This is a genomic window from Maccoyibacter intestinihominis (assembly GCF_040096355.1).
In the GTDB taxonomy this organism is placed as follows: domain Bacteria; phylum Bacillota; class Clostridia; order Lachnospirales; family Lachnospiraceae; genus Maccoyibacter; species Maccoyibacter intestinihominis.
The window spans coordinates 230,687-288,357 of record NZ_JBBMEX010000002.1 but is presented as its reverse complement, the minus strand read 5'-3'; the positions used below and the strand labels follow the sequence as shown (position 1 = coordinate 288,357).

Annotated in this window: 55 protein-coding genes (2 of these 55 running past the window's edge); 2 read left to right on the top strand and 53 right to left on the bottom strand. The window is 36.1% G+C overall.

Translation table 11 applies throughout. The annotated features are described in order from the left end of the window. The 30 genes from WMO43_RS03340 to WMO43_RS03195 all read right to left on the bottom strand — a co-directional run. A protein-coding gene (locus WMO43_RS03340; RefSeq protein WP_195956085.1) for a recombinase family protein crosses the window boundary here: on the bottom strand, window positions 1-1,615 show its 5' portion. Its footprint begins 77 nt before the window's first position; the window shows 1,615 of its 1,692 coding nt (coding positions 1-1,615); it begins with the start codon at window positions 1,613-1,615; its stop codon lies beyond the left edge, outside the window. Next, entirely contained in the window at window positions 1,608-3,275 is a 1,668-nt protein-coding gene (locus tag WMO43_RS03335; protein ID WP_173724837.1) for a recombinase family protein, read from the bottom strand. Before WMO43_RS03335 ends, WMO43_RS03340 begins: the two co-directional genes overlap by 8 nt. A gap of 150 nt (window positions 3,276-3,425) precedes the next feature. After that, window positions 3,426-3,680 (bottom strand): DUF6870 family protein, encoded by a 255-nt coding sequence (locus WMO43_RS03330; protein WP_072448128.1) that lies wholly within the window; start codon window positions 3,678-3,680, stop codon window positions 3,426-3,428. After that, window positions 3,680-4,225: a recombinase family protein gene (locus tag WMO43_RS03325; RefSeq protein ID WP_158555572.1), complete on the bottom strand. Its 546-nt coding sequence runs from the start codon at window positions 4,223-4,225 to the stop codon at window positions 3,680-3,682. Before WMO43_RS03325 ends, WMO43_RS03330 begins: the two co-directional genes overlap by 1 nt. Window positions 4,226-4,860: 635 nt before the next feature. After that, window positions 4,861-5,316: a sporulation initiation factor Spo0A C-terminal domain-containing protein gene (locus WMO43_RS03320; RefSeq protein ID WP_117689893.1), complete on the bottom strand. Its 456-nt coding sequence runs from the start codon at window positions 5,314-5,316 to the stop codon at window positions 4,861-4,863. Window positions 5,317-5,342: 26 nt separating this feature from the next. Then, on the bottom strand, window positions 5,343-5,699 hold the full coding sequence (locus WMO43_RS03315; RefSeq protein WP_118340130.1) for a helix-turn-helix domain-containing protein: 357 nt from the start codon (window positions 5,697-5,699) through the stop codon (window positions 5,343-5,345). Between the two features lie 278 nt (window positions 5,700-5,977). Then, window positions 5,978-6,157, bottom strand: coding sequence for a hypothetical protein (locus WMO43_RS03310; protein WP_118340128.1), 180 nt, complete (start codon window positions 6,155-6,157; stop codon window positions 5,978-5,980). 95 nt (window positions 6,158-6,252) lie between these two features. Further along, window positions 6,253-6,885 (bottom strand): PBECR4 domain-containing protein, encoded by a 633-nt coding sequence (locus WMO43_RS03305; RefSeq protein ID WP_026648508.1) that lies wholly within the window; start codon window positions 6,883-6,885, stop codon window positions 6,253-6,255. 365 nt (window positions 6,886-7,250) lie between these two features. Beyond that, window positions 7,251-7,859 (bottom strand): hypothetical protein, encoded by a 609-nt coding sequence (locus WMO43_RS03300; protein ID WP_055056047.1) that lies wholly within the window; start codon window positions 7,857-7,859, stop codon window positions 7,251-7,253. A 187-nt stretch (window positions 7,860-8,046) separates the two neighbouring features. Further along, entirely contained in the window at window positions 8,047-8,376 is a 330-nt protein-coding gene (locus tag WMO43_RS03295; RefSeq protein ID WP_055056048.1) for a winged helix-turn-helix domain-containing protein, read from the bottom strand. Window positions 8,377-8,869: 493 nt separating this feature from the next. Then, the gene (locus WMO43_RS03290) at window positions 8,870-10,645 is read right to left on the bottom strand and encodes an ABC transporter ATP-binding protein (RefSeq protein ID WP_055056049.1); all 1,776 of its coding nucleotides are present in this window, start codon (window positions 10,643-10,645) and stop codon (window positions 8,870-8,872) included. A 64-nt stretch (window positions 10,646-10,709) separates the two neighbouring features. Beyond that, on the bottom strand, window positions 10,710-10,850 hold the full coding sequence (locus tag WMO43_RS03285; RefSeq protein WP_242856411.1) for an Apre_1838 family putative sactipeptide bacteriocin: 141 nt from the start codon (window positions 10,848-10,850) through the stop codon (window positions 10,710-10,712). 123 nt (window positions 10,851-10,973) lie between these two features. Next, window positions 10,974-12,527, bottom strand: coding sequence for a radical SAM protein (locus WMO43_RS03280; RefSeq protein ID WP_227159163.1), 1,554 nt, complete (start codon window positions 12,525-12,527; stop codon window positions 10,974-10,976). 143 nt (window positions 12,528-12,670) lie between these two features. After that, complete coding sequence (locus tag WMO43_RS03275) at window positions 12,671-13,909, bottom strand: ABC transporter permease subunit (RefSeq protein ID WP_055056051.1); 1,239 nt, start codon at window positions 13,907-13,909, stop codon at window positions 12,671-12,673. 1 nt (window position 13,910) lies between these two features. Then, entirely contained in the window at window positions 13,911-14,798 is an 888-nt protein-coding gene (locus WMO43_RS03270; protein ID WP_055056052.1) for an ABC transporter ATP-binding protein, read from the bottom strand. A 131-nt stretch (window positions 14,799-14,929) separates the two neighbouring features. Next, window positions 14,930-15,994 carry a sensor histidine kinase gene (locus WMO43_RS03265; protein WP_349084021.1) on the bottom strand — a complete coding sequence of 355 codons (1,065 nt, stop codon included), beginning with the start codon at window positions 15,992-15,994 and terminating at the stop codon, window positions 14,930-14,932. 14 nt (window positions 15,995-16,008) lie between these two features. Further along, complete coding sequence (locus tag WMO43_RS03260) at window positions 16,009-16,515, bottom strand: VanZ family protein (protein ID WP_055056054.1); 507 nt, start codon at window positions 16,513-16,515, stop codon at window positions 16,009-16,011. A gap of 11 nt (window positions 16,516-16,526) precedes the next feature. Then, window positions 16,527-17,222 carry a VanR-ABDEGLN family response regulator transcription factor gene (vanR, locus tag WMO43_RS03255; protein ID WP_055056055.1) on the bottom strand — a complete coding sequence of 232 codons (696 nt, stop codon included), beginning with the start codon at window positions 17,220-17,222 and terminating at the stop codon, window positions 16,527-16,529. Between the two features lie 502 nt (window positions 17,223-17,724). After that, window positions 17,725-17,967, bottom strand: coding sequence for a hypothetical protein (locus tag WMO43_RS03250; protein ID WP_055056056.1), 243 nt, complete (start codon window positions 17,965-17,967; stop codon window positions 17,725-17,727). Window positions 17,968-18,190: 223 nt separating this feature from the next. Further along, window positions 18,191-18,772 carry an accessory gene regulator ArgB-like protein gene (locus tag WMO43_RS03245; protein ID WP_117689887.1) on the bottom strand — a complete coding sequence of 194 codons (582 nt, stop codon included), beginning with the start codon at window positions 18,770-18,772 and terminating at the stop codon, window positions 18,191-18,193. Window positions 18,773-18,776: 4 nt separating this feature from the next. Beyond that, a complete protein-coding gene (locus tag WMO43_RS03240; RefSeq protein ID WP_118340036.1) occupies window positions 18,777-18,926 on the bottom strand; it encodes a cyclic lactone autoinducer peptide in 150 nt (49 codons plus the stop codon). A 141-nt stretch (window positions 18,927-19,067) separates the two neighbouring features. Further along, window positions 19,068-19,481 (bottom strand): hypothetical protein, encoded by a 414-nt coding sequence (locus tag WMO43_RS03235; RefSeq protein WP_026648511.1) that lies wholly within the window; start codon window positions 19,479-19,481, stop codon window positions 19,068-19,070. A gap of 98 nt (window positions 19,482-19,579) precedes the next feature. After that, window positions 19,580-20,890, bottom strand: a complete 1,311-nt coding sequence (locus tag WMO43_RS03230; protein ID WP_117689886.1) for a sensor histidine kinase — start codon at window positions 20,888-20,890, stop codon at window positions 19,580-19,582. Further along, on the bottom strand, window positions 20,877-21,605 hold the full coding sequence (locus tag WMO43_RS03225; protein ID WP_353529923.1) for a LytR/AlgR family response regulator transcription factor: 729 nt from the start codon (window positions 21,603-21,605) through the stop codon (window positions 20,877-20,879). The genes WMO43_RS03230 and WMO43_RS03225 overlap by 14 nt, the downstream gene beginning before the upstream one ends. Further along, the gene (locus WMO43_RS03220) at window positions 21,606-21,980 is read right to left on the bottom strand and encodes a helix-turn-helix domain-containing protein (protein WP_055056059.1); all 375 of its coding nucleotides are present in this window, start codon (window positions 21,978-21,980) and stop codon (window positions 21,606-21,608) included. A gap of 135 nt (window positions 21,981-22,115) precedes the next feature. Continuing rightward, the gene (locus WMO43_RS03215) at window positions 22,116-22,778 is read right to left on the bottom strand and encodes a DUF6973 domain-containing protein (RefSeq protein ID WP_117689885.1); all 663 of its coding nucleotides are present in this window, start codon (window positions 22,776-22,778) and stop codon (window positions 22,116-22,118) included. A 233-nt stretch (window positions 22,779-23,011) separates the two neighbouring features. Continuing rightward, entirely contained in the window at window positions 23,012-23,437 is a 426-nt protein-coding gene (locus WMO43_RS03210) for a hypothetical protein (RefSeq protein WP_117467776.1), read from the bottom strand. 27 nt (window positions 23,438-23,464) lie between these two features. Continuing rightward, window positions 23,465-24,247: an ABC transporter permease gene (locus WMO43_RS03205; protein ID WP_117689884.1), complete on the bottom strand. Its 783-nt coding sequence runs from the start codon at window positions 24,245-24,247 to the stop codon at window positions 23,465-23,467. 2 nt (window positions 24,248-24,249) lie between these two features. Further along, on the bottom strand, window positions 24,250-25,035 hold the full coding sequence (locus tag WMO43_RS03200) for an ABC transporter permease (protein WP_117689883.1): 786 nt from the start codon (window positions 25,033-25,035) through the stop codon (window positions 24,250-24,252). After that, window positions 25,028-25,951 (bottom strand): ABC transporter ATP-binding protein, encoded by a 924-nt coding sequence (locus WMO43_RS03195; protein WP_055056064.1) that lies wholly within the window; start codon window positions 25,949-25,951, stop codon window positions 25,028-25,030. The genes WMO43_RS03200 and WMO43_RS03195 overlap by 8 nt, the downstream gene beginning before the upstream one ends. A 163-nt stretch (window positions 25,952-26,114) precedes the next feature. Between WMO43_RS03195 and WMO43_RS03190 the strand changes: the two genes are divergently transcribed. Continuing rightward, window positions 26,115-26,807: a response regulator transcription factor gene (locus WMO43_RS03190; protein ID WP_055056065.1), complete on the top strand. Its 693-nt coding sequence runs from the start codon at window positions 26,115-26,117 to the stop codon at window positions 26,805-26,807. Further along, window positions 26,807-28,201 (top strand): sensor histidine kinase, encoded by a 1,395-nt coding sequence (locus WMO43_RS03185; RefSeq protein ID WP_117689881.1) that lies wholly within the window; start codon window positions 26,807-26,809, stop codon window positions 28,199-28,201. Before WMO43_RS03190 ends, WMO43_RS03185 begins: the two co-directional genes overlap by 1 nt. Window positions 28,202-28,240: 39 nt before the next feature. Here the strand turns inward: WMO43_RS03185 and WMO43_RS03180 are convergent, their stop codons facing one another. The 23 genes from WMO43_RS03180 to WMO43_RS03065 all read right to left on the bottom strand — a co-directional run. Then, window positions 28,241-30,343, bottom strand: coding sequence for a peptidase domain-containing ABC transporter (locus WMO43_RS03180; protein ID WP_055056067.1), 2,103 nt, complete (start codon window positions 30,341-30,343; stop codon window positions 28,241-28,243). 70 nt (window positions 30,344-30,413) lie between these two features. Then, entirely contained in the window at window positions 30,414-33,551 is a 3,138-nt protein-coding gene (locus tag WMO43_RS03175) for a type 2 lanthipeptide synthetase LanM family protein (RefSeq protein WP_147417366.1), read from the bottom strand. Between the two features lie 100 nt (window positions 33,552-33,651). Continuing rightward, window positions 33,652-33,855, bottom strand: a complete 204-nt coding sequence (locus tag WMO43_RS03170) for a plantaricin C family lantibiotic (RefSeq protein WP_055056069.1) — start codon at window positions 33,853-33,855, stop codon at window positions 33,652-33,654. Window positions 33,856-34,209: 354 nt separating this feature from the next. Then, window positions 34,210-34,374 carry a helix-turn-helix domain-containing protein gene (locus tag WMO43_RS03165; protein WP_081019425.1) on the bottom strand — a complete coding sequence of 55 codons (165 nt, stop codon included), beginning with the start codon at window positions 34,372-34,374 and terminating at the stop codon, window positions 34,210-34,212. A 93-nt stretch (window positions 34,375-34,467) separates the two neighbouring features. After that, a complete protein-coding gene (locus WMO43_RS03160) occupies window positions 34,468-34,965 on the bottom strand; it encodes a hypothetical protein (protein ID WP_118340032.1) in 498 nt (165 codons plus the stop codon). Window positions 34,966-35,024: 59 nt separating this feature from the next. Further along, window positions 35,025-35,354: a winged helix-turn-helix domain-containing protein gene (locus WMO43_RS03155; RefSeq protein WP_117689876.1), complete on the bottom strand. Its 330-nt coding sequence runs from the start codon at window positions 35,352-35,354 to the stop codon at window positions 35,025-35,027. A 442-nt stretch (window positions 35,355-35,796) separates the two neighbouring features. Next, window positions 35,797-36,453, bottom strand: coding sequence for a hypothetical protein (locus tag WMO43_RS03150; RefSeq protein ID WP_118340028.1), 657 nt, complete (start codon window positions 36,451-36,453; stop codon window positions 35,797-35,799). Between the two features lie 359 nt (window positions 36,454-36,812). Continuing rightward, complete coding sequence (locus WMO43_RS03145; protein WP_118340024.1) at window positions 36,813-38,561, bottom strand: ABC transporter ATP-binding protein; 1,749 nt, start codon at window positions 38,559-38,561, stop codon at window positions 36,813-36,815. Then, the gene (locus WMO43_RS03140) at window positions 38,539-38,988 is read right to left on the bottom strand and encodes a hypothetical protein (RefSeq protein WP_118340022.1); all 450 of its coding nucleotides are present in this window, start codon (window positions 38,986-38,988) and stop codon (window positions 38,539-38,541) included. The genes WMO43_RS03145 and WMO43_RS03140 overlap by 23 nt, the downstream gene beginning before the upstream one ends. 15 nt (window positions 38,989-39,003) lie before the next feature. Further along, entirely contained in the window at window positions 39,004-39,597 is a 594-nt protein-coding gene (locus tag WMO43_RS03135) for a CPBP family intramembrane glutamic endopeptidase (protein WP_118340020.1), read from the bottom strand. A 203-nt stretch (window positions 39,598-39,800) separates the two neighbouring features. Next, entirely contained in the window at window positions 39,801-41,021 is a 1,221-nt protein-coding gene (locus tag WMO43_RS03130; protein ID WP_195956093.1) for a radical SAM/SPASM domain-containing protein, read from the bottom strand. Between the two features lie 13 nt (window positions 41,022-41,034). Continuing rightward, on the bottom strand, window positions 41,035-41,808 hold the full coding sequence (locus WMO43_RS03125) for a hypothetical protein (RefSeq protein ID WP_118340016.1): 774 nt from the start codon (window positions 41,806-41,808) through the stop codon (window positions 41,035-41,037). Then, complete coding sequence (locus tag WMO43_RS03120; RefSeq protein ID WP_118340014.1) at window positions 41,805-42,686, bottom strand: ABC transporter ATP-binding protein; 882 nt, start codon at window positions 42,684-42,686, stop codon at window positions 41,805-41,807. Before WMO43_RS03120 ends, WMO43_RS03125 begins: the two co-directional genes overlap by 4 nt. A gap of 117 nt (window positions 42,687-42,803) precedes the next feature. After that, window positions 42,804-44,213 carry a HAMP domain-containing sensor histidine kinase gene (locus tag WMO43_RS03115; protein ID WP_349162084.1) on the bottom strand — a complete coding sequence of 470 codons (1,410 nt, stop codon included), beginning with the start codon at window positions 44,211-44,213 and terminating at the stop codon, window positions 42,804-42,806. Next, on the bottom strand, window positions 44,203-44,889 hold the full coding sequence (locus tag WMO43_RS03110; protein ID WP_118340010.1) for a response regulator transcription factor: 687 nt from the start codon (window positions 44,887-44,889) through the stop codon (window positions 44,203-44,205). Before WMO43_RS03110 ends, WMO43_RS03115 begins: the two co-directional genes overlap by 11 nt. A 329-nt stretch (window positions 44,890-45,218) precedes the next feature. Then, window positions 45,219-45,458 (bottom strand): flagellar export protein FliJ, encoded by a 240-nt coding sequence (locus WMO43_RS03105; RefSeq protein WP_118340008.1) that lies wholly within the window; start codon window positions 45,456-45,458, stop codon window positions 45,219-45,221. A 79-nt stretch (window positions 45,459-45,537) separates the two neighbouring features. Continuing rightward, window positions 45,538-46,149, bottom strand: coding sequence for a septation protein SpoVG family protein (locus tag WMO43_RS03100; RefSeq protein WP_195956095.1), 612 nt, complete (start codon window positions 46,147-46,149; stop codon window positions 45,538-45,540). A 31-nt stretch (window positions 46,150-46,180) separates the two neighbouring features. Next, a complete protein-coding gene (locus WMO43_RS03095) occupies window positions 46,181-53,068 on the bottom strand; it encodes a helicase-like domain-containing protein (protein ID WP_287643036.1) in 6,888 nt (2,295 codons plus the stop codon). Beyond that, on the bottom strand, window positions 53,065-53,271 hold the full coding sequence (locus tag WMO43_RS03085; protein ID WP_055056107.1) for a DpnD/PcfM family protein: 207 nt from the start codon (window positions 53,269-53,271) through the stop codon (window positions 53,065-53,067). The genes WMO43_RS03095 and WMO43_RS03085 overlap by 4 nt, the downstream gene beginning before the upstream one ends. A 12-nt stretch (window positions 53,272-53,283) precedes the next feature. Next, the gene (locus tag WMO43_RS03080; RefSeq protein ID WP_118340002.1) at window positions 53,284-55,380 is read right to left on the bottom strand and encodes a C40 family peptidase; all 2,097 of its coding nucleotides are present in this window, start codon (window positions 55,378-55,380) and stop codon (window positions 53,284-53,286) included. Continuing rightward, window positions 55,370-55,831: a hypothetical protein gene (locus WMO43_RS03075; protein ID WP_025577477.1), complete on the bottom strand. Its 462-nt coding sequence runs from the start codon at window positions 55,829-55,831 to the stop codon at window positions 55,370-55,372. Before WMO43_RS03075 ends, WMO43_RS03080 begins: the two co-directional genes overlap by 11 nt. 63 nt (window positions 55,832-55,894) lie before the next feature. Then, complete coding sequence (locus WMO43_RS03070) at window positions 55,895-56,752, bottom strand: phosphoadenosine phosphosulfate reductase family protein (protein WP_173725036.1); 858 nt, start codon at window positions 56,750-56,752, stop codon at window positions 55,895-55,897. 107 nt (window positions 56,753-56,859) lie between these two features. Further along, window positions 56,860-57,671, bottom strand: the 3' portion of a protein-coding gene (locus WMO43_RS03065) for an LPD25 domain-containing protein (RefSeq protein WP_117467690.1). The gene runs 529 nt beyond the window's last position; 812 of the gene's 1,341 nt are visible here — the last part of the coding sequence; its start codon lies off the right edge, out of view — the gene reads right to left on this strand; it ends in the stop codon at window positions 56,860-56,862.

Genomic DNA, 57,671 nt, shown 5'->3' with positions numbered 1-57,671 from the left:
AGAACACGATTTCCACATAGTCTTTGGAATATACCGTAATCTTTTCAATAAAGCGGTCAGCAATCCCTTTCTCTATCTTCTGGAATCTTTGGTACTTTAGAAGTTCCTCTGTCCAGTCCATTCTTGCCTTCACCTGATCTAACAGGTTCTGTCCACGAAGCTGTACCTGCTTCATATTCTGCTTGGCTGCTTGCTGTTCTTCCTGATAGATTGATTTAATCTCCTGATATTCCTTGCAGTCCAACAGTCCGGTAGCATAATGCTCAAACAAGATTTCCAGTTTTCTTCCATATTTCTCATACTTCTGTCTGGCATTTTTTATTTTTTCTGCTACCTCCTGCTCCAGCTTTTGATAAAACTCTGCACCATAGGTCTTCTTACTTTCCACAGCAAGCTGGATCTGGTAGCGGAGTGCTGCCTTGACTGCCTGATTGATGTAGATTTCATTCACCGTGCGGAAACATTCCGTATGATCTGTAAGGGAAAAAGAAGGGCATTTATAAACCATATATTTATGTTTCTCATTGCCTCCGCTCCTGCACCTTCCAAGGCGTTTTCCGCAATGTCCACAGAAAATTCTTCCCTTAAAAGAACCATCTGCCCCCTGTTTTTCTTTTGGGTTTGCAGCCCAGTTATCTAACGTATCTTTCCAGCGTTCCTTTGCAATTTCCTGTGCTTTTTCATAAATCGCCCGTTCCACAACTGCTTCCCAGGCATTTTCACACACTTCCCACTGCTCTTTTGGTATCATCTGAAGAGGAATATTCTGTGCAAGCATCTGTTTTGTTTTCCCATAAACAGCAGCACCAATGTAAACGGGGTTCTGTAAAATCTTCCTGATACCGTCTGATCTCCATAACCGCCTTTTTTCCGGCTCCTTTCCCTGTTTCCTTTTCTGATAGCTGTCCTCCGGTCCTAATACCTTTCTGCCATTCAGTTCCCTTGCTATATCATAGCTTGACATTTCTTCAAACACATACCAGTAAAAAATCTGCAGGATTATTTCTGCCTCCTCTGGTTCCGGCACCAGCTTCTTGCTGTTTTCCTCTGCCCTTTGGTATCCATAAGGAGGTCTGGAACCCCAGAACTCTCCCCGCTCCCTGGACAGCCGGTGTGCCTGTACCAGTTTCTCTGAAACTTCCCTGGCATAATAATCATTCATAAAGTGCTTCAAAATATTGGTGGTCCGGTCTTCTACACAAGCCGGGTTCGCACTGTCATATTCGTCCATAACGGAAACAAACCGGATATTTAAAGTTGGGAAAATTACATCAATCAAATCTACAGCATCTAAGGCGTCCCTTCCAAACCGGGCAAAATCCTTTACAATGATGCAGTCAACCTTTTTATTTGCCACATCTTCCATCAACTCTTCAAATGCGTTCCTTTGGAACGTTGTACCTGTCACACCATTATCCGCATAGACTTTTACCACCAGCATTTCCGGGTGTTTCTTTGCGTAGTCTTCACAGATCTGTTTTTGGATATAAATGGAATCCCTTCTGCCATGCCCTCCGTCCTTTTCGGAAAGCCTTACATAAATATAGGTTCTCAGATACTTCATTTCCGGCTTGCTGCTTTGTCTTTTCTGTCCTCTTTTGCTTACCTTAGGCACTTGCTTCCGCCCCCTTTCCTTTCAGGAAGGCTTCCACATGCTGATCCGGCTTTGCTCTATTTACCGTTTCCAGCAGTCCCAATACCTTTTCAAATTCATCTTCAAACCAAAAATGAATGATAATGCGCTTCTGCTCATATACCTCAATCCGTTTGACCAGGTTTACCAGCATTAAGCGGTCCACTTCCGTCCGGTCCCGGTATTCCAGAAAATATTCCAGCCACTCCTGCTGTTTTTCAAGGGTTTCCTGCAAGTTTCGGATTTCCCTTTGCTGGCACTCCATTGCCTGCCGGATTTCCTCTAAAGACTGGTCATACTTTGCTTTGAAGGTTTCAAATTCTGTCCGGTCCAGGATTTCTTCTGCAAAACTGTCATACAGTTTTACTTTAATGTTTAAAATCCTCTGGCTCTCCTTTTCCAGCATCTCCAGTTTTTTGTCTTCTTCCAAAAGCCGCTGTCTTGGGATTGAGGCAGTTTTTACATACGCCAGTATCTCTTTCAGCTCCACCAGAACAGAAATATAATGCAGGATTGCCTCTGTCACAGCTCCTACCAGTTTTTTCTCACTGATACTATGGGAACTGCACTGCTTTTCATAAAGGGAAGTCGAACATACATAATAGTGGTGGACTTTATCTGGGCTTTTCAGTACCATGCTTTCTTTACAGTCCCCACATTTTACCAGGCCTGAAAGAAGCGCTAGCCCCTTTGCACCTCTCATGGTATCCATTTTCATCAGGTTGCCCACCACTTCATATTGGTGTCTATTGATAACCGGCTCAAAAGCATTTTCATACCGTATCCACTCAGCTTCCTCTTTGTGGATCACAACCTTTACTTTATGGTTTGGCGTTGTGGTTTTTCCCTGTATCAGCACTCCGGTGTAGCGTTCATCAAGAAGGATACGACGCACCATAGTTGGCATCCAGACCGGTTTTTCCGTCAGACGGAACCCTGTCTTTAATTTCTGTTTTAAATATACCTGCTTATACCGAAGAGGCGTCAAGATCCCACGCCGGTTTAATTCTTCGGATATATCCGTCAGGCTGTAGCCCTGCATTTTCATGTGGTAAATATCCCGTACAACAGAAGCTGCCACTTCGTCCATGACCAGCTTATGTTTATCCTCTTCGGATTTCAGATAACCATAAAAAGCAAAAGGCGCTACACACTGCCCGGCTGTCATTTTGACATACAAATGGGAACGCACACTTTTGGAAGTATCCGCAGGGTAAAGGTCATTGATTAAACTTTTAAATCTCAGGGTAAGGAAATCACGATTTGGCGTGAGGCTGTCATAATTGTCATTGACAAGGATCAGGCGCACACCCATTTTCGGCAGGATACGTTCCACATACTGTAAAACACCGGAAAAGTCCCTTCCATAACGGGAAAGGTCTTTGACAATAATACAGTCTGCTTCCCCCTCTTCCAGCATACGCAGCATTTCCTGAAAACCGGGGCGGTTAAAGTTTGTGCCGGTATATCCATCATCTACACATTCTTTTACCACCTGAATTTCAGGGTGGCTCTTTAAAAAGCTATGGATTAGTATCCTCTGGTTTGATATGCTGTCGCTTTCCCTGTTATCACCATCTTCGTCAGAAAGGCGCAGGTAAACAACCGCACGATAGATTTTTTTAAGTATTTGATTTTTCATTGTATTCGCTCCTATCATTTAGATTCGTCAGCCGATTCCCTAAATGATAGAGGCTACTGGGTCCTTGCCATCATCCTACCATAGTCCAGAAGGTTTGTCCACCCTGTAATCTGCCAACAATCCGCTTTCTTCCCTATCCCTGTCGTGGCTTTACCATTTCATCTGCACAAGGCTTTGCATGGCTTCCTCTATGGTACGGTTGGTAGAAGCAAACCCAATCTTTATGGTGATCCCCTTATATTTCAGAAAATAAGGGTTCTTTCCGGACTCCAGGATTTCCCGGACCTTCTCCGGTTTGCTCTTTTTTACATCAATCTTCAGTTTCTCTACATCTTGTATCTCTTTCGGGTCAATGTCCTCAAACGTCATTTCCCGCATCTTCAGCAGTTCTTCCCGCGAGAGCATTATATCCCTTCCCTGGTACAGCAACTGCACAGATACGCATCTAAGTCCTGCTCAAATTGTTCCTGTTTCTCCCAGGTGTGCATTAAATACTGTTTCAGTCTGGCATAATCTAAAATCCCATAACCGATACAGTCTATCTGCACCTGAAAAGACTGGAGCAGTTCCATAGTCTGTAAAATTTCTTCCGGACAATAGGATAACCTGCTAAGCCCGGATACCACAATCACATCAATCATGCCTTTTCCTGCAAGCACTGCCAGCCTCTGCCAGTTTTCTTTTTCTATGGAATTACCACACCCTACACCTTCCAGTAAAGTAACCACATGGTATGTCTGCTGTTCACAGTAATGCAGGCTTTTTTCTTTTTCATAATACAAAAGCCCGGCACATGGAATGGGAATATCCAGATACACTGCCGCCCGCTGGGGACTGTTCCTATTTTCTATCTCTTTTTTTCCTTTGCAGATCCATGCAGGGAATAACATTCCTCCCTGAAAGATCTCTTTATCTTCTGAAAACAGTTTTTGTAACATCTCTCTATTCATTGCTCTGCCTCCTCTTTCTTTGGCTCCTGTTTTCATTCCAGGGCTATAAAGAAACCGGCGTTTCCCCATAGCCCTAAAATGAACCCATTTTACACACCATACTGGCAGGGCTTTCCCTGCCAGCATGTTTTTTATTTTCTCACCCCGGTGTGAACGGGAGCATGTAGGACCGGCCCGGCTGGCCGCCTGACACCCTGCAGCACCCTTTCCCGCTGCAGCATGTCCCAGACGCTACCCTGGTTGCAGTGTTTTATGCAAAGGTATCATTATCATTCGGCTTTCAGACTGCCTGCCACCCACAGCCTATGTCCGGGCGCTGCTCACACTTTCCCTTCATCTTCTACGATTCCTTGTTTGATCCGCTTCTTTTCTGCCTTACCTGCTGCCACTGCGGACAAGTGTATCTTCGCACAGCTCATGACCCTGCATCATACAAAATAGAATGTGCCGAAATGTTTTGTGTCCTTTAAGATATTTCTATAGATTAGCGTCAGAAATGACACGTTTGTTTTAAAAAAATATCACCATACTGATATTCAGTTTTCAAGGTTCTTCCCGGCTGAAAACATCAGCCTGCCAAAAGACACCATAACCCTGATGTGTTTTGGCAGACTGTTTTCGGTCTGCATTTCTCTTTATTTTTTTAACCGGATAATCATATCTGCCCAAAATTCCGTACATGCCTGCCGCATCAACTCCAAAAGCCGGTCTTCGGTAATTCCCGTAATCACGTTCTCTTCTTTCTTTTCCGGTTTTGGTTCCGGTACTTCCAGTGCTTCCTCCCGTATCTTCATTGTGAGCATGGATAAGGAAGGGGAATTGGCACAGTTGATAAAACCGATATAATGGTTCACCACATCATAATCACCTCTGCAGCTTCGGACAATATCAAACGCATGGCGGATTGCCCGTTCTACCCGCTGCCCTGTCGTGCCATGTTGCTGGGCCACCTTAAAATACAGATATGTCGTTTTAATCTTGCTGTCTTCTTCCAGAAGCAAAACACTGTCTACAATATAGCCAAATCCTTTTACATTGGCAGGCATTCCCATTTTAAATAATACTGCTTCCACCTTTTCTCTTGATAACATTTCCCTTTTCCTCCCTATCTGTATTCTCACTTCCTGCTGTCTTGCTGATATTTCTTTAGCCCTTTCTTAATTCCCTCTATGGAATAGATCAAAAGGTTAGTTTCTCTTTCATCACAATCCTGTACCAGATACCAGATTTTTTCCTTCAACATCATATCTTTTTTCGCTGTACCCATGTGTATAAAGTGTTCTTTTATGGGAATATCCATAGCTTCCAACAGCCGGATATAAGTTTTCATTCCCATAAGTCTGGCATGTGTTTCAATCTTCGCCAGATGTGATACGGAAATATCTGCTTTCTCTGCAAGCTGCTCCTGAGTCAGTCCCCTGGATTCCCGCAAGGCTTTTATGGCATCTGCTACAATATAAAGTTCATTCTGCATTCTTTTATCTCCTCGTTGATTACAGGCTCTATTATAATTACAAATCCTTTCCCTGGTAATGGACTATGGAGGCAAGATTTCCCAGTTTCATTACCATTTCTTTCCTTTTTTGGTTTTAGAGATTTATTATATCTGAACGAGTTGAAAACGATTTTTGCACCATTTACGAAAAAGCACTGCATTATCTCTTCAATTAGGCATAAAAAAGGAGAGAACGTCACATATCGACTCCTCTCCAATAGCTTCTATTCATCTAAGATATTTGCCAATACATAGGCTTACTTGTTTTTTCTTTCCAGGAACCTCCGTATCTCTTCCACACTATCTAATATGGGAATGAACGGGGCAGACGGGCTGCATACTGGATCTTGACTGGACAGTTCCAGTGCATTAATAAATGCTTCTGCCTTTTTGGGGTCTTCAATCACAAGCTCTGTAAGGATACTTGATGTAGCCATATAGAAAGCACCTCTTTTCTCTCATATCTTAAAAAATTCTTTCGTAAGAAGATCCTGCAGTATTTTCTATACGCCAAGACCTGTACTCTCCATTTTTATTTATGTAGTAAAGTTTGATCCAGCATGTTTTTAATTTCATCTGGAAGACCGTCTACCGTTGCATTTTCATCTAAAAACAGTAAATTTGTATATTTTTTCGCATCATTCGGCGCTGAAAAAATATGAGTTACTGTATATGCTGTTCTACTTTTAGAAAAGCAATCTTCATCTCGCAGCGATTCTACTACAAAGCAATCGCCCTTTTGCTGCCCCTTATCATCATACTCTTTATTTAAGCATAGAGTAAAATTAAGATCTGTTGTGCCAAACTTATAAGTTCTCGTGTCTGTGACAATCTCTTCCAGCATAAATCCTTCTGAGCCAGCCAGCATTGCAATCTGTCCGATATGCTTAATCTTACGCTTACACAATGAAAAAGGGTGCTGCGGTGTAAAAAATATCTGCGAAGCCTGAAGCATTTTTTTTGCTGCATAACTATAAAACTTTTTTGCTGAAAGGTTCGTGGCCACACCTGTCAAGTGCCTAAAATTGGCAGCTTTATAAAGCACCTCAATATATCTGCCTTCAAATACATATAGAAATCTTTTACCTACTAAATGCTTCCTATACAGATCAGCAGCTACTTTAATCTCCTGTACAATTTTCTCTCTATCCTGTTGTTTTCCCATCTATCTTTTCCCAATCATCACTATAGTATAAAAAAACAGCACTGGACAACTTTTTTGTTATCCAGTGCCCATAATCTTAAAAAGCGGTTTTATGCTGGCTGTCAGCCGCGACATCCTTCCGAATGTCTAAAATGTCGCCGGTATCATTGAGTCCCCGGCGCGGACTCACCGTATCTCCCTGGTGTGGGCGTAATACCCTTCCGAGTATCAAATAGTCCCAGTAATTACCCTGCCCGGGCACAGTACAGCTTTTACGTGCCGCTACACGAAACCTTTTGGCTTAATTATATTATATGCGATACCCTAAGAAATATCAATAGTTTCCACAAAAAATTGATTGGTTGTATCTTATTATAACCCGTTACTTACCGTTTCAATAAACGCTCCCTAGAAGCTGTATCCAATACTATTTTATGAAAATCCAGCATTGCGTGCTCTTGCATCAGTTTCTCACCAAGTTTCACAAGAGGATTGGTTTCCCATTCCGAATCAATTCCTGTTTGATGATAGTATCTTGCATAAGCAAATCCCTCAGCTACCGCATCTGAATTTTCAAATATTCCCACTATTGCATCTGTAAACTGTACAATGATTGAGCTCCCAAAAATCCCCTGCAATTCTTCCGCATTCGCATCATCATATTTCTCTACATCAAAAGACAAAGAGAAATCATACGTATTCTCTTTTCCGTCTTCTGTTTCATAAGAAATTGTTCCAAAAATATCTCCCTTGCCAGACGGAAGTTCGATTGACTCTGAAAGCTCTAATTCATATTCAATGTTATTGAACACTGTCGTTGCTTCAAACATTTGTGATATACAGGTACCTTCTTTTTCATAAATATCTTTCTGTAAAAAGGAAATAGGATTATACTCCATATTTTCCCATATCTGTTTTCCCTCCACTGTCCGTTTACACAAGGAATCTAAAAGCAACATCATTGTTTCCTGATCTATTTCTTCATATACGTTCATAGTCAGCCTCCTTTTTCTTTGGATAGTCCACAAAAGCTCTGTAAGAGTTTATCTCAATTTCTAGTTACAACGTGATATTTAGTCAAATGACGTATGTACGCGCTTTCTTATAGTTGCCAATATTATATGGCGTATCTCCCAAAAATTCAATCAGAATATAAAAACTTTTACTCACACTATCCTGCCTTTACATCTTTTTTAGTCTATACCCTACATTGATCAATGTTTCTATAATATCATGCCCCATCTTTTTTCGTATCTTCCATACTACGTGTTCCACTGTTTTGTACGGAATCTGATCATCATAATAATTACTCTCCCAGACCGAACAATAGATATTCTTCTTTGGAATAACCCAATTTGGCCTTTGGGCTAAAAGATACAGAACTTCAAATTCCCTGGGCGTTAAATCTATTTCCTTTCCTTCGTAAATAACCTGATAGGACATTGGATTTAACTGCAGTTTTCCATCGCCCAAAACTACATTCTCTTTATATTCTGGAAAAACATACTTCATCTGTATGCCTCCTCTTGATTTATAAATTTCTAACTGTTCCCATTCCAGAAAGAAATACCGAACGAAATATCCAACATCCGGCACTTTTTTAGTTATTTTTACTTTTTACATAATTTCTATCTCTGCCATCTTTTCTATAATTGTGAACTTCCTGAAAAATTAACTCTCATTTTCTAAAAATAGTTTATTTCAGCCGTTTACAGTGAATTTTATAAATTCCTCGTAGAGTTAATTAACTCTCAGAATTTTACTTTAAATCCGATGGAAACATTGAAAACACTCAGTTGTTTCAATCGAGCGTTAATTTTCACAGAAGTTCACAATAATATGAATATGCTTCTTACTTTTCAGATTAGATATGTTCCGTTTTATGCAAGCGCCTAATTTTAAAGTTGTGCATATCCACCGAATATTCATCCTATAAATAATTGTTGGGAAATGTTAGAACAGCAGCATTTCTCTCTATTTCCAAAAGGAGAGTAGGCATCATGCATTACCCTTTATTTTTTAGGTTCTCTTGATTATATAAATCTTGATATACACTACAATTTTTCAATAACTCTGCATGTGTTCCTATACCTACTATTTTACCCCCATCTAATACAATTATTTTATTAGCATCCTGTGCAATTTTTACTCTATGGGTTATATATATTGCTATCTTATTTTTACTCACCTCAAAAAAACTCTTAAAAATTTTGGTTTCTGCTGTTACATCTAATGCGGAACTAGGCTCATCCAACAAATATAAATCTGCATTTTTATAATAGGTTCTTGCTAACGCTATTTTCTGCCATTGACCACCTGATAATTGACCTCCTTCATCAAACCAATTTCCTAATCCTCTTTTTAGTTCGTATCCTCTTTCGGTTTTTAAAAAATCAACGTTTGCTTTGCACAATGAATTTTTAATTTTATTTTCATCGACTTCTGTACTAATATCTCCTATATAAACGTTCTCTTCCAATGTACCTTCATACTTTAAAAAATCTTGAAAAAGAACAGATATACAATTCCTGTAACTCTTTACATCAATATTCTCCAAATCAAGATTATTAACAAATAGCTTCCCACTAGTAGGTTTATATAACCCACATAAAATTTTAAATAAAGTGCTTTTCCCAGATCCATTTTTTCCTACAATTGCAATCTGTTCGTTTGATTTAATTTTTAAATTAATGGTAGATAGTGCCATTTTACATTGAGGATAATCGAAAGATACGTTTCTTAGTTCAATTGTCTTTATATTATCTACTTTTGTACCACCTAACGCATTCTCCCCTTCTTTTATTTCTAAAAAATCTTTTAGTAATTGTATATATAAATTTGCGTTATAAATAGAATAAACATTAGAGGCAATGCTATTTGTAGCATTTTGCATCATGGACACAGCATTTAAATATGACATAGTGGTTCCTATCATTTTTTTCCCTACGTAAGCCAAATATATTGCAATAATCATTATAATTATACAAACTATATCTTGTATAAACGAAATAATCATATTTAAAACAGCTCTGGTTTTTTCAATTTCATTGGCTTGTTTTATGAAAGTTTTGACTAAGCTACAATATTTATCCAGCAAATATTTTTTTAATCCATATGCTTTTACCTCTTTAAATGCTGTATCATGTGTAAGTAAATATGTATAATACCACGCTTTTCTTTCTTTTCCACTGCGCTCATATCTCATTAGAAATTCTTTATTACCAACATAAATTTGTCCTATAAACATTAATATTGACACAGCAATCATTATAATCACAAGAATTGGATTCCATGAAAGTAGTATCATTGCGGCTGAAAATAACGAAACTAAATTAGATGCTAAGCCTAATACCCCTTGCATGGTCTGATATGGTTTATTTCCAATTTCTTGTTCTAAACGATTTATCATATCATATGTTTCTGTTCTCTCTAACATTTCCAATGATAAATCCCCACATTTTTTCATAAGAATGTAATTTATTCCATAAACTAAATGATTGTTTAAATTGTTTAAATTATAGCTTGCTAAATTCTGTAAAAGCGATTCCGAGATAATTAGCCCGAAATATAAAATCAAAAGATACACCACATATTGATATGATTGTGTCTTGTTTTGTATTTCATTTAACAACTGTTGCATTACCAATAAGGACGAAACAGGAAGAATTCCATTTATTATAGACAAAATAAATGCCAGAATAAATTTTGCTTTACATATTTTACAAATTAATCTTATCGTATAATAAATCAAAAAAATATTCCTTTTTATTTTTTTTAGCATGATTTTTCTCCTATATAGTGAAGGCGTAGCACATATAGTACTACGCCTTCGTTTTTACTACCTCTTAGAGAGTACTAGAACGGAATGTAGCAACAGCATTTACTCTGTTACCTGTACGATACTCTCCTTCGCCACCACAGCCACAGCCACAATGAACACAACCATCATCATTGCCTCTGTAACCTGCATATCCATCAGTACACATGCATGCTCTCGGCTGCACTCCTGATCCAGGTGTTCTTCCAATTGGATTTACAAACTTCATAACGATTCCTCCTTTCTTTGTAATTTAAATACATCTATGTAAATATAAACGTATTTACCTTTGTTAATGAATTTCCATTTCATTATATTGTTCCAATTCGCTTGGATTTGCCTCCATTAATGCATGATATCGTCTTAAATTGTCTTCCAAATACTTTCTTTCGTTTCGACATGAATTATGTCGATATGAAAGATGTAATCCATTAGCATCGTAGCAATTAACATAACATAATGTACATAAATTAACTGCCCAACATTCTTTACAATACTCTTTTGCTTCTTCTATAAAGTCTTCAACATAAAGTTTCTTAATTTTTTCTTTATCAAATCCCTCATTCACATTGCCTAAACAAGGTATATTTCCTACTTTTTCACAATGTAAAAATTCACCTTTTGTAGTGACATAAATCCTTCTTTGTCCCGGCACGCAGCATCCATTCATTCCATACTGTTGAATAGGTGTTTCTGTCAACAAGCGTTTGTGTATAATCATCATTCCCTTATCCATATAACCATCCGTAAACAAAGTTTTTTCTGTATTATCTGGATTTGATTTATACACTTCTTCCCATTTCATTAAAGGTTCATAAAACTCTTCCATAAACCATCTATCTTCTTTTCCTTGCGGTAAAAAGTAATCACTCTCTGACGGTCCATGATCTACCGTTGCAGTCAAAATCATAACGTCTTTGGGAATCCATTCACTTTTTTCGATAAACTCCTGAATTTTTGTATACTGTTCAAGATAACCTGGTCCCGATACAACCATATTAAATCCAATCTTAGAACTCTTTCCTTCCTTATGGAATGCTTCAAATAGTTTTTTTGCTCCCATAACTGTTTTTTCAAAGCTACCTGTCCCATTAACCATAAGCCGATTTGCATCGTGCATTTCCTGAGGACCATCCAAGCTAATAATAATATTGAAATTATTTTTGGCAAAATACTCTGCGATCTTATCATTTACCAATGTTGCATTTGTAGTGATTGCAAAGGACATATCCTCGCCAAATAATTTTTTAGCATATTCAACTGCTCTTTCAATAAGTTCAAAATTTAGTAAAGGTTCTCCACCATAAAATCCAATGTGCCTATTTTCTGCATTTTGGGAATGCTCTTTTAAAAAATCAATAGCTTTTTTTGCAACATCCCATTTCATGTTTTCATGTCCGAACGCCCTGTATTCTGGATGAGAAGGATGATAAATACAATATTTGCAACGTAAATTACATTTTTCAGTAACTTCAAGAGTAACATTCTCAACCTTATTTTCAAGAATATCATCTAACTCTGTTACTGCATCACCTGTCAGCGTTTTTAATGGTGGAGCTTGTAAAATATGTTCATTTTCCATTGCCGACTTAATTTCTGAAATTGCATCCTCAAACTCACTTTTACTTAATTGAAGATTTTTAATATCTTCGACTGGCATTCCCTCCAATAAACTTTTCAGTACAATGTAAACGTTCGAATTTAATTTGGCAACTTTTCCAGTTCCTGTATCATAAAAATAATAATTTTTTTCTGTCTTAAAAACTTTACCCAAGCGCCCAATTCTTCCATTTTTTTCGATTTCAGATACCAGCGATTCTAAAGATATTTTTTTCTGCTCTTTCACTCTAAACACTCCTTTCATTTGGATTTTTTATTATGAACCGATTATATCAATAAATCCCCCAAAATATATTTTGATGTAACAATTTCGATACTTGATGTAATAAATCCTCTATACTTTATGAATATAGCCCTTTTTCCTTATATTTACATCTGGTGCCTACAATAAGTTCGAACTGTAAGAAATAAGAAAACAGGAATCTCAATCAATGCGGAAATTAATATAGTATACGGTGTCCAAAAACTCATTCCCCCAATATGTAGGTAATTAAAATTGATAAGTTGATACAGAAAATTATTTTGCATACCAAGTCCCGCAGATGGAAAAATAGCTGAAATCCAATTTACCCCTAATGCTGTGTAAGCAAAAGTCGGAATAAGGACTATGCCAATAGCAATCAACAATACCGTCAATGTATCTTTGCATTTTGCTGATAAAAAAAAAGTACAGTAAACACAAGCTAAAACAGATATCAACCCTACTAACGAAATAACAATCTGCATCTGTGCTAAGTCCCAGTTTGGCAAGTTAATAATAGAAAACAACATTTGAACAGAAGATTGTAAACAATTTGTTCCAAATGTGATATCTGAAATTGCTAAGTGCAGTGTAATACACATAGTATACACAACCATCACAATCATACTGGAAGCCAATATCTTTGTAATAGCTAATCTGGTACGACCATGCTTTGCACAACGCAAAATACTATCCGCGCCTGATTGATATTCACCAGAAAAAATAGGCGTGATAATGGAAACACATAAAATTGCCAAAATCATAATATAAAGCTCAACATAGTCAAACGCGTCTTTGGAATATCCTGCATAAAGTTGAAATGGCATATCGACTTTTTTATATTGTTCTAAGGCTTGTTGTTGTGCGGCCGGATGATTGCGTTGCTCATTCCTCATAACATCTGCCAGATGAGTTTCACATTTCTGATAATAATTTTGTGCAACATCTTCTGGATCAATATCCATAAGATCAGGTCCTATTCCAGTTAACGGATCAGCATATAGTTCTGGCAACGCTTTAAGCAATGGACGAATAGGTACAATCTGTTTAATACTGACAGAAAGCGGAAATGTGTCACTTTCCATAGGACCATATTCGTTTATCAAACTTTGATAAATTCTCAAAGCCTCACTCACTTTTTCTGGAGTAACTTCGCCATTTATAGCAGAATATAAATCACGCTTAAATTCGATTGCCTCCATACCATCAAGTTCTGTTTTTGTTCCATCTGGGTTTGGACGATTTATGGACTCAAAAGCAATCGGCAGATATGCCATAACAACAGACATAACCAGAGCCACAGCAATTAAGATAAGTGTGCGTCGTGATTTCAGGACACGCTTTACTTCTAAACAAAATAAACGCATATTATTTTTCCTCCCTTTCGACATCTTCTTGTGGAAACAACCATAAATACAAATCTTCCAAACGCGGCTCCGCAAGAATGGAACCCTCTACTTCGGAGTGCTCTGCAAGATAACGAATAGATATTTGATTATTGTCCTCGCCTCGCTGATTGATAATCCTCAGACGCATTTCATAGTCCATCATCTTATGAGCAGGAATCGCACAGCTCCATACTTTCCCCTCAATCTGTTTTACCAAATCGCTTGTTGTTCCCACATCAATAATCTTTCCAGCTTTCATAATCGCATTACGAGTTGCAATATATTCAATATCAGAAACAATATGCGTAGAAATCAACACAATACGGTCATGGGAAAATTCCGAAATGAAGTTTCTAAACCGTACTCTTTCTCCAGGGTCAAGTCCTGCTGTTGGCTCATCCATAACAAGAATTTTAGGGTCATTCAGCATGGCCTGTGCAATTCCTACACGACGTTTCATACCACCAGATAGTTGTGCAATTTTTTTTCGCTTCACATCAGAAAGGGTAAGAATATCCAACAGATAGTTGATTTTCTTTGTGGTTTCTCTGAGCGGCACATCCTTTAGTGCAGCAACATATTCCAGATAGTCTTTGACCGTAAAATCGCGGGAATAGCCAAAATCTTGTGGCAAAAAGCCAAAGATATTGCGATAATCTGCTCCCATTTTATGAATGTCTTTCCCATCCAAAGATATACGACCACTACTAGGTGTCATAATGTCTGCAAGTATTCGCATGAGAGTGGTTTTTCCAGCCCCATTTGCCCCCAATAATCCCCATACGCCAGTTGTTAATGTAAGGCTGACATCATCGACTGCAGTTTTATCTTTGAACTGTTTGCTGATGTGTTCAATCTTTAATTCCATAGGTGTACTCCTTTCTCTTAAACAAAAAACTGTCCTTGTTCAGTAACTATTGTACCGAACAAAAACAGTTTAATCTCAAAGATATGGAACAAAATCTCCTAAGAAATTCCTAAGATTTTACTTCTAAATGCCTAATCAGAAATGGGAAGCATAATCACAAAAGACACCATCTCATTTTCGCTAAACGCAGTAATGGTTCCACCATGTAATCGTATAATTTCCTCTGCAATCGACAGTCCTAATCCTACACCGCCTGTATCAGAAAGGCGGGCTTCATCCAAGCGATTGAATTTTTCAAATATGCCAGAAATTTGTTCAGGTTCAATAGTCCGTCCATGATTTTCAAAGTTTATTTGAACGCTATTACCACAACGCTTTGCAGTTATAATAATCTCTGTATTAGGATAGCTGTATGCCGCTGCATTTTTCAAAAGATTACTAAAAACCCTTGCCAGCTTTTCCGGATCAGCATATACAACTAAATCATCATCAACCGTAAAAGCAGCCGAATTGCCTTTTGCAGATAAAGAGGGATATATTTCATCAACTACCTGTGCCAACAAACACTGTAAGTCTACCTTTTCTTTCTTTAACGAGACAGTGTGTGCATTATATTTTGTAATTTCAAACAATTCATTGATAAGCTTTTCAAGTCGTTCAGCCTTACTTAATGCAATTTGAACATATTTTTCTTTCTGTTTTTCAGGCATATCCGGTGCTTCGTGGAGTAAACTTAAATATCCAATCACTGTTGTTAGGGGAGTGCGTATATCGTGGGCCAGATACATAACAATTTCATTTTTCCTATCCTCAGCTTCTTTTGCTACCTGTTTGCTTAACAACACAGACAGTTTAATCTGGTTAAGTTGTTCCTCTAATTCTTTAAGGGGATCAGACAATGCTACAGGATGATCATTCTGCTCATAAACTGTCTGTGTTGCGGAAATAACTTCATCCAAATATCCCCATGGTTTTTTCCAGAAGTAATTAAATATACATACAAAACCAATGATTAGATAGAAAATAAAAATCATATCTATACGCCAGTATAGCCATGATAAAATTTTGCTATCGAATTTCGGAAAAATGAATTGTGCCAAAATTTCCAGTCCTATACCAGTTACAGTATATAAAAATAGTACTAAATATAATTGTACTCCAAGCCGCTTTTCCGTAGTAAGTTGCTTTTTTTTCATAAGCACGCCTCCAATCAATTTAAAAATAAAAGAAGTGCCAACAGACCGATTATGAAGGTGCTCACAATTACAGCAATAACCAAAAATAATTTATCTGCTTTTTCTCGACTTTTTAGCAATCGAGCCACAATAGAATATAAAGCAATACCCAAAAGACCGCCTGCTGTGTTAGTAATCAGGTCGGTAATATCAGAACTACCAATAGCAAGTATATACTGTGTAATTTCCAGCAATAGACTTATTCCAGCAATTATCAATAATTTCAAATAGGATTTGCTCTTAAACAAAAGCATTTGCAGATATATGCCCATTGGGACAAAAATCAATAAATTTTCAAGAACTTCTTTTATGTGAAAATCTACTCCAATCTCTTTATCGTAATAAAATGGAATAATATTTATCTTTCTTACAGTGTCTAAATCATTGATATTGAATTGCAGCTTAAATAATATTATCCAAACCAAAAGTGCCAGATAAATCAAAAAAAGAACTGACACCCCAAATTTTCGCTTTCTTTTCATGGGTTCTCCTTTCAGATTTTATAACCTACTCCCCAAATTGTTTTGATATATTTCGGGGTATCAGAAGTATCTTTTAATTTTTCACGCAAATGTCGGATATGCACTGTGATAGTGCTGCTATTTTTTGAATAATATTCCTCTTTCCATACTGCATGAAATAAATATTCAATGCTTACAACCGTCCCGGCATTTTCCAACAAAACATTAAGAATTGAAAACTCGGTCGGAGTCAGCGACACATTCTCACCATCCAATAGACATTCATGTGTCTGCACGTTCAATCGTAATTTATTGTATGAAAGTTCTGGCTTTATTCCTTCTTCACTTGTAACGGATGAATATTTTTTGTAGCGTCGTAGCTGGGCTTTTACTCTGGCAACCACTTCCAAAGGACGAAATGGCTTTGTCACATAATCATCGGCACCTAATGTAAGTCCAGTAATTTTATCTGTTTCCTCAATTTTGGCAGTTAGCATAATAATGGGGTAAGTATATTTTTCACGAATACGCTGACATAAGGAAAAACCATTTATATCCGGGAGCATAATATCAAGAATAGCAAGATCTATATCGCCCTTTTCAATACAAGGTATTGCATCTTTAGCACAGTAATATTTATAAACAATGTAATTTTCATTTTGCAAATAAACTTCCAGTAAATTTGCTATATCCTTCTCATCATCTATAACTAATATTTTTTCGCACATACCATCATCACCCTCTTTCCATAATTTGAATTATAACAAATTTCCTTTATTTATTCATTATGATTTTCATTAAAAACTATTAAGATTTTCATAAGAACTTTTATATATACAAACACTTCTGCCTTTTCGTGCTATTTAATTATAATCCTATTAAGAATTCTTGATATCGTTATATAAAGCTCTATTACTTACCAGATGTTTTTTGTACAAGTCAACATCTATCTTAATTTCCTCTATAATTTTTTCTCTATCTTGTTATCCCATGTCCATTATCTTTCAAAGCAATTTTATGCTGACTGTCAGCCGCGGCATCCTTCTAAAATTGATTTTTAAGCTAAAAGGTATAAAAGCAAGCTAAAGTTTTCCCTTTCTTTTCTCAATATTATGTGTTAGTGATTTCATGAGATGTCACAAGATTGCTCACATCAGTTGACGCTCGTTTGGTTAACTTTCTGTCACCAGTCAGTTAGGCAATACCGCCTGTTTCCAGGCGGTACCTGCTTTATGAAGTTACCATCCTAAGCATCTCGTGTTCCACAACGAACTTGATCATATAATCATCGATCAATCGTTTCTGATTTTGAAACGCATACATCAAAGCTTTTTCACAGACACGGTTGATCATCCGTGGGATTCCTGCAGATGCCTTATGGATCTCATCCAATGCCTTGGTTGTAAATATCTCTTGCTTACATCCTGTACAGTGCATATCGATGCGTTGACGGATGACTAACTGTTTCTTCACACGCTTTCCTTTTGTATGCTGATGGCAGTATACAGGTTAATTCAGAGACAGGCAAGTAAATCAGTTGTTTGATGATTCATGAGGTCAACAACAATTATGGTATCTTTGTATTCCGAAAAAATATTCTGCATCTTTTCCTCCCACAACAGTCTTTTCTATATTTCTGTACAGTTTTACCATTTTAAATAAAAAACGCGGAAACAATAATATTTTATCATTCCCGCTAATTTTTCTCTTTTTCAACTTTATACTTTATGATGCCGATACATTGTGATATAAAAACGGTCAACGCTGTCAACGCAATCAAGGATAAATATTTTTTCATACCTAAAGCTGTACAACAGCCAGCAGCAATGAAAATAGCTCCTAGTATTTTACCTGTTACTTTTCGGCAATGTTCCTTTTCTTCTTTTTTCAACTCATGGTTAATGTTTTCTACAGGAGAAAGTTTCCATATACAAATGGAACTGACCAAAATAATCCCCCAAGCCACAAACAGCTCTAATGGATATTTGTTATTAATTTGCAAAATCATAACTTGAACAGTAACAGAGCATATAAAACAAGCCTTAAAGCTATTCAGATGTACACCACCAGCATAGGTTCTTAAAAACATAAAAACACCTGTAGACACAAGGAATTCTGGGATTGTATGCAAGTATATCGCTATACTCATACAGACGAATAGGCAAATTAACATCTCTAATCCAATCTGAAATCCATATTGATATACTGCATACAATTCCTCTGAAACTGCACCGGCATCAATAACGTATCTTGTTATTTTTTCCGATAATCTTCCCATGAAATTAAAGTTTCTTCATTTTTTTCAATGCTGCTGGCATCTTTGGCTGATGATAAATATAACAGCAAGCACTGTCCGCTGACATTTTACCAAGTTTCAGAGATAAATTTGCTAATACTTTTGCTGGCTGATTTTTTAAATTTTTAGATTTCATAATTAAAATCTCCTTTCATTTGTTTACCAATACATTACTACAAAAAATCTCCCATTCGGTTCTCTTGTAAAAAAACCGAGTATTGATGTAATTTTTCCCAAAAAGGCAGCAAAAAAGAAGCAATGTTTCTCCGGTTCTTTCTCAACATTGCCTCTTTTTTGCTGATGTATGTTTTTTTATATACCAATTCCATAAAATCAGGTTCTCTATCTTTTTCTTATATTTTCGTGTGTTATCTATTGTTTCTATATAATCGTAAGCTCCTGCTTTCAGTATAGAAAAAATATCCTGTATTGATCCCCCTTCGCTAATAGCAAGAATAGGCGTTAAATGCCCCAAACTCCCTTTTATTTTTATAATAGCCGCAAATGCCCTTTCCCTCTCTATTATCTCTTTAGTAAAATGGAAAATCACAACATCTGCCGTTGGATATCTATTGTTTTCCAACTGTTGATAAGTACACCATTTTAATTGGTGTTTTTTCCCAATAATCCTTTCAGTACTGTTATACAGTTTCTCATCATCACTAAACAGCAATATTTTCACGCTATCCATATATCAGTCCCCATACCGCATACCAAATTTATCTTTCCATTTTACCATTCTTTCCTTTCTCATTATTTTTTATGTAATTATTTCGAGTGTTCATGTAATTATTCCTGCACATTACTATATAAGACTATCCGAATTTTAAATTTTCCTGGTTCTGAATCCTCTATTACCACTGATCCATGATATTTTGCTACTGCCCGATACACAGAGGCTAAACCTACTCCATGATTTTCTGCATCTGACTTTGTAGATTTCAAGCGGTTATCTCTTGTTTTTAACAGCTTCCCTTTATAACTATTGTCTACGAACAATAATAGATTATTTTTATCAAATTTCATTTTGACATTTATATATCTATTTTCTTCAACCTTCTCTGCTGCTTCCACTGCATTTTCCAGTAAATTTCCCAATATCAGACTCAGATCAGCTCCTTTAAAAGGCATTATCATCGGAATACAAATATCCGTTTTAAAAATTATTCTTTTGTTTTGGGCAGTTACATACCAATATCCAATAAGTGAATCAATCACAATATTCCCACTATTCGATATTGAGGCAATCACCATACCGCCCTCTCCCATAATTTCTTCAATAAAACCTGTCATTTTTTCATATTCTTTATTTTCTGCATAAGCAAGAATGGAAATAAGATTATTCTTCATATTGTGTTTTATATCCCGCAACTGCAACATTGAAAGTTCTCTTTCTTGCTGATGACGTTCGCATAATTCCAGTTGCTGTTCATATACTGCTGCCATTCTCCTTAACCGCAAATCATCAGCCAACTTCATATAGACATAAAATATCAATATGTTCATACCAAGTAAAATAAGTACAGTAAATGTAGAGTTTATACGAGTACGTCCATTATTATTTGCAAATCCAAGCATAAATATATTGTTCATGATATAAATGCTTCCTGTTGGGATCAACACAAGTAAAATACTGTATCTGACCGGCAATTCCTTAATATCATCATCTGTGAACACTTTCTTTAATGCAAGAATTACTGCATTAAAAAATATTTTTGAAACGAAAGAGCCTACTTGGCGAACTGCAGCATATTGAGGGCAGTATGTTAGCAAAATATAGTTGCACAGGGTTTCCATCAACATCCAAATCGCATTAAAGGTAATTACAAATACACCTTTGTTCCACCATCTACCTTCATAAGTCATCATAACTGCCAAAAACGTAAACATAATCGTCACAGCAATATTGATGTAGGCAGGAAAACTAATAATCGTTGTTATTCCAAATTGCCAAATCACGAACAGCGTTATACCGATCACCGACAAATACCTTTTTCTCTTACGAGCAAAAAATATATCGAAATAAAAAAAGAATAAATATACTGCCCAAAGGCAAAGCAATATATCTATCCCACACATTAATACCCTATTCGTCCACATAAAACGTATCCTCCATAGAACAATATTGTTCACTAATTATCTTTCTCCGGTCTTCACTGATTGAAATTTTTTGTCCATTATCCATTACTACAGAATCATAAGATTGTCCGGATATATGTTTATAATTCACCAGAAAAGACTGATGAACTCGCAAAAAAGAAATTTTACATGTTTTAAGGGTTTCTTCAATCTCATTAAGTTTTCCGTACAGTTCAAGGATTTCTTGTTCCGTTACAATAAATATTTTTCGTTTGTTGCTTTCAAAATATAAAATATCCTTGATTGGTACTTTATGATTCATACGTTGATAACTATAGCGAAAATAAAAATCTTCACTATTAATGTCTTCATATACCGACTTAAAGCACTTTTCCATTATTTTATCTGTTACAGGTTTTACAAGAAACTGAAACGGTCTTACCTCAAAGGATTCCCTCATATAACTTTCATGGCTCGTAACATAAATAATTCGCACATTTTTATCGTATGTTCTAATTCTTCTAACTGCCGAAATACCATCTTCTTTATCCATTTCTATATCCAGATAAATAACATCATACCTCTCACCTGCTGCGATAGCATCTGCTAAACTCTTTCCATTCCAGAATACTTCTATTTCAGTATCAACAAAATTTCTTTTAGCTATATCCTGGAGAAGTCTTTCGATTTTTCCAGTTATTTGAATATCATCATCACAAATTGCTATATTTAACATTCACTCCACTCTCTTCTGCATGTTTGCTGATTTTTTCTTCTCACTCGTTTTTTTTACTATTTGTATAATTGACCAAATCATCTCCTGATCACATGGATCTAACTCTTTATACACTTCCACTAAATCGTAATATTCGTCTAGTACTTCGTTCATTTTCATCTGCCCATTCAAATCTCTTTTTACATCTGAAACTCCCAGCAAATAATCTGTTGTTACATTGAAGTAAGCAGCAATCTTTTTCAGAATATCTACTTTTATTAACGTAACATCTCTTTCGTACTTACTCAACATTTGCTGTGTTATCCCTAATTCTACTGCAAGGATTTCCTGTATTAACCCTCTTTTCTCACGTAATTGTTTAATACGACTTTCCATAATTGCCTACCTCTTAATCATGTTGTACTATCATGCTACCCTATTTCATTCATAGCGATACAAATAATAGAAGTAATCAATTACGCAAAATATGCAAAATACGAAGACGAGCAGTGCAATCGCACTGCTCAAATCTTATTCATGTAGCCATATAAATGATGTTGTTGCGGAATATATTTCCTGATAAATAATATCCGCCATTTCACTTTCAGAAGCTTCTTTATTTTTTTCTCCTATTTCTCTTCCCACTTCATTGTTATGTAAGTCCATATCTCTATGTGCTGTTTTTGGATATCCGTCTGATTCTGTTCCTGTAACATCTTTGTCTTCATGAGCAGTTGCAAATAACTCTGCTCTTTCTTTTCCTATTAAAACAGTCATTTCAGCATTCCAAATTCCATGACGAAAAGCATCACTTCTATTTCCTAAACCATTTGTCCCAAATTTTGCCTCTGTCTGCGAAGTAGCAATATTTTTTGCTTTATTTACCTTTAGGGCATCAAAAGGATAACGAATACATAGTTTCTTTTCTGAATCTGTAAGCGCATTCCAAATATCTATAATCCCCCTTTCCACATCTTGATGATTGGCTTCCAAAAAAGACATGAGCATTTCTTCTGAATAATCTGGGTGAGTAGCCTTAATGTTCTGGATTTCTGCAATCAATTTTTCAAAATCCCTTTCTTCTGCACCAATCAAATCACTTCTTTGCTGGTCATTTTCGCTTGCCATAACAGAGAATGGAAAAGCCATTATCACCACCAGCATTAGGCTGAATACTTTAAATAGTTTCTTCATAGAATATACCTCCGATCTCATATTATGATTATATTTTACCATATTTAATGTACTATCCCATCTACATGTAATTTTTTCGATTCCCTGTGTAATAATTCCCATAGAGGCATTTTCAAAAAAAAGAATGGCAGTATTAAACAACCGCCATTCCACTCTTCATATACTTTTTACCACAGTAAAATGCAACCAAACCTGTATCTTCCAAATTTACCCATTTTTAGCATTTTCTATCTTTATTTCACTTCTATTTTTACTGTTCCTGAAAAATCATTACCTACAATCCCGATATAATTACTGCCATCTGGTAATGTTATTGTATTTTCATAAGTACCTGTTGTTTTTATTAAAGTTTTAGGTTCATTGCTACCAGAAATAATGAATATTTCAGCTTCTCCTTTTGTTATTTCTAGGTTACAAAACAATTCAACCTGCTTCCCTGCCGCTCTTTCTATTGTTGTTCCTCCAAAAAGATATTCTGTATCAGAAAATTTTTTGTACTCTGCTTGATATGTCCCCGTATAATAATCTTCCCCATAATCTCTTTTCCCTTGCAGGTTTATATCATTGGTTAATTGTACTTCTCCCACCTTTTCGACTACTGCATTATATTTTTCCAACACCTCCTCTTTTGAACACCCAGACAATAACAAGCAAAACATTAGAATAAAGAAACAACTTTTTTTCACTTATAACCACCCTTTCTTTGGTTTGACTTTTTTTGTTTTTGTACGAGTTTTTTTGTTCTCCTTTTCTTTCATTGTTGCGACTAAAATTACAGAAATAGCGACAATAATTATCAAGCTACATAAACACAATGGAAAACTCCATTGTACGGATGTATCATAACTTCTATACCCAATTAATCCCAGACTTGCAGTAATAGGATATATATTAGCCAATGTCATATTTCCTGCTGCAAACATACCTCCATATCCATACACAAAAGCAACAATGACACCTATCATAAAGCCGCCTGATAGTCTGCTTGTTATAACAATAATTGGTAATACCGCTAGATACAAAAGTAAATTTTCCAATGTTATTTGTACTAGCCCTTGGATTACCAAATTTACTGTAAATCCAGGAAAACCAACTATACACTCTGCAATTAACGTAAATATCGTACAAATAAGCCCAAATAATATTGATAACATTGCACATACAATAAGTTTTCCTACCAACAACTTTTTAAATGAAATTGGAATGGTAATAATATTCTTCAAAACATCGTCTTTTTCTTCCCGCGATATAATATATCCAGCAATCAAAGCTATGCACATTGGGAAAATCATTGACATATTATTTTTGATTACCTGCTCTATTAAGTATCGAAAATCCCATACAGATCCATCATTAGCCATAGAAGTAAAAAGTGTCAATAGAACAGAGAGTAGCATAAGAGCTATCCCCGCCCATATAATATGATAACGTTTTAATTTCAATAATTCTGTTTTTACAATAGTCCTCAATTTTATTCCCCCCTTTTCTTGTACAAACAGTCAATTAATAGTATTGAAATTCCTGCCATAATCCCAAGAATTAATATTACTTGAAAAGTTGAAGGAATTAATCCATTCATTTGTACAAGGTTCATATTAATTCCATGTCTTTTCATATCTCCAGCACTCCAAAATGTTGTAAGCGGCGTAGGAAGTAACCATAATATTGTCTTTGGTAATGCATCGAAAAGTGCTGTTGCACTCATATTTAAAACGCTATAAAAAATACATAATAAAACAGAGAAAACATAAGTACGACTAAAAAATACCACTATAACAATCAATGGTAATGTTCCTGCGGTAATAAATATTCCTGTTTCAACCGCCAGAAATATTTTGTATCCTAAACCGTATACATCTAACGTAAACATACCAACCAGAACTGTTGCTACCGTTGATGCTATGCAAAATACAACGCCTATAATAAATAGCACTATAATTTTTGCTGTAACTACTTGCGTACTGGATAGTGGGATTGTTTTAATATTTTTAAATGTATCATTATCACGTTCAATAAAAAACAACATAGCAGCTACTACTCCGATAATACAGGGTAATAAAAATTGGATTCCATACCCCAATACCATATTAAATAGTCCGTCAAATGCGTCCGCTTTATCAATATATTGCTCCATCATAGCTGGTGTTGTCATTAAATAAGCCAATGGAAGCGGAAACATAAATGCAGCTAAAGTTACTAAAAGAATAAACTTTTTTCTTTTCAGTTTTTGAAATTCAACCTTAACTAATTTAAGCAATTCCTTCACCTCCGGTCACCCTTTTAAAATAATCTTCCAATGTTTCTTCGCATAAATGAACTTCTGTAATTTCCAATCCTTGCTTTACAAAAACATAAGTAATTTCTGATCTAGGGATTGTTGTATTATATAATTGAAGTCTATTTTTATCACATATTTGAAAATCATCACATTCAAATTCTTTTCTTAAAATTTCCGCTGCGCGCTGGCTATCCGATACCATAAAATTGACATAGCGACTATTTTTTTTCGCCAATTCTTTCATACTTTCTTCTTCAAGTAAAATTCCCTTATCAATAATCCCTATATCATCTGCCAGTAATTCTATCTCTGATAATATGTGACTAGAAATCAAAATAGTTTTTCCCTGAACATCACATAACTCTCTAATAAACGAACGTACCTCTGCAATACCTATAGGATCCAAACCATTAATAGGCTCATCTAATATCAGCAAATTGGGATTGTGCATAACTGCCAATGCAATGGCCAGTCGTTGTTTCATCCCAAGTGAATATTCCGCAAATAACTTTTTATCACGATAGGGCAAACCGACAACTTCCAAAGCATCTCTTACACACTTACTTTTATTTAATCCTCTAAGCTCCGCAAAAATACGAAGATTTTCAGTCCCAGTCAAATTAGGATAAAATCCTGGTGATTCTATTAAACTACCTATATGCGGTAAAATATCTTTACTATTGGTTTCCATACTTTTCCCAAATATTTTTATGTTTCCCGATGTCGGTTTTGTTAATCCTAACAGCATTTTCATTGTAGTCGTTTTTCCTGCTCCATTACGTCCCAACAGTCCATAAATTCTTCCTTTTTTCACATGCAAGTTCATTGCAGAAACACTCTTTTGCTCTCCATACTGTTTTGTTAAATTATTGGTTTGAATAATATATTCACTCATTTTTTTATACCTCCTTTTTTTATACTGTAATTATATACCAACTACATTGAGATTTCCTTGAAGTAACCTTGAGGTAACCTTGAGATTTTCCTCTTTCTCTATACTTCTTTTTCCACAAGATGTATAATAATTTAAACTATAAAATTTTAGGAGATAAAAATATATGTATGATAAATTTATACTTATCGTTGATGATGAACAAGAACTACTCACCCTTATTAAAACAATATTTGAAAGAGCAGGCTATACAAAAATAATGACCGCAACATCTGGAGAAATGGCTTTACAAATAATAAGAGAAACTCTACCTGACATGGTTATTCTTGATGTTATGTTACCTGGTATGGACGGATTTGAGGTATTGCAAGAAATCAGAGCCCTCAGTAAACTTCCGGTTCTTATGCTGACCGCCAAAGATGCAGCCGAAGATCGTTTTTCTGGTTTTGAATTGGGAGCAGATGATTATTTAATCAAACCATTTTTGCCTAAAGAACTATTGTTACGTGTTCAAGCTATTTTAAAAAGAAGTTATCCTACAGAGAAACGAATTATAGAATTAGAAAATTCTTTTATAGATATTGATAAGGCAGAAATACATCGTGAAAATAAAATTATTCCTTTGACTGCTAAAGAATACAATATATTATTAAAACTTGTAGATAATGCCAATCACATTGTAACAATAGGAACTCTTTGCCAAACTGCTTGTGGTGAAATGTGGCAAGGGTATGAAACTACCCTCATGACACACATTCGGCATCTTCGAGAAAAAATCGAAAAAAATCCTTCTTCTCCTGTTTCACTGCTAACAGTTAAGGGGCTAGGATATAAATTGCTAGTGAAAGGAGTAAAATAATGAAGCTTGCCAAGCGTTTTTTTAAAAAATATCTTCTTTCCACCCTTATTATATTGATTTTATTTTTTGTACTAAATATTATTTTAATATGTGGGACTTTACTCATGGCATGGAATAATTCTACTGATCCAGATATACCCGTCCAAACCATTAGCAAAAATATCACGCTCAATGTAGATGGAACAATTTCTTCTACTGATTATATAGAAAATATTCTAAAAAATAAAAGTGCCTGGGCGATGATTTTAAACGAACAAGGAAATGTCATTTGGGAAAAATTTTTACCCGAAGAATTGCCAAGAACCTATTCAAATTTACAAATAGCCAAGTTTAGTCGGTGGTACTTACAAGAATATCCTGTTTTTATCCAAGAACATTCTGCCGGCTTATTGGTTATCGGGTGCGAACCTAATAGTATAACAAAATACAATTTTTCAATAGATATTAATTATATTCACAGCCTAATAGTCGGTATCTTTTTAATGATTTGTTTTAATATATTACTGATATTTATATTATTCTGGCGTAATACACATAAAATAGAAAAATCTATAGTGCCAATCATTGACGGTATTGACTCTATTGCTCAGGGAAAACCCATTACCCTTTCAGAAACAGGTGAACTTTCAAGTATAAATGCTGAACTAAATAAGGCTGGAAAACATCTTCTACAAAAAGAACAGGCGCGTGCCGAATGGATTAATGGTGTTTCGCATGATGTCCGGACACCTCTTTCTATTATTTTGGGATATGCTTCTGAAATCGAAAAAAATGAAGATGCTTCGCAACCTGTACAACTACAAGCAAGTATAATTCGTAAACAAAGCGAAAAACTCCGTAGCCTAATCGCAGATTTAAATTTAACTTCAAGACTAGAATACTCTATGCAGCCTTTAATAAAAACCAGTTTTTCTCCTGTGGAAATTGCCCGCCAAGTAATCATTGGCTTTATGAATGGACCAATAGACAACAAATATTCTTTTGATTTTCATTCATCATCTGATACGATTCCAGTATTGATCAAAGGAGATACGGAACTTTTTTCAAGAATGCTAAGCAATCTAATTCAAAATTGTATTAATCATAATCCTCATGGTTGTGAAATAACAGTTGAAATTTTAAAAGAAAATGATACCTGTATTATTTCCGTCATTGATAATGGTGGCGGTATGACTTCTACACAAATAGAAAAAATGAATAGTGGTATTTTTCCTAATAATATGTACAATTCAAATGGGGAGTCTGTTCATGGATTTGGTCTAAAATTGGTTTACCAAATATTAACCGCCCATAACGGAAATATCAAATATGAAAATATACTTCCTCATGGCTTAAAGGTCATATTAGAGATACCTATTGAACATATTGATCCGTATGAAGAAAAGATCTCTTAAAAGAACAGGTGAAAGCCATTATCTGACTTTCACCTGTTCTTAATTATTTACACTATCATAATATGCGCCCTTTAACTGAAGTAGTTCCACATGTGTTCCGGATTCAATTATTTTTCCTTTTTCAACTACGTATATTGTATCAGCATCTTGTATGGCATTCAGTCTATGTGTAACTACAATCTGGGTAATATGTAGTTGTTTCAAATTATTACATATTCTTCGTTCTGTAAGAGGATCTAAGTTGCTTGTGGCTTCATCAAAAATAATAACTTCCGGTTTCAGTGCCAATGCTCTTGCTATAGCAATACGCTGTTTTTGTCCTCCTGAAATGTTCTGTCCATTTTCTCCCACAAATGTATTAAGTCCCAATGGGAATTTTTCTATATCATCTTTCAGTTCTACTAAATCTAAATAATGATATATTTCCTCATCTGTCAACGTATTTGTAATATCCACGTTTTCTCTAATTGTTCCATTCATTGCCATTGGAACCTGAGTAACTATGGCAAATATCCGATCTATATCCTCTTTGCATATTTGTTTTATATCTTCCCCGTTTACTAAAATTTGTCCTTGATAATGAGAAAAGACGTTCAATAATAATTTTGTAATTGTAGTCTTTCCACTTCCTGAACTTCCTACAAATGCTATCTTCTCCCCCTTTTTTAGCATCATACTAACATTCTCTACATCTGGCTTCGTGCTTCCATAGTAAGAAAATGTTACTTGCTGCATTTCCATAGACTCAAATGAATTAATATGCTGAGTACCATTTTTACGGTTAGATTTATAATTCATTAACTCTTTTAAACGAATCATTGTTTCCTTTAAAACATTAATTTGAGGTACCACCAAAGATAGAGTTTGAAATGGACCTGTAAAATATCCGGCAAGTGTGACAAAGGCTATTAACGTTCCTAATTCCAACCTATTATCACAAACCAAGTATCCTCCTATAACGTAAAGTATCAATGAAGAAGCTATTGAAAAAGCCCCCACCACCGACTCCATAATATCACTTATTTGTACACGCTCACGTAATCTCTTAATTAAATGCTTATAATCCTGTTTCAGACTATCACTCAGCATATTCTCTATTCTCATGCACCTTATTTGCTGGATATTAGTCAAAGTTTCTACCATTCGTGCCTGTAATGCACTCTGATCTGCAATATAATTTTTAACCTTTATTCTAGCTTTTTGATTTAAAATCATTACTATTGTTATCTGTATAACAGTCATTACTATTATAACTGCAAACAATGGTATTGACTGTGTTATCATCATTATTCCGCAAAAAACAGCAGTAACCACATCTATCACTGTTGAAATTAGAGCTGTTGATATAAATTCGTATATATCACTGACACTATTAAAGCGATTTTCAATATCTCCTGATGAATGGCTTTCAAAATAACTTAAATCAATATCAAATATTTTATTCAGCATTAAAAATATAGTATCTTTGTATATATTATTCTGTAAAATAAGTATTACCCTTTTTTTAGCTAAATTTGCAAGTAAATAACTTAATGCCACTGATAATATCAGTAACGCATATTTTACAAAATTGAAGCCTAATGTATCATACGTTATTTCATTGACTATTTTTTTTATAATGAGCGGTGGAATCAATATAATTCCCTGTGTAACCAACGTTAGAATACTTGCCAGAAATAATTTGCTTTTATTTATAGGTATAAGAAAAGACTCACGTTTCTCACGTTTATAATTCTTTTCTGTTGGTCGAACACATACAAGTACATCTAAAAAATTCTTTTTAATATATGAATAATCAACCTTTTCTTTTCCTTTTAAAGGATCTAAAAGTATATATTTCCCATATTTTTTCTCCGCAACTACAACATAATGATTTTCTTTTGAACACATGATAATCGGTAAACATTTTATCAAATTTTCTTCGGTTTCGTAGTTTCCATACGCCTTGAATGAAAAATTATGTTCTTCCGTAATTTCTTTCATTTTTGCTAAAGACATACCATTTCTTCCAATACTTGTTGTAGCTTTTAATTCACTAATATCTATCTTATATTTATAATATTGGAAGATCATTGTCAATGCTGCTATACCACAGTCTGTTGTCCCCATCTGGCGAATCAATGGCACACTTTTTTTGTGCATAAATACACCTCCCTAGTATAATAAATTAGTATTGGAAATAATAAATTCTATTATTTCCAATACTATCATTTTAGACTTCCAGAGCAATTACACAAGGTAAATCTTTTTTTATATCTCGCAGCAAAGAATATCCCATGCCACATAGTCCTGTCATAAATCCTTGCAATTTATATCCATATAGATACGCATTATCGCAATCAAATACACCATTACATACATTCTCAGCAATAATATCACGAATATCTACATAATATTTTTCTATCTTTTTATCTGAATGGTCTTTTAAATATTCAAATAAAATTTCTGTATTACCTAAATTACCATGACATAGACAATTGTTTCCTAAAATTCCCTCTTTTAATATTGTATTCACTGCTACTTTTATATCATTTTCTATCAAATCCGAATACCGCCCATTCAATATGACATTTACTTTAGATCGGCTAAGCAATATGCCTGCAGCGCCATGACACCAAGCAACGGTAAAACTTCCTCCATCAGATGCTTTTTCTCCTGCATATACCCTTTCGTCTTTCCAATTTCCTTTTTCTTTCACAAATAAAGAATTTTCAAATTTAATGCCATCGAGCAGTGATAATAAATACTCCTCTTTCTGAGTCACCTGCCATAGTTTTGCCAGTGCTAAAACTATTCCAGATGCTCCATGTGAAAATCCCGCTAACGGCGAAGTTCTTCCATCTCCATTCCATCCGCCTTTAATAGAGCCTTCCTTTTCCTGAGCATTTACTATTATATCTCCTGCTATTTCTGCCGAAGCGATATACTCTTTATTTCCAGTTAGCTGATACATATTGATCAATGTAATAACTGCGCCTGCATTACCATAGACAAGATCAAAACTGTTATCTCTGGTAATCGCTTTCTTTAATATTTTATAGTGCTTTTTTGCATAATCCAAATATTTTTCTTTATTTGTAATTTTATACAGTACCTCATAAGTGTACATTATAGACGCTTCTCCACCAAAGGCGCCACTGCTTTCATTTTCTATTCCCTCATTTCGTTCACACATCTCATCTGTGTATGTAAATAATTCCTTTTCAATCGCATTGCGTATAATAAGGTACTCCTTTTGGGGATCAACAGCATACAATGCGTTAAAGAAAATTGCTAGCCCAGACATTCCTTCATATAAATAGGTACCAAGTGGTCTTATATCCCATGAGCAGTCATCTTCATTTCCTATTAGAGTAACACCAATCCAATTAACTTCTGTTCTATCTTTATTAAAAACAGCAGTTTTTATAAGAGAATCAGCCAATTTCTGAACAGCTTTTAACAGATGAGCCTTATTTTTTTCTCTGTGCGGAATCATTTTCATTTGTTGAAGCTCTATCTTTTTATCCTCAACCTGAAATTCGTTTATCTCTGTCAGAATAATATTCATGAACATTAATTGCCTTTTTAAATCATCTTCATCTAACAATACTATCTTTTTCTTTAAGTGTTCCAAACTGGTATATTCAAAATAGTCTTCGATTTTCTCACCTTCTGATCCGAAAAGAGATTTACCTGATGTATTGAGATAAAAATATGGAATGTCCATGTTTAACATGTCTTTTATCTCACATTTCACAACACCTTTATCTCCTTGTGTAGCTTCATACTGTTTAAATAAACTACACAAAAACATTTGTCTATCTCTTCCATCTTGCATAAAATCCGGATGAAAAGATGTGTGTAATAACATAGAATATCTTTGGGTATCCTGAACTAAATGGCGAATATTTAAATTACCAAACATGTCGGCATATTCAAGAAACTTTTCTTTATTCTCCAAAACATATTTATACGCATCTTCAAATCCTGCATTTATTTCTTTTAGATAATGAAATGCTGATACATTTTCTCCATCTAATTTAACAAGATTTTGATTTACTCCAGTTGTAGGATGTTCATATACAAATCTCATATTTGAAGTACATAAATCCGCTATTTTAGGAATAACTATAGGATATTCCTTTCCCTCACTACCTTTAATTGCACTCATATCTACGCCTTGGCCCAAATTTGAAAACCTATAGTGTGGCAATAAACCTGAGTATAATACTGACTCATGAAGGATATAATTTATTTCCTCCTTTGCAGAATTTGTTCTCCCTCTTCTACGGTTATCTAGTATAGTTTCTGCATCTATAATAATTGGATATTCTCCTGCGGCAATCACATTTTCTTCATGTAAATCATTTGTATTAAGAATATAACTACCGAAAATCAATATTCCAAATCTATAAAAATACCGTCTGATTTCATCCTCTGTTTTACAACTTTTATAATATACAAATTCCTCCCAACCATACTCCTGACAATCTAATATTTTTGGTTCATACATCTCATATTTACAACCAGCATTTATCTTTCCCAGAAAATCGAAATACACTTTTTCAATTTTTAACGAACGTGGTTTATACACAATTTTAGTGCCATTATCCAACTTAAGAATACTTACCCCATTCCCTTTTTTATGAGAATCCGAGATATTAGAACTTATTTCAACTACATTTTTAAATTCTAAACCTCCACAAAATTTATTCGCAATTTCATTTTTATCTTTATTAAGTCTTTCTAATAAAAGTACATAATAAGAAGATAAGTTTTCTACGGTTTCTGTAACTGAACGTAGTAAACATGGATATATATTGAAAAGCTCCTGTTTATACGATTTCTTACTTAAAAAATTATTATTATAATAATCGTATTCTTCCTCTGAATTTCTTCCATTCAGTTTTCCCGTCTTCTTACAAAGATACATTTCAAACATTAATATTCCAAGACTGATCTTCCCTAATCTCTCTAATAAGGTATTTGCGTATGTATCTATAATAGAATCCGTCCAAAAAAGACTTGTTCCATTTTTTAATATGTCTATTCCGTAATTGATTAAAGGTATAAAAAAATTATCAAATGCCAATTTTTCTCCTTTGAATCCGGAATAGTTATAATTGATTGGTTTTTCAAATAATTCTATTTTTACCTTTTCCATTTCTGACATCACGTGATTGTTTTCACATACATAATTTTCAGAATTTAAAACTTTTACTAAATCAATACCATAACATTTCTCAGCAACTCTTAATGTATCTTCTCCTAAAATCTTTTTCCAATATTCAAATATATCTTTTTTATTTTCTGCTTCTGATGTTGTATAACTTCTTTCTGTAAAATATGATGCTCTCTCAGTATTCATGTTCTTAAACACCCCATTCTGCTTTCCATTTCAACTCACAATTCGTATCTGTACTGCACAAACTTCAATTAACGCTTACCCTCTTTATCAACACCTGTGTTTATTTCTTAGGGCAGCAAGGTTTCAGCAAAGTACCAAAATAGCATTCTGCTGTACTTGTACATAAAACTCCGCCGGAATTTCTGGTTTCACCAGCTCCTGCTACAAATTTGTTTAAATCTGCTTCCTGCAGCTCCATCATAACGTTACCAGCCGGATTGCTAAAGTTTTCTTCTCTTGTAATAGGATTTCTCATTTCACTCATAATTATTTCTCCTTTCATAAATCAATTTTGTACAGTACAGATACTAATTCTAAATTGAAATGGTTGAATTATTTTCTTCTGTTCCTTACATTTTAGATAATACACCTTTTATTTCTTGAAATTTTATTCATGTAATAAAATCGACTGTCTATGTAATTTTTGTTAGAATATTAATAGTTTTATTTTTTCACATCTTCCATATAAAAATATTACTGTCTACCAACGTAACCGTTCAAAACAAAAATCTTTTCTACAATGTCAAAAGCGGATATGCGCTAAATCGCATATCCGCTCCAAATTCTTTCAAACCGCAAATAATATTTCCCTATATATTCTCTGCAACTCTCATAATATTCAATTATCCCACCATATTTTTCGATATTTGCTAGGTGTCCTCCCATACTTCTGCTGAAACGCCTGGTTAAACGTCCTTTGGCTTTCAAATCCGAATTCAAGATAAATATCCATAATCCTTTTATCTGTATTTTCCAGCAGATTGGAATAATAATGATGTAATATTCATCACCAAAAATGATTATCAAATTTCAACAAAAAGATGTAAATAATATCAAATACACCGTCTACCTTTTACCTCAATTTTTTTAATCAATCTTATTTCCGCTTACCAACATTTTCTTTTTTTAAAATTTTAGAAGTTTTTACAAGTGCTTCTATTAAAGTTAAACCTGTCAGAATTACAGCAACTCCCATCATAAATAATGTCCATGCTTTGCCCTTATCAAAGGTTACCAAAATAGCTATCGCAGCTACAGGCATGTTTATATATCCTAAACTTGTTGCCCATTGAATAAAAAAGTTCGGCCAAAACTTTTTCTCTTCTTCCACTTCATTCACTGTTTTCACTTTTTTGGCGAAATAAAGCATACAGACTATAGATACAGCTATCAGTATTATTTTCCATACACAATTAACTTTCGTTTCCTCTGGTGGAAAAAAGGTATCTATCATGATAACTGCTATTCCAATGATAAATGCTATTTCACTATACAATCCTGAATAAGCGGAATCTTTCATGTCATTTACTTTTTTCTCTAAAGCAGTAATTACAGATTGGTGATACTGTTTTGCACTTTTCTTATTTCCGTTCATGTAATAAATCCTCCATTAATAATAACATACTATTTCATCTCAATTATATCTCCCAAAAACTATAACTTTTTCAACCGATACCCCACATTGACCAACGTTTCGATAATATCATGCCCCATCTTTTTTCTTATCTTCCATATCACATATTCTACTGTTCTGTATGGTATCTGATCATCATGATAATGAATACCCCATACAGAATGATAAATATTTGTCTTTGGCATTACCCAGTTTGGCTTTAAAGCCAGTAGATATAAAACTTCAAATTCCCTGGGTGTCAGGTCTATCTCCTTTCCTTCGTAGATAACCTGATAGGACATTGGATTTAACTGTAATTTCCCGTTGCCCAACACTACATTCTCTTTATATTCTGGAAAAACATACTTCATGTGTATGCCTCCTCTTGATTTGTAAATTCAACTTTTCTCATTCCAGAAAGAAATACTGGACGAAAAATCCCCGTCCAGCACTTCTTCAATTATCAGTTATTTTAATGCACTCTCTATATCCTCCGCTGCTTTCTATAATTTGAAGATACTCCTGGAGCTTTTCAGATTGGATATTTTCCTTTTCTGTAAGTGAATTGAATTAGAAAGCAACTTGTTTTTATGCAGCTTAGCGGATTTCGGATATTGCTCTGCAGTTCCGCCCGCATAGTACGATAATCATTTTCTATATCCAGTGTCCTTGTTACTGCCCTCTCACAAATATCCAGCAGTTGCTTGATACACTCTGCTAATTCCTGCACTGAATCATTCAAATACCGTCAGCCTGCAAAAGGCTGACGGCAAAAAAGATATCATATCACTATAAACTATTTTTAAATAAATTTTAATCTGGCCAATCCAAATAAGAAGACTCAACCAAGCTACTACCACTGGCTTTAAAAGTATCTAAAAATGTACAATCTTTTGATATATTCAAACCTTCCCATAAATAATTAATAGTACCTTTCATGTGAATTTGTACAAATTGTTTATTGCTTGATATATCCGTCCAAGAATAATTAGGTTCCCAACTGCCGAGTGTAAAACCTGTATCATAGGAACTGCCTACTAGTGAAACGCTTGAAATCCGAGAAGAACTTACATTAGCTGTAAAATCTTGTTTAATATACCCCCAACCGATTGCAGGAATCATACTTTCTACGCTTGCAGTATAAGATCCTGTTGCCCTTGCCATATTAGAGCGCTCTATAAGTTTCACCTCCATATTCTGCATAGCATTCTTCATCATTTTAACATATGATTTTACTGATTTTTCTATTTCTTCCACGCTCATATCGCTCCTGCTAGGTGAGATATAAACATTTTCAAAAACAACCCCAACTCCATTTGCTTCTGCCCAAGTATTAAGTTCTTGCTCAATATATTTGTTTGGCTCAAACTGATTTTCATCATTTGAAGCATATACTGGAATAGTCACTAAAAACATTGTACATAATATCATAATAATACCAATTACTTTTTTTATATTCTTATTCTTCATTTTTATACCTCCTGTATATTTTGCGGTAGCATTTTAAAAACAATATATAAAACGTATATATAATTATAATATTTAAAAGAAAATTGCCTATTGAAAAATGAATAGATATAATTTGTTGAGTATTTATATGGATAGAATAAAATTTATATGGAAAACCTAACAATAATAAATTTTTCTCTATCTTTTGGGTTAATGGAATATATGGAATACACATTACGATCCCTATTACAATAAACAATTCCTTAATCTTAAAATATTCTTTCAAAGCTTTCGCCTCCCTCATACTTTTAGTCTATATAATCAATTAGAACATCGGAATCACCTTCTTTTCTAAAATAATTACTGCATCCAAATTCAATTTATATTTTTATCTCATCATTTATCTGATTTAACAACAGTCTTCTATATATATCATTATTATTAAATAATTCTTCATGTGTTCCGCTTCCACATATTCTTCCCTTTTGTAATACAACAATTTTATCTGCACATTTTATTGTCGAAAATCTGTGAGCTGCAACTATAGTTATTCTCCCCAACATCAATCGTTCTAATGCTCGTTGAACAGATTTTTCAGTACAACTATCTAAATTTGCGGTTGCCTCATCTAGTAGCAATATTTCTGGGTTTCTAATCATCGCACGTGCTATAGCAATTCTTTGTTTTTGTCCTCCCGACAGTTTAACACCTTGTTCACCAACGTCTGTATTATACCCCTTTGGCAATGAACTAATAAATCTATTCAACTCTGCCTTTTCTAAAGCACTTAATACATTTTTTTCATTATAGCTATCAAGCCCATAAGTTAAATTATCTAAAATAGTTCCTGACATAATTGGTGATTCCTGTTGAACGTATGCTATTTTTCCTCTCCAATCATTCATAGGTATATTCCTAACATCTATTCCTTCATAATAAATATTCCCTTTGTCTTGTTCATAAAATCTCTCTATCAGTGAAAAAATAGTAGATTTTCCAGATCCGCTTTCTCCAACAATTGCTAAAGTCTCTCCTTTTTCAATGAAAAAACTGATACTGCAAAGAGTATTCTTTCTATCTGAATACCGAAAAGAAATATTATCTAATACTAATCCACAATTGCATTTTTGATCGGAAATTATAATCTCTTTTTTAATCTTTTTCTCCACGATTTCTTCATTTAAAATTTTACTAATTCTTTCCATCGCACCACAGCTTCTATTCAATTGACCTACAAATGCCGTCAATCCCATACAAGGTGTTGCAATTTGGAAAAGATAATATATAATTGCAACAAGGCTTCCCGCCGATAAACTCCCATTTGATACTCTCACACTTCCATATCCAAATATAAGAATTAGTAAAAGGAAGATCAACATTGTTGTTAAAGGTTGAACTAAAGCAGTTATCTTTCCACCTTTAATACCTATATTAAATAACTCTTTCGTTAATAATTTTCCTCTTTCTTCTTCTTTTTCTTCAGCTATACATGTTTTCACTAACCGAATATTAGTTAAAACATTGTTCATTCTCGCCTGATATTCTCCTGTCTTATTTTGAAAATCTCTTGAAATCCTATATAATTTTTTATTTAAAGGACTAATTGCAAAAACTGTTATTGGAACTAATCCAACCATAATTGCTGCCATTTTCCAATCAACTGCAAAAATTAAAATTATAGAGCCTATTATAGATATAGCACCTGTAATTGCACTCAAAAAATCATTCGTTATAAACTCACTAATTACCATAGTATCGTTTGTTATCCTGCTCATTATTTCGCCTGTTTCTGTTCTATCGAAATATTCAATTGGTAAATGCAAAACTTTACTCCATAAATCATCACGCAATTGCATAATAATTTTATGAGCCATCCAAGACATCAAATACAACACTCCTACCGAAAATATTACTTGTAGCAAAATAATAAAAGCAATCCAACAAATTTTTTTCCACTCATAATAATTTCCACTACTAATATCTATAGTATTCATTACTGCTATAGGCATATATAATGTACAAAAAACTTGACTAAATATTAAAAATAGCAATATACCTATGTTTTTTTTAAGTGGCAGGTATTTTCTTAACAATTCCCAAAACTTTTTAACATTCAATTCGTTTTTCATCTATCTTATTCCCTTTTCCTATAAACCAGAATATCAGAAAAATAAATACAAAGATAAAGATATAGTCCATTAAATTACTATTTCCTTTTATAATCAAATATTCTCCATCTAATACATTTCTTGTATTTGCTATAATAGTTTCATACATATCATTCTTAGATCGTAAAACGACATCAACTACTCCAAATACCAGCGTTGCAATAAGCGAAAATATCATACTTGAAATGTATAAACTATTCCCACGTAATTTACTTACTTTCTTACTTTTAATTAAATATAAATATACGGCTGCTGTTAGTAATCCTGGTACAAACAGTACTCCATATAGTGTAAAAATGTTCATTGATGAATATCCCCAAAATACTGCTATGCTCCCTAATACTCCTAATGCAATTTCTAAAATCCATAAAATAATATTTTTCCTCATCTTTTCTACCTCTCTTTACAAATATATGCACCACAAATTATACATAAAGTGTACCACCATAGGCGGGTATAATTTTTTTGTATATATCCTTAATACAGCAAGTATTATGCCTGCTGGAAATCTATACACTAAATTACTTAAGAAATCTCCTCCCGTATGTAGTGCAAACCCAAAAATTATAGCACTGACAATAACCACATAATATTTTTTACGAAACAACTGTGATAATAAGTAAAAAATAATTCCTCTCATTAAAATTTCTTCAGATATACTAACAAATAGTTGTTGACTTACAACTTCAGTAAAAATCTTCAAGTTTCCTTTTGTTATAAATAAGAAAACACTAAAAATCACAGCGCTAATTAAAAAAATACTATCTGTTATACCAATTTTTGCTATTCCTATTTCTGAGATTTTAATATTATGTTGCTTTTTTAGTACATAAAATGGCATAATCACAAAACTGATAACGAGTGACAAAATACTTGCCAGCTCCTCCATATTTCCTTGAAAAGCCAAATTTAAGAATAAAAAGCAAAACATACATAAAAAGTTACTCAGAACAATAATACAAACTATTTCTATAAGTAATTTTTCTTTTTTATCCATAACTTATATCTCCTAATAAGAAAAAGGGGAAGTTTAACCTCCCCCTCCTCTTGCTGTCATAATTCTTACCAGCCCTTTTTATTTCCGTATCCTGCACATAATCCTAATACAGGACCAAAAGACCAGCAACCTGCATTTGCTTTCCCACTCTTAAAGATCATACTTACGTCCTCCTTTCTCAGAAATTTATATAATTATAAAAACTATATACTTGTATATTGTGCAAAAAGATTATCATAAAATCGTTTTGCTGCTAAGCAATAAGGATCTCTTTTTTTCATATCGCCTGTAAATAGATATGCTCGTCCCCTACATGCTCCACCACATAAATTTTTGTATTCACAAATTCCACACTCTTCTATATCATCTAATAATATATTATTTCCTTCAAAATCAGACTCATCAATAATATCCTTTAACCTGCCATGTTTTATATTTCCCATTTTACATTCTTGGCAATGTAGCATATGGCACGGATAAATGTCTCCGTTATATGCTATACTAATCGTTTTCTTTCCAAAGCCACAACCTTCCCGATATGTAATGCCAACCACATCTGTAGGTGTATCTAAAATTGTAGTTCCATTTTCTGACTCTGTAATGTTATCACCGACAATAACAAAATCATCCTCGCTGAATTTATAATCTTCAAAAATCTTTTCGCTAAAATCCACTGTAAATATACTGAAACTCATAAATACACCCAATTTTTTTGCTAAATTTTCATATTCTTTCATGAATGGAACATTCTTCTTATGTAATGTTACAATCAATTTAATCGGTATCTTTTCTTTTAGTCTTTCTACCGTATCTAACACACGTTTCATAATACCTTTATCTCTTATAAATGATGTTTTGTCATCATATCCATCAATTGATATGTTAAGTGCATCAATATACGGCAAAACCACTTCATAATCAGAGATGTTCATCGTTCCATTTGATATAACTTCTAAGCTTCCATTTACTGTTTCTTTAATATATTTACAAATTTCTCGTAAGTCTTTTCTCAGAAATGGTTCTCCACCTGAAATTACAATATTTTTCACTCCAAGTAATGATAAATCATCAATGACACATTTCCATTCATCAAAACTTAATTCATTTCTTGTATTCCGATTTTCTACATAAGAATAGCATCCAAGACAATGTAAATTACACGCAGAATTGACATGTAAATATACTGAGTCAATACCTTTTATTTCCTTGTAACAGCTTTTCAAAAAATCATTTTCTTCCAAGACCTTATAAAGTTCTTTCTGGTTATCAGATAGTGAAGAAATCTCTATAAGATTGCTCTTTAATAAATCTACGACTTCTTCCCCTTCCCTGTCTAATCCAATTACCATTCCATTATTTCGATTTGCTATAATAGTTATTCCTTTGACTTTGAATGTCTTTACATTATTACCCAACCAGTCCATATCTTCCTCCAAATTAAATATCTTTGTTTCTAAATTCTCTAATTCCAAAATAAGTGGTAAAAACTGCTATAATAGAAAAATAAATTGCTCCTATTAAAACCTGCGTCCATACTACTTTTTCCATCATTGTAAAAGTATTGATATAATACAATGGGGAAAAATATTTAAACACTTTCGTATAAGAAAGTAAATTCATCCCAATGTAGCCTATCATATAAATCCCCAAGCAGACTACTAATCTATACTTTATGGATAACATCATAATGATAAAAATTGTTATTACCCAAAAAAGATATATGGTAATAATCTGTATAATTTCTATTGAAATTCTTTCATCATACAACGCTCCATTTACAATTGGAGTTTTATCATTCATTATAAAATAATAACAAAACAATCCTACAACTACTAATAATACACTAATCACACCAGCATACACGCTTAATGCCTTTACTTTTTCTATATAGATTTTTTTTCTATCACCTACTTTATTCAAATAAATCCGTAAACTTTTATCTTCAATTTCAGTCCCTAATGTTCTACTTGTAATGGCAACTAAAATAATATTAAAAATAAACATGGATTGAGCCATTTGAAACATCGCCGATATAAAATTGATTGCTGTAATATTTCCATTTCCGCTATAAGAAACTATTTCTGAACCACTTGCAATTCCTACACTATATAAAATCGGAACTAAAATCACTGTTAAAAAAATCCATGTATCTTTTCTTTTATACAATTTATATAATTCTGTTTTGTAAACTACCTGCTTTCTATTTATCATATCGTTTCCTCCGCCAAAAATAATTTTTTCAAATTATTATTTTGAATTGACATTCCCACGATATAATGCCCCTCTTGTAATAATATTCTTTGAATATCAACAATATTTTTTTCATTTTTAAAAAAAATACAATCTTTTTCACAAAGTATAGTGGGATCTTGTAACTCCAACTTTTTTTTCTCTTCTGTGCTTATATTTCCATCAATTTTTAAAATAAAAGTCTTTTCTCTCACTAATTTCTGATCCAAAACCTTTTTTCCTTTTCGAACCATCACAACTCTGTCACATACTTCTTCCACATCATCTAAATCATGACTCGAAAATAAAACGGGGATTTTTTCTTGATGCGCCTTATCTAAAATTACCTTTTTAAATAATTCCTTTCCAACCGGATCTAATCCTACAAATGGTTCATCAAATATCAATAATTCCACATCTGTTAACAGGCTTTGACACAATCCCAATCTCTGTTTCATGCCAAAAGAGAATGTTTTCACTTTCTTTTTTTTGCTATCAGAAAGTTCTGTCTTCTGCAATAGACTTTCTATTAAAGTACTATTTTTCTTGTCTTCTGATAATATTGATAGATACTGTAAATTCTCTTCGGCTGTCAAATAATCCAAAAAACTAGGCTCGATTAAAACTCCTATTTTATCTAATGTTTTTTCCTTTTCACTAGATATTCCTTTAAAAGATATACTTCCAGAAGTAGGTCTAATGAAGCCACAAATAGAATTTAATAATGTTGTCTTTCCTGCACCATTTTCACCTATAAGTGCCACTATCTCTCCTGGCATTATTTTCATGGAAAAATCATCCAATGCTATTTTGTTTTTATATTTTTTTGTCAAATTATCAATCGAAAGTGCCTCATTCATTATGACCACCGTCTTTCTTTGTTTTGATGGTATTACTATATCATGCTTTTTTAAAATTCATCTTATCTGAACCTTAAAATAACATAAAAAGCAGGGCACAATGCCCTGCTTTTTATGTTATTTTACTGGCATCACAATTATAAATGCCTTTGTATATTTCTTATATGGCTGCTCAAAATAAATAGCTGCTTCATGTACATCCAGAACTTTTTTTACAATTGCAAGTCCTAATCCACTATTACTACTATCATTTCTCGATTGATCTCCTTTAACAAATGGTTCATACATACACGAACTAATATCTTTTGGAATTTTTTTCCCATCATCCGCTATAACAAGATATATTTTTCTATCATATTCTGTCAGTCTAATTTCAATAGTCGTATCTTCATCATTATGTTGTACTGCATTATTCAGTAAATTTATAATTGCTCGACGCATTTCTCTTTTATCAATGAAGATATTTCTTTCCTCCTCATCAACCTCCACTCTCAAAATGTTTTTATTTACCTCAATATAATGGTATTGATCTGCCAAAATATTTTTCACAAACTCAGTAAAATCCACTAATTCTTTGTTTAATTTGTAATCGACTCGAAACATCCTATTATAATCGCTTAATTGCTGAAGTAACTGCTCCATTTCAACACTGCTTTCAAAACAACGCTTCAAATATTCTATGTTCTTACTTTTGCTATTTTCTAAATCATTTATAACAGTTAGTAAATATCCTTGAACAACTGTTAAAGGTGTTCTTATATCATGACCAATATCCGAGATCAATTGTCTCCTCAACCGTTCTTCTTCTTCTTTTTGTTTTACAGCATCTTCCATTTCTTGCGCCATACAATTAAAAGAATTTGCCATCTCCACAAATTCATACTCTGCTTTAAAAGATAGTCTTTTTTTATAATTCCCACTTCCTAATTCTTTCATTGCTTCTTTTAATAAATTGATTGGCTTGGTCAATTCTACCTTTATTTTCTTAGACACACAAAAAACGGTTAAACAATACCCAATTCCAAATAAAATAATACCTACTATATAAATCCCTAAAAAGTGAATTGATTCTGCCTCTAAAGGAATGTTTATGGTTGGCGTTACTCGCAAGAAATCTATCGGAAAAAAAGTTACCTGTATTCGCTGTCTGTTCTGTTCATCATAAAACTTTTTAACAATCCCTCTATATTTTTTTCCATCAATTTCATAATTACCATTTACAATATCTATAATTTCTATGCTAGTGTATTTTTTATATTCTGCTCTCGGATATTGTCTTTCGTAATCTGTATTCAATATTTCAAACCATGCACCATTTCTTTTTAACTCTGAAATATCTATATCTTCATATCGGCTTTTTCCCTCACAACTGACAATATACTTTTCCTCTAATGTATTAACAATTTTTGAGTTATTAAATACACTTATTACACTCGCCACGATTGCAAATATAATAACAATCACTATTGAAAAAAAACAAAAGTTTTTTATAAGCGTTACTTCTAGTTTCTTCTTTCTATTTTCCAAATTTATATCCTAACCCCCTTACTGTAATAATAAACTGAGGATTTTTAGAATCTTCTTCTATATAGTCCCTTAATTTACTAATATAAACCATTATTGTATTACTATCATATAAATACTCGTCTTCCCATACAGCTTCAAAAATAGCCTTTTTAGTAAAAACCCGTTTTGGATTATTCATCAGTAATTTCAAAAGTTTATATTCCTTATTTGTCAAACATATTTTTTCTTCATCTTTATATAAGCAACATTCTTTACAGTCCAATTTTAGATTCTGAAAACAGATAACTTCTTCTTGAATTTCCTCTGCACTACCAAATTCATAAAATCTTCTAAGTTGAGCATCGACCCTTGCTACCAACTCTAATGGATTAAATGGTTTTGCTAAATAATCATCAGCACCTTTTTGCAATCCAATAATCTTATCTTCATCTGTACTTTTAGCTGATACAATAATAATAGGAATATTCTTTTTTTCTCTTATTGCTTTCATACACTCATAACCATTTACTAATGGCAACATAATATCTAAAATAAGCAAATCAATTTTTTCTTTTTTAGCAATTTTTATTGCATTAATGCCATCTTCTGCTTTAATTAAATTATATTTATCTTCTAAATGTAAAACCATCAAATCTAAAATTTCTTTAGAATCTTCTACAATTAAAATAGTAAACATATTTCACCTCCATTTTGTCGCATAACAGTTTTTGTACTTGAAATGAACTTTTCTTCTTTTCATATTTCTATAATATTGAATTTGTTTGATATAACTATTATATTCCATATTTACGCCAACTTCAATTCTTACAAACAATTTTATATATTCATTAGCCAATTACCATTTTAGCACTTCATGATAATTTTCTCCCACAAATATCACTTATCAAACAAAATATAGTAAATCACATTTTTCGTAGTAAACTAATATTTGAAATTTCAAAGCTTTTACATAAAAAATGCCGCTACAGGTTTTTATCATCACCCGTAACGGCATTTTCTCTTATCTTATTCAGCCTTTTCTTCATTACCAGATTTTAAATACTTCATTACCTCTTCCACAGTTTTTCCGGAAGCAATCAATGCGCTAAATATCTCATCTTTCTGTTTATCTTCGATTTTCTTCCTGAGGTCCTTTGCTTTCAGACGCAGTTCTTTTAATTCTGCCTCTGTTGTTTTAATCTCCTGTTCTACAGTTACTAGCTGCTCCTCCAGAGATATATTCTCCATTTTTTTGCGTCTTGGCATATCTGCTCCTCCTAATACGATATTTTCTTTATTGTATCACTCTTTATCGGAAAACACCATATATTTTTCTGGACTTTTCTTACCTCCCGTTTCTTCGCTGCTGTTTCTGGCTTTTGGCATATTCCATCTTTTTATTGTATTCGTCCATGATTGCACTTTCCAGATCTGCCTTAAATTCTGCATTAACTGCATGGGCAATGTCCTCCCGTTCTCCTTTTGCAGAATTTTTCTGGGGCATACCTACAAAGGTTTTTCCGTTCCATGCCTGGATCACATGAAGCTGCTGGATTGCCAATACGTCCTGCAGACGAATGGCAACATCTGCCTTAAAGGTATCGCTTCCCTGTACCGGATTTACACTCAGATTGTAATACAGTTCTTCCTCTCCCCAACTGCCCTTACAGTCTGTTTTAGTTTCTGTCATATTCTCATAGGCTTCCCTTACAGTATCCAACACTTCCTTTTGAAATTCCTTATCGGTAAACCGAAAAAAAGGAACATACTCCCCTGTTTCGTAATCTCTGTAACGGGGCATATCGAGGTACAGATTTCCTTTCGAGGACTCTTTAATTGCAAGACTTTTCACACAGAAGGCCTCATCAAAGGTAATGGTAGCAAATCCTTTCAGATTATTGATCTTTCCTTCTTCCTGTTTCAATTCCGGTTTATATACTCTGATATTATATTCCATATTGTGATCTCCTTTTCTACTCTACTTTTCTTTACCGAACCGCTGTCTGGCATGGAAGATTTTTGGTTTCCTCCTGCACTTCCACACACTCCTCCTGGTCCTTGATTTCCAGTTCTGCATCAATCTCCATCTGCCGGGTAATGTTTTCTTTTAAAAGCTCCTCATACGGGAAAGGCTTTGCATATTCCTGCTTTGCATTTTTTATCTCATTTTCACAGGTCTTAATTTCTTTTTGAACATCTTCTACTGCTTTATCAAGGGCATTCAAGCGGTTTTCCATACGGACCATATTGCCGGAGTCACTGCTTTTTAACTCCACACTATATTCCTTCTCTCCCTGAAGGAACAATACCGGCTCCATCATATCCTTTTGGACAAATACCTGAAATCCCTTATACATACCGACTTCGTGCCTGGTAAAAGCTGTCACACCTTCTATAATCCCACGCAGGACTTCCCCTGCTTCTTTATGCTTCTCATAGACTTTTCCCTGCAGCGTGATTGCAAACCCCGGCTGTACTTCCATAGCCTGGTTCCTACGGTCCAAATCCATTTGAAGCGATTGCAGTTCTTTCTCCAGACTTTGTATCCTTTTCGGGTACTGGAACGTAACCGCATCCTGCAAAGCAAACCGTTTCCCTTCATGTGCAGCTTTTAAAATTCTCAGACGTGCCACTTCATTATCTACTTGTATTTTTTCCATAATCAGGGGATTTTCAGAAGCTACCGCTTTAATCTCTGCAAAGTTTAGTACGGTTTCATCTATATCCTCACAGATCCTTGCCAGTTCCCGGCTGGTAAATACCTGGCTGATAAACCGCTGTTTTGTTTCTACAATGCCCCATAAATAAGCATCAAAAGAACCCTTTGTTACATAGCGGTAAATATTGACTTCCTCATTTTCATTCCCCTGGCGGATAATACGCCCTTCCCGCTGTTCAATATCAGAGGGTTTCCAGGGGCAGTCGATATGATGTGCCGCCACCATTCTGGTCTGGATATTGGTTCCTACTCCCAGTTTTTCGGTACTTCCTATAATAATCCGTTTCCTTCCGGCTCTGACATCGGAAAACATACGGTCCCTCTGTTCATCTGTTTTTGCATCATGGATAAAACAGATTTCTTCCTCTGGAACACCTCTGGTAATCAGTTCCTGTTTTAAATAATCATAGACGGTAAACGCTTTCCCAGGTCCGGGTGTCCCAATATCCGAAAAAACAATCTGGGTTCCTTTCTGTTCCTGGGACTGTACATATTCCTGGTAAATGTTTTCTACTGCTTTATTCAGTTTGGAATCCGAATCTACCGGAGCATAACTGTCCAAAAGCCGGGGATCTGTACCCAAAAGCCTTGCTTCCCCGGTAATCCGGAGCATATTGTCGTCCTTTGGATCTACCACACCTCTATGGATTGCTTCTGCCCTTTCCACCATTTCCTGCATACGTTCTTTGACATAATCAGAGGCTTCCGATACTACAACCTTATATTTTCCGTCCTTTAATTCTGGCCGCTTAATATCTAGCATATCAGGCAGAATAATGTCTGCTATTTCTTTAAACAGGTGTATCAGTTCCGGCAGATTGATAAACTTATTAAACCTGGTCCGCATCCGGTAACCAGTACCTTCCGGTGCCAGTTCCAAAGAGCTGGTAACTTCCCCAAACACAGAAGCCCATGCATCAAAATGGTAAATCCCCTTTTCGTGAAGCCGCCTTTCCTGCAGATATAACTGCATCACATAAAGTTCCACCATTGAGTTTGACAGAGGGGTTCCCGTTGCCATAATGACGCCCCTTCCCTGATTTTTTTCGTTGATATACTGGATTTTCATACGCATATCCATAGCCCTCTGGGAACCGCTGGAACCCAGACCCGCAACATTGTTCATTTTCGTAAAAATTTCCAAGTTCTTGAACAGGTGCGCTTCGTCTACAAATAAGGCATCTACGCCTGTTTCTTCAAAGTACATCACATCATCTTTGATTTCTTCATTGTTCAGTTCTTCGATTTTCTGCAACAGTTTTTTCTTTCTGCTTTCCATCTGCTTTATGGACCAGTTCTTTCCTGCTTCTTCCCTTGCCTGGTTAATGGCTTCTACCAGTTGCTCTGCCTGTTCTTCTATCATGGCTCTTTGCCGGTCAGGGGAAATGGCAATTCTCTGGAACTGCGTATGTCCGATAATAATACAGTCATAATCCCCTGTTGCCATTCTGGCAATCATGCGCCTGCGGTTTTCCTTCTGAAAATCTTCTTTTCTGGTAATCAGGATCTTCGCATCTGGGTAGGCCCGCAAAAATTCTGCCCCCATCTGGAAGGTCAGGTGGTTGGGAACCGTAAGAAGGGGTTTCGTTGCCAGCCCCAGCCTCCTCATCTCCATACAGATACAGATCATTTCCAGAGATTTACCAGTGCCTACCGTATGGGCAAGCAAGGTGTTCCCTCCACACAGCAATGCCCTTGCTACAGCATTTTTCTGATAAGGACGCAGTTTTAACAAAGGGTTCAGTCCCGGCAGTTTTAAATAAGAGCCATCATAGCTTCGTTGTCTGTCGCAGTTAAAGGTTTCATTGTAAAAATCCACATATTTTTTTCTGCGCTCTGGTTCCTTAAAAATCCAGTCCCGGAAGGCTTCTTTTATCTGCTCCGCCTTATCCCTGGCAAGCATGGTTTCCTTCCGATTAATCACATAACGCACCTTTTCCCCTTCCTGCACCCGGTCCCGTATGGTCACAATCCGGCTGTTTAACAGTTCCTCTATAATGCTGATCGCATCCATAAATCTTGTGCCATAGGTTTCCCTGGTACGAATGGTTCCTCCAAAAAAATTTCCCCTGTCAATATGGTAAGACATATCTGCATCTAAGCGCTCAATCTTGAGGGCATGGCCACTATGAGCGCAATAGTTTCTCTGGTTGCTCTCCGGGATTTCCAAAAGCTCATATATAAACTGTTCGTAATCCTCATTTTCAATCCAGGTTGTTCCCAGTTTTACACTGATCTCAGGCGCTGTCAGTTCTTTTGGCTGTACCTTTTCCAGTGCTTCCACGTTGTCTACAAACAAGGGATTGTTCTGCGCATAAATCCTAGCAGTACGGAGCTTCTGCCGCACATTTCCGCTTAAATACTCATCTGCGGTTTCCCACCCTGCATTGGGATCTTCTTCTTTTGCCAGTACCGGGTTCTGGTAGATTAACCCTTTTAATTCCTGGAGCATTTCTTTCCTGTTTCCCAGATAAAGAGAGAGCATATAGGGAATATCCACCCGGTTATATTCTGACAGACTGATATGCAATGCTTCCTGGGCATTTTCCACTTTGTCTATCACATCTCTGGGGCGTATGGTCCTTTTGTAAAAAATATCGGCTTTGGTTACGTTTTTGTCCTCATCAACCACTTCCAGGGAAGATAGCAGGGGGTAATCATTGTCCTGCCGGAACGCCATTTTATTTGTCCGGTCACAGAAATATCCATGCGTTTTCACAAAGGCATCATACAAACGGTTTAACTGTTCCTGTGCCTTTTTCAGTTCCTGGTCAGAACAATTTTCCTGCTGTATCTGTAAAATTTCACGCACCAGAAGGCGGATTTTATGCATGGCACGTATCCGGCGCTTCACACTTTCCTTTGCCTGACTCCGGTATAAAGACTCCCCTTCCCGGTAATATACTTCGTCCTGTATCACCGTAAACGTATAATTAGGTATCTTTGGGGAAGCAGCTAAGACGTCCTGCTCTTCCTTCTTTTTTTCTGCTATGCTTTCTTCATAACAGTTTTTAGGAAGCTCTCCAACTGCGTCCAAAATTCTTTTTTCCAGGTCAAAGTCTTCCGCTTCATTGACCAGGGCTGTATATTTGGAATCTTTCCCGAAAAACTGTTCAAACCAGACCATTTTCCCAAGCATCATTTCCGGGTGTTCCAGATAATACTCATTTACCGGTACCATGTCTTCCGTAAGCCCTGTATAAGTCCAGATTGGCTCCCCAATCGAAGGCTCTGCTTTTTTCTGAAAAAACAAAAGGTCACTGGTAACTGCGGTATTGGCGCTCTTTCCAAAAGAATCTGCCGGAAGCCGGACTGCCCCTAAAAGGTCTGCCTGTTCTGCCAAATTTTTTCTCACAGCGCTGTCATTTTTATCCAACGTCCCTTTTGAAGTTACCACTGCCAAAATGCCTCCTGGCCGAAGGAGGTCCATGCTTTTCCGGATAAAATAATCATGGACTTTCAACTTCATCTTTTTATATCGGGGATCATACAAACGGAAATCCCCAAAAGGCACGTTTCCTACAATTACATCAAAGCTGTTATCCTCAAATTCCGTTTTTTCAAATCCTTTAATCTGGATACTGGCTGAAGGGTGGAGCTTTTGTGCAATCCTTCCGCTTATGGCATCAATCTCCACGCCATAAAGCTGGGATTTTTGCATACTTTCCGGAAGACCATGAAAAAAGTTTCCAATCCCCATAGCCGGTTCCAGAATTTTTCCCTTCTGGAATCCAAACTGCTCCAGGGCTTTATAAACACCCCGCACGACTTCCGGCGGCGTATAAAAAGAACTGTTGACACTGGCCCTTGCCTGGGCGTATTCTTCTGCGGTCAACAGTTCCTTCAATTCCTGATATTCTTTTTTCCACTCCGGGCGTTTACTGTTAAAAGCATTTGGCAGCCCGCCCCACCCTACATACCCCGCAAGAATTTCCTGTTCTTCTTTTGTGGCATTTCTCTCTTCCTGCTCCAGTGTTTTTAAGATACGGATTGCCCGGATATTTTTCTGATACCGGCTTTTATCCCCACCGGTAAACTGCAACCACCCTTCTGGGTAATAATAATCTCCGGCTTCTTCCTTGCCTTCTGTCTGGACAGAGGTTCTTCCTTCCTGCCAAAGCTCTTCCTTTTTAAGAATTTCGCTATATTCTTCCCATAATGCCGGAAACCAGGGAAGCAGACGGTACATATTCTCCTGCTGCTCTAAGGTTTCTGAATCTTCGGTATAGGCAATCTGGTCCTCCTCTGCCAGATGTGCAGTAAGCCCGCCAAACTGATCCCAGGAAAGTTCCTGCAGAAAATCTTGGCTTTCCGGCAGGGTGATCTTAATCCCATTTTCCTGAATACAAAGCTCATAGCTTCCATGTTCTGTCCGCACCAGATAATAAGGCTGGCCTTCCGGTACTTCCCGAAGCAAAAGCATCTTCAAAAAATGGTCTTTTTCTTCCGGTAGCTGATTGGTCGTATAGACCAGACAGAGCATTTTCTTTAAAATATCCGCCTGGATATTCTGTTTATAAAAGGCTATGCCAATCTCTTCTAATGGGATTGGTTCCTTTTCCTCAATCACTTCCTGCACTTTCTCTGGCTGTAAGGTTTCTTCCTCTGTTTCTTCCCCATTTTCTAAGGCTTCCTCCGATACAGATAACAAAGGAAGATAGGTCCCTTTTTCAATCCGTTTCCCAATTTCCAAAGAAACTTCGTCCCAGTACCAGAACGCCTCCTTCATGGAAGTTCCCTCACTCCAAAGGATATAAAAACCACTGGAACCGCTTTCTGCGGTCAGGATACCGTCTTTTGTATGGGCTTCTCTTTTTACATCTCCATACAATTCATAAAGATAAGCTTCCCGGTCTGTTTCCTCTGGATTGTTCCGGTAAAACTCATAAATTTTATATGGTATCTCCTGCTCCGTCATTTCCAGAAGAATTTTCTCTTTCTGCCAGTTTTCCGGCTGTGCAGGTTCTATCTCCCCAGACAGAAAAGGAACCGCCGAAGCAGTTCCTTTCTCTGTATCCTCTTCTGTTTTTTCCTGTTTTATCCGATCCTGAGCTGAATGATCTCCTCCATAACCTGTTTCTGTGCTTCCATATCCGCCTGTATCCGAAGGTTGGTCATTTCCAACGTGTTGTAAGGGTCTATCCTGTCCTCCCTGGTCCAGGTCTTCAGAAAACTTTCTGCCAGTTTCTCGTGGTATTCCTCCGCTTCTGTCTGGATTTTCATAAGCCGCTCCATCAGTTTCCCGGACAGGAGCATCATTTCGTATTGTGCCTGGTCCGTTCTCTTCATTTCCTGTGCTGCGATCCTGCCGTAACGGTTCAGGGACGCCAGCATCTTCTCCTCGCTCATCACGCCCTCTAAGACTGGTATCTGTACGCCATTCATTTCCCTGTACTGGATTCCTGCGATTCCTTCCATAATACTGCCTCCTTTCAAGGTCTATGTTCTTCATGGTCCTTGCAATCTGTAACACAATCCGCCCAGATAAATGGGATACTAACCGTCCTGTCCGGTACAGAACCTCCTCATTCTCTGAAAAACCGCAGATAAAAGAAAAATCCAGGGTGTCATCTCGGATACCGCAGCGGCTTTTCACCGCATAACAGACACTGTTTACAAGAAACTCTGTAATCTGGTTTTCTTTTACCTCCTGTCCCTCTCCGATAAGGACAGCCAGCTTCTGCAAGGATTTTAAAATTTCATCTTCCTCTTCTATCATAAACCAAACATTTGTTCTTGTAAAGGCGTCTAAAGAATTTTTAAACTTTTTTTCCTGTTCGTAGATTTCCGGGAACAGCTCCCTTGCCAGCAGTCTGCGGTTTGTCCCATTCACCTGCCAGTTCCAGGGCCGGATTCCCTGTCCCTTTACATCTTGAATATCATAAACATGGGTAACTCCTTCCCCGAAAATTTTGGAAGGAAATACTGCAATTCCTTTACTTCCTCTGGCAACCGGCAAATCCATTTCCAGCCAGGCATCATATCCTGCAAGAACGGACGCATCTGGGCGCTGGGCATATACCATACAGGTATTTAAGAAGTCCAACTGATACAAACGCCCCATGCAGGAAAGGAAATTTTTCCAGGAATCCTCCGACTCTGAAATCCAGTGTATGGTTTCCTCATACAGTTCCCGTACTTTTGTGATATGCTTCATCTGCTGTTCCTTCTTTCTTTTACAGGTACCAGTTCTTTTGCAGAAATATCACGATAGGAAAAATCATCTGCCCCCAGCACGATTTTTTCTGCATAATAATCTGCTTCTGCTTTTGCAGTTGCCTCCAGTTCATTCCTGCCCCGGTATCTTACTTTTTTCTCCAGGACTTCTGTTATGGTCACTTCATATTCTTTTTCGTCCATGCTTCTCCTTTCTTACTGCAAGCGGCTGGGTCTTCCATACAGCCCAATGTTCGACGGATTGAACGGGTCATTCACTACTCCACGTCTGCTGTTGGCTGCATGTACCATTCTGCCATTACCAACATAAATTGCCACATGGGAAATATTGCGGAACTGCCCATTCTGCTCATAAGAGTAAAAAATCAGATCTCCCGGCTCCAGTTCGCCTTCTGTAACTTCCAACCCATGTGTTACCATAAATTCTCCCTGGGTAGAGGCAATCGCCGGAAGGGAAATGCCTACCTCCTGATACAACCGCTGTACCAGGGAACTGCAATCATAATATCCTTCCTCATACCGGTGTTCCTGACTGTATTTGCAGCCTACCTTCGTCAGTGCCAGATTTGCAACGTCACTTCCTACGCCAAAGGAAGGGATCTCATTTCGGAATTCCTCACTCATGACTTCCCTTAAAAGTTCTTCTTCTTTTTCGGTCAGCTTTCCAAGTGCAATATAGTCCTCATAATTCAGGTTCTTGACGTAGCAGCCCTTCTTTGTTACCGTAATCTCATTTTCGTCCCCATCTGCCAGAAACGCTTCAAAAGTCTGATGTCCCCAGGCAGACGCAGTTGCATGATCTGCACAGAAAACATCAAATTGTACCCCATACCGGTCAAATGCTCCGGTATCTTCTACGGTATATTCAATCCCGTTCATAATGATCCTGGTTCCCATAGGGACAAAGGGGTTTTGTGCATCTACTGCAATGGTATGGTCCGGTTTTGGCATGACACCGGAGGCTGTAGGTCCTCCTGCCCACTGTCCACAACAGATACTGCACTGGCAATAACCGCTGGTGACAACATTTCCCAGGCTTTCCCCTGCCTTTATGGTAGTGGTTATGGTCGTGTTTTCAAAACTGTTCATTTCATCAAAGATTTCCTTCAGCTTGTCCTTATGCCGCTGATCCATATCCACACCTATATCCCCGGTTCCATACTTCACCATATAAACCATTAAAGTATCATAGTAATTACTCACATAATTCCCGTTTTTCTCATGGAGATAGGTAACTGCCCCATCTTCCCCATTTTGTCCAAGTTTTGTATTAAAGTCCATGTAGTAACCGCTTAAAACTTCTCGGACGGTAGGGTTCTCCTCAGACGGATTTGGCATGAACGCACCAAGTGGCGAACAGTATAAGAGGAAAAAGATAATCACTACAGGGATTGCCACCACAAGAAGAATACTGAACAGCGGAGCCAAAAGCGCCCCGGCAAACTGGACCACCTTCAGCATAAACACAGAGGCTTTCATCTTTACAATATCTTTTGCCACCTGTGCCAAACTGTCCTGCTGCCCATTTCCGGTGAGCTTATTGATCATATACTGGATTTTTCTCTGCCGGACTGCCTGTTTTTTCTGTTTCTCCATCTGTTTCTTTTTCACTGCTTTTGTTTGTCTGTAAAACTGCTTATTGGTGATCTTCCCATCTGCCTGTTTTACCTTTAATTCCTGCTCTGCCTTTCTATAATTCCGATCCTTCCACATCTTTTCTGCCGGTTTTGTTGCTGTCCCCATGACATAAAGGGAATCATTGACTTCCTCCCCGCCCTCTAACTGGGTCAATATAGCAGCCTCTCCCCGGCGTACCCCTTTTATGGCAGTCTGCTTCGCCAGGGAAGATTTTTTTGTTTCCGCCAGCTTTGCAGCCTGTTCCCTCCGATACTGTTCCTTCGCCTGGAAACCAGCAGAGGGCTGACTGTTTGGTGCTACCCCCTGTTTCATCTGATCCGGCTGTAAGGTTCCCGGTACAGATACGGTGCTTTTGGCCTTTCCATTTTGTTTTCTATCTTCTGCTGCTCCCCGGATTGCTGCCTCTTTCCCGGCTTGCTTTTTCTTTTCCTTTTGTTTTTCAAACAGCGCTTCTCTGCCCTGCTCCGGCTGTTTCCCTTTTTCTGCCCCTTCTTTTTTCTTTCTCTGCCCTAAAAGATCGGCCACCGGCTTAGAGGTAAAAGCAGCTTTCTTTTCCTTTGCAGATAAAATAGGATTTTTCTTATGCACCGTCACCTGGGCTTCTTTTTTTAATTTCAGCTCCGGCTCTTTTTCTTTTTTTACCTTAATCTCCAAAGCAGTCCCCCTCTCCGGGGTTTAATTCTTCTGCCTGATACCAGAGCGCCTGAAACAGATACCCCTGTTCCTTTTCTCTGGGTGGTGGACCGTACTCCTTTTCCAATTCCTGAAAGGCTTCCATAAGGTTTCCGGAAAATTCCTGGTAATCATCTTCTGTCAGGATATATTTTTCACTGAACAGCACCTGCTCCAATTCCCCCACTTCTACCAAATGGTCTATGTCTTCCGGGGAAAGTGGCGGTCCCAGTCTGTCATAAGTCTTTTCTTTCAGGTAGGAAAACTGATAAAGTTCCGTCTGCTGCGGTAAAATCTTCTCCTTACTGCCATCAAAGAGCAAAAAAATAGCTTCCGCTTTTAAGAAAACGGAAACCTCAGCTTGCTCACCATATTTTAGTGCCTGCTCCTTAGAAGGAAACTCCAGCCAGTCCGGAATACGGATTTCCAGCATCCAGGCTTCATACTGCAGTCCAAAAGATAATTGATATTTTGCGATAATTCCTCCTCCCTTCCACTACAAATAGTCATAATAAATCTCATTGGTATCTTCATGAAAGGACAATTCATACTGTCCGGGGATACCAGGATCTTCCATCCACCAACGGAAAAAAGCATCTACATCTGACCATAAGCGGGAATTGCACTGCCTTCCTGCAGCTTTCCTTAACTCCAGCATTTTAGCAAAAGCCCGCCGGTAAGCCCTCTCATAGGTCGGGAAGATGCGGAACTCCCGGTATCTTTGTTTTCCTGCCATAGGACAGCCTACACAGCCAACCCGGTGAAATCCCATTTCGTAAAGAGGGTTCATGGGTATTTTCTCTGCCTGGATATACTCCCAGACCTGCTGGTCACTCCAGTCAACAATGGGATTGCATACGTGTTTGCCCCTTGACAGGCATGATTCAAAGAGTCGCCTGGTATCATCATTATCATTATTTAAAATAATGGCACGTTTTTTTCCATTTGGGACAAAGTTTTCATAAATCCCCCTGTTTTTCCTCCGCTTTCGGCTTTCTGCCCACCGGACACCTGTGGTGATAAAACGCCCAGCCCCACCATTTTCTTTTAGAACCTCACAACAATACCGGATAGTCCTGGTAGGAGGGATCATTTTCATGGGGATCAGGCTCCACATAGTTATCCGCTGCCCTTTATAGTAAGGTTTATTGATACTACAAGTTATACCGGCCTGTTCTGCCTTCTGAAACTGTTCCCTCACATAATAAATAGTCTGTGGGGCATCTGCAGTAGTCAGGTTGTGCATCAGTTCAAATGGCACGCCGGAACGCCGTACCAGTTCCCTGCATACGGCGCTGTCTTTTCCTCCACTGTCCGTCACTACCAAAGGAAGCCCATAATGTTGCAGGGACATCTGGCTGGCAGTGCGGATACGTTCTATTGCTGTTTTTTCTAAATCCAATTTTTTTCAGGAGGGAAGATATCTTTTACATGGCCAAAACTCCGCCTCCTTTCCTAATTTTATCTGCCGCCCCTTTTTGGCGGCTCATATCCATTTGCTGCATACGCTTCTACGGTCATACCGTATGACTCTGCTTCCTGTCGTATCTCTTCCATAACCTGTTCTTTGTATGATTTATCCGGACAGGCAGTTGCAAAATCCCGGATATCCGGCATACAAGGCAGCTCCTTCCCTGTATTTAATGCAATCCTGCTTTCCCGGATATAGGCAAGCATGGCTTCCTGATATGCTTTTCGTGATGCGTCCCCCTGCGTCAGTAAAGGGACTTTCTTTTCTATTTCCTGTTCTTCCAGAACCGCTGTTTCCAGTTTTTCCAGGTTGCAGAAATACTGAAGGGTAGGAAGCATCTCCTCCAGTACCCATCTCATTTGCTGTTGTTCATGTTCCCATTCTTCTGTTGTCCTGGCGGTCTGTTTCATAAGCTGCTGCCCTTCTTCTGTATGGAGATAATAATCTGCAAATGCTTTTACATGATCCAGCAGATTTCCTTCCCCGTCACCAAAATCCTGGCGCCCGGTATAAGACATGACTTCCCCCTCTGAGAGAAAACAGATTTCAAAATGTGTTTTGTAATAACCTGCCATATCTTTCTCTTCCACTGCCTGCCGATCCAGCTTTCCGAACAATTCTACCGCTTGATTTAATGGCATGGCTTCTTCCAATGGAATGTCCGGGTGTTCACTGATCCGCACATACACAAAGGGTTTCAAGTCCACCGGCGGAATAAGTTTTACCTGTTCCAGTGTTGTCTTTAGCTTGTCTGCCTGTTCTTTCAACTCTGATTTCTGCTCAAATATCTTGCTTCCCAGCC

What these genes read in the sequence shown, in the direction of transcription:
- WMO43_RS03300 (WP_055056047.1), bottom strand. Translation starts at nt 7,859, where the DNA reads ATGAACGTATATGAAGAAATAGATCAGGAAACAATGATGTTGCTTTTA.
- WMO43_RS03160 (WP_118340032.1), bottom strand. Translation starts at nt 34,965, where the DNA reads ATGAACGGAAATAAGAAAAGTGCAAAACAGTATCACCAATCTGTAATT.
- WMO43_RS03230 (WP_117689886.1), bottom strand. Translation starts at nt 20,890, where the DNA reads ATGTGGACGAATAGGGTATTAATGTGTGGGATAGATATATTGCTTTGC.
- WMO43_RS03290 (WP_055056049.1), bottom strand. Translation starts at nt 10,645, where the DNA reads ATGCTAAAAAAAATAAAAAGGAATATTTTTTTGATTTATTATACGATA.
- WMO43_RS03155 (WP_117689876.1), bottom strand. Translation starts at nt 35,354, where the DNA reads ATGAAGTATGTTTTTCCAGAATATAAAGAGAATGTAGTGTTGGGCAAC.
- WMO43_RS03310 (WP_118340128.1), bottom strand. Translation starts at nt 6,157, where the DNA reads ATGGCTACATCAAGTATCCTTACAGAGCTTGTGATTGAAGACCCCAAA.
- WMO43_RS03075 (WP_025577477.1), bottom strand. Translation starts at nt 55,831, where the DNA reads ATGCTGGAAATCCGTATTCCGGACTGGCTGGAGTTTCCTTCTAAGGAG.
- WMO43_RS03130 (WP_195956093.1), bottom strand. Translation starts at nt 41,021, where the DNA reads ATGGACTGGTTGGGTAATAATGTAAAGACATTCAAAGTCAAAGGAATA.
- WMO43_RS03275 (WP_055056051.1), bottom strand. Translation starts at nt 13,909, where the DNA reads ATGCGTTTATTTTGTTTAGAAGTAAAGCGTGTCCTGAAATCACGACGC.
- WMO43_RS03185 (WP_117689881.1), top strand. Translation starts at nt 26,807, where the DNA reads ATGAAGCTTGCCAAGCGTTTTTTTAAAAAATATCTTCTTTCCACCCTT.
- WMO43_RS03220 (WP_055056059.1), bottom strand. Translation starts at nt 21,980, where the DNA reads ATGGAAAGTCGTATTAAACAATTACGTGAGAAAAGAGGGTTAATACAG.
- WMO43_RS03100 (WP_195956095.1), bottom strand. Translation starts at nt 46,149, where the DNA reads ATGGAATATAATATCAGAGTATATAAACCGGAATTGAAACAGGAAGAA.
- WMO43_RS03305 (WP_026648508.1), bottom strand. Translation starts at nt 6,885, where the DNA reads ATGGGAAAACAACAGGATAGAGAGAAAATTGTACAGGAGATTAAAGTA.
- WMO43_RS03180 (WP_055056067.1), bottom strand. Translation starts at nt 30,343, where the DNA reads ATGCACAAAAAAAGTGTGCCATTGATTCGCCAGATGGGGACAACAGAC.
- WMO43_RS03170 (WP_055056069.1), bottom strand. Translation starts at nt 33,855, where the DNA reads ATGAGTGAAATGAGAAATCCTATTACAAGAGAAGAAAACTTTAGCAAT.
- WMO43_RS03195 (WP_055056064.1), bottom strand. Translation starts at nt 25,951, where the DNA reads ATGAGTGAATATATTATTCAAACCAATAATTTAACAAAACAGTATGGA.
- WMO43_RS03150 (WP_118340028.1), bottom strand. Translation starts at nt 36,453, where the DNA reads ATGAAGAATAAGAATATAAAAAAAGTAATTGGTATTATTATGATATTA.
- WMO43_RS03175 (WP_147417366.1), bottom strand. Translation starts at nt 33,551, where the DNA reads ATGAATACTGAGAGAGCATCATATTTTACAGAAAGAAGTTATACAACA.
- WMO43_RS03110 (WP_118340010.1), bottom strand. Translation starts at nt 44,889, where the DNA reads ATGTTTACTATTTTAATTGTAGAAGATTCTAAAGAAATTTTAGATTTG.
- WMO43_RS03085 (WP_055056107.1), bottom strand. Translation starts at nt 53,271, where the DNA reads ATGGACGAAAAAGAATATGAAGTGACCATAACAGAAGTCCTGGAGAAA.
- WMO43_RS03215 (WP_117689885.1), bottom strand. Translation starts at nt 22,778, where the DNA reads ATGAAGAAACTATTTAAAGTATTCAGCCTAATGCTGGTGGTGATAATG.
- WMO43_RS03225 (WP_353529923.1), bottom strand. Translation starts at nt 21,605, where the DNA reads ATGTTAAATATAGCAATTTGTGATGATGATATTCAAATAACTGGAAAA.
- WMO43_RS03120 (WP_118340014.1), bottom strand. Translation starts at nt 42,686, where the DNA reads ATGAATGAGGCACTTTCGATTGATAATTTGACAAAAAAATATAAAAAC.
- WMO43_RS03330 (WP_072448128.1), bottom strand. Translation starts at nt 3,680, where the DNA reads ATGCTCTCGCGGGAAGAACTGCTGAAGATGCGGGAAATGACGTTTGAG.
- WMO43_RS03125 (WP_118340016.1), bottom strand. Translation starts at nt 41,808, where the DNA reads ATGATAAATAGAAAGCAGGTAGTTTACAAAACAGAATTATATAAATTG.
- WMO43_RS03270 (WP_055056052.1), bottom strand. Translation starts at nt 14,798, where the DNA reads ATGGAATTAAAGATTGAACACATCAGCAAACAGTTCAAAGATAAAACT.
- WMO43_RS03265 (WP_349084021.1), bottom strand. Translation starts at nt 15,994, where the DNA reads ATGAAAAAAAAGCAACTTACTACGGAAAAGCGGCTTGGAGTACAATTA.
- WMO43_RS03335 (WP_173724837.1), bottom strand. Translation starts at nt 3,275, where the DNA reads ATGAAAAATCAAATACTTAAAAAAATCTATCGTGCGGTTGTTTACCTG.
- WMO43_RS03070 (WP_173725036.1), bottom strand. Translation starts at nt 56,752, where the DNA reads ATGTCCCTGCAACATTATGGGCTTCCTTTGGTAGTGACGGACAGTGGA.
- WMO43_RS03315 (WP_118340130.1), bottom strand. Translation starts at nt 5,699, where the DNA reads ATGCAGAATGAACTTTATATTGTAGCAGATGCCATAAAAGCCTTGCGG.
- WMO43_RS03145 (WP_118340024.1), bottom strand. Translation starts at nt 38,561, where the DNA reads ATGAAAAACGAATTGAATGTTAAAAAGTTTTGGGAATTGTTAAGAAAA.
- WMO43_RS03295 (WP_055056048.1), bottom strand. Translation starts at nt 8,376, where the DNA reads ATGAAGTATGTTTTTCCAGAATATAAAGAGAATGTAGTTTTGGGCGAT.
- WMO43_RS03285 (WP_242856411.1), bottom strand. Translation starts at nt 10,850, where the DNA reads ATGTGTACTGATGGATATGCAGGTTACAGAGGCAATGATGATGGTTGT.
- WMO43_RS03135 (WP_118340020.1), bottom strand. Translation starts at nt 39,597, where the DNA reads ATGGATAAAAAAGAAAAATTACTTATAGAAATAGTTTGTATTATTGTT.
- WMO43_RS03325 (WP_158555572.1), bottom strand. Translation starts at nt 4,225, where the DNA reads ATGAATAGAGAGATGTTACAAAAACTGTTTTCAGAAGATAAAGAGATC.
- WMO43_RS03245 (WP_117689887.1), bottom strand. Translation starts at nt 18,772, where the DNA reads ATGGGAAGATTATCGGAAAAAATAACAAGATACGTTATTGATGCCGGT.
- WMO43_RS03140 (WP_118340022.1), bottom strand. Translation starts at nt 38,988, where the DNA reads ATGAGGAAAAATATTATTTTATGGATTTTAGAAATTGCATTAGGAGTA.
- WMO43_RS03260 (WP_055056054.1), bottom strand. Translation starts at nt 16,515, where the DNA reads ATGAAAAGAAAGCGAAAATTTGGGGTGTCAGTTCTTTTTTTGATTTAT.
- vanR (WP_055056055.1), bottom strand. Translation starts at nt 17,222, where the DNA reads ATGTGCGAAAAAATATTAGTTATAGATGATGAGAAGGATATAGCAAAT.
- WMO43_RS03210 (WP_117467776.1), bottom strand. Translation starts at nt 23,437, where the DNA reads ATGTTTTGCTTGTTATTGTCTGGGTGTTCAAAAGAGGAGGTGTTGGAA.
- WMO43_RS03105 (WP_118340008.1), bottom strand. Translation starts at nt 45,458, where the DNA reads ATGCCAAGACGCAAAAAAATGGAGAATATATCTCTGGAGGAGCAGCTA.
- WMO43_RS03235 (WP_026648511.1), bottom strand. Translation starts at nt 19,481, where the DNA reads ATGGATAGCGTGAAAATATTGCTGTTTAGTGATGATGAGAAACTGTAT.
- WMO43_RS03095 (WP_287643036.1), bottom strand. Translation starts at nt 53,068, where the DNA reads ATGAAGCATATCACAAAAGTACGGGAACTGTATGAGGAAACCATACAC.
- WMO43_RS03240 (WP_118340036.1), bottom strand. Translation starts at nt 18,926, where the DNA reads ATGAAATCTAAAAATTTAAAAAATCAGCCAGCAAAAGTATTAGCAAAT.
- WMO43_RS03190 (WP_055056065.1), top strand. Translation starts at nt 26,115, where the DNA reads ATGTATGATAAATTTATACTTATCGTTGATGATGAACAAGAACTACTC.
- WMO43_RS03320 (WP_117689893.1), bottom strand. Translation starts at nt 5,316, where the DNA reads ATGTTATCAAGAGAAAAGGTGGAAGCAGTATTATTTAAAATGGGAATG.